The 56,019-nt window shown below is 59.9% G+C and carries 52 protein-coding genes and 2 pseudogenes (1 of these 54 running past the window's edge); 23 read left to right on the top strand and 31 right to left on the bottom strand.

Going from position 1 to position 56,019, the window contains the following annotated elements; genetic code table 11:
• The 10 genes in view from gspD to gspM are tightly spaced (at most 4 nt apart) and all read left to right on the top strand, a layout consistent with a single transcriptional unit that may run on beyond the window.
• Positions 1-434 carry the 3' portion of a type II secretion system secretin GspD gene (gspD, locus tag KGA85_RS00725; protein ID WP_223457640.1) on the top strand. It extends 1,483 nt beyond the left edge of the window, so only the last 434 of its 1,917 coding nucleotides appear in the window; its start codon lies beyond the left edge, outside the window; its stop codon occupies positions 432-434.
• Between the two features lie 4 nt (positions 435-438).
• The gene (gene gspE, locus KGA85_RS00720; protein WP_223457642.1) at positions 439-1,911 is read left to right on the top strand and encodes a type II secretion system ATPase GspE; all 1,473 of its coding nucleotides are present in this window, start codon (positions 439-441) and stop codon (positions 1,909-1,911) included.
• A 3-nt stretch (positions 1,912-1,914) separates the two neighbouring features.
• Positions 1,915-3,123: a type II secretion system inner membrane protein GspF gene (gspF, locus tag KGA85_RS00715; protein WP_223457644.1), complete on the top strand. Its 1,209-nt coding sequence runs from the start codon at positions 1,915-1,917 to the stop codon at positions 3,121-3,123.
• Between the two features lie 3 nt (positions 3,124-3,126).
• Positions 3,127-3,582 (top strand): type II secretion system major pseudopilin GspG, encoded by a 456-nt coding sequence (gene gspG / locus KGA85_RS00710; RefSeq protein WP_223457646.1) that lies wholly within the window; start codon positions 3,127-3,129, stop codon positions 3,580-3,582.
• Positions 3,583-3,585: 3 nt separating this feature from the next.
• Positions 3,586-4,053 (top strand): type II secretion system minor pseudopilin GspH, encoded by a 468-nt coding sequence (gspH, locus tag KGA85_RS00705; RefSeq protein ID WP_223457648.1) that lies wholly within the window; start codon positions 3,586-3,588, stop codon positions 4,051-4,053.
• The gene (gspI, locus tag KGA85_RS00700) at positions 4,046-4,429 is read left to right on the top strand and encodes a type II secretion system minor pseudopilin GspI (protein WP_223457650.1); all 384 of its coding nucleotides are present in this window, start codon (positions 4,046-4,048) and stop codon (positions 4,427-4,429) included. The genes gspH and gspI overlap by 8 nt, the downstream gene beginning before the upstream one ends.
• Positions 4,422-4,964 (top strand): type II secretion system protein GspJ, encoded by a 543-nt coding sequence (locus KGA85_RS00695; protein ID WP_223457652.1) that lies wholly within the window; start codon positions 4,422-4,424, stop codon positions 4,962-4,964. The genes gspI and KGA85_RS00695 overlap by 8 nt, the downstream gene beginning before the upstream one ends.
• A complete protein-coding gene (locus KGA85_RS00690; RefSeq protein ID WP_223457654.1) occupies positions 4,961-5,812 on the top strand; it encodes a type II secretion system protein GspK in 852 nt (283 codons plus the stop codon). The genes KGA85_RS00695 and KGA85_RS00690 overlap by 4 nt, the downstream gene beginning before the upstream one ends.
• Positions 5,809-6,915 carry a type II secretion system protein GspL gene (gspL, locus tag KGA85_RS00685; RefSeq protein WP_223457656.1) on the top strand — a complete coding sequence of 369 codons (1,107 nt, stop codon included), beginning with the start codon at positions 5,809-5,811 and terminating at the stop codon, positions 6,913-6,915. The genes KGA85_RS00690 and gspL overlap by 4 nt, the downstream gene beginning before the upstream one ends.
• Positions 6,912-7,343, top strand: coding sequence for a type II secretion system protein GspM (gspM, locus tag KGA85_RS00680; RefSeq protein ID WP_223542831.1), 432 nt, complete (start codon positions 6,912-6,914; stop codon positions 7,341-7,343). Before gspL ends, gspM begins: the two co-directional genes overlap by 4 nt.
• Before the next feature lie 62 nt (positions 7,344-7,405).
• Here gspM and KGA85_RS00675 read toward each other — a convergent pair whose 3' ends face one another.
• The 3 genes from KGA85_RS00675 to KGA85_RS00665 all read right to left on the bottom strand — a co-directional run bounded on the left by KGA85_RS00675 (position 7,406) and on the right by KGA85_RS00665 (position 10,641).
• Positions 7,406-8,050, bottom strand: a complete 645-nt coding sequence (locus KGA85_RS00675; protein ID WP_223457660.1) for a retron system putative HNH endonuclease — start codon at positions 8,048-8,050, stop codon at positions 7,406-7,408.
• A complete protein-coding gene (locus tag KGA85_RS00670) occupies positions 8,047-9,318 on the bottom strand; it encodes an AAA family ATPase (protein WP_223457662.1) in 1,272 nt (423 codons plus the stop codon). The genes KGA85_RS00675 and KGA85_RS00670 overlap by 4 nt, the downstream gene beginning before the upstream one ends.
• A gap of 78 nt (positions 9,319-9,396) precedes the next feature.
• Complete coding sequence (locus KGA85_RS00665; RefSeq protein WP_411741738.1) at positions 9,397-10,641, bottom strand: MFS transporter; 1,245 nt, start codon at positions 10,639-10,641, stop codon at positions 9,397-9,399.
• Positions 10,642-10,791: 150 nt separating this feature from the next.
• Between KGA85_RS00665 and KGA85_RS00660 the strand changes: the two genes are divergently transcribed.
• The 3 genes from KGA85_RS00660 (at position 10,792) to KGA85_RS00650 (ending at position 12,738) form a co-directional block, all read left to right on the top strand.
• The gene (locus KGA85_RS00660; protein WP_223457669.1) at positions 10,792-11,694 is read left to right on the top strand and encodes a LysR family transcriptional regulator; all 903 of its coding nucleotides are present in this window, start codon (positions 10,792-10,794) and stop codon (positions 11,692-11,694) included.
• Positions 11,695-12,177: 483 nt separating this feature from the next.
• Positions 12,178-12,432, top strand: a complete 255-nt coding sequence (locus KGA85_RS00655; protein WP_223457671.1) for a DUF6124 family protein — start codon at positions 12,178-12,180, stop codon at positions 12,430-12,432.
• A gap of 66 nt (positions 12,433-12,498) precedes the next feature.
• Entirely contained in the window at positions 12,499-12,738 is a 240-nt protein-coding gene (locus KGA85_RS00650; RefSeq protein ID WP_160390608.1) for a DNA-binding protein, read from the top strand.
• Between the two features lie 64 nt (positions 12,739-12,802).
• Here KGA85_RS00650 and KGA85_RS00645 read toward each other — a convergent pair.
• Positions 12,803-12,959, bottom strand: a pseudogene (locus KGA85_RS00645) (beta-ketoacyl-ACP synthase); the annotation flags it as partial.
• Positions 12,960-13,297: 338 nt separating this feature from the next.
• Between KGA85_RS00645 and KGA85_RS00640 the strand changes: the two are divergent.
• Entirely contained in the window at positions 13,298-13,798 is a 501-nt protein-coding gene (locus tag KGA85_RS00640; RefSeq protein ID WP_223457673.1) for an Hcp family type VI secretion system effector, read from the top strand.
• Positions 13,791-14,507 carry a DUF4225 domain-containing protein gene (locus tag KGA85_RS00635; protein ID WP_223457675.1) on the top strand — a complete coding sequence of 239 codons (717 nt, stop codon included), beginning with the start codon at positions 13,791-13,793 and terminating at the stop codon, positions 14,505-14,507. The genes KGA85_RS00640 and KGA85_RS00635 overlap by 8 nt, the downstream gene beginning before the upstream one ends.
• A gap of 420 nt (positions 14,508-14,927) precedes the next feature.
• On the opposite strand, the gene KGA85_RS00630 is transcribed toward KGA85_RS00635, so the two are convergent.
• From KGA85_RS00630 to KGA85_RS00535, 20 genes are read right to left on the bottom strand one after another with little or no spacing between them, the layout of a single operon-like run.
• Positions 14,928-16,184 (bottom strand): beta-ketoacyl-ACP synthase, encoded by a 1,257-nt coding sequence (locus KGA85_RS00630; protein WP_223457683.1) that lies wholly within the window; start codon positions 16,182-16,184, stop codon positions 14,928-14,930.
• Complete coding sequence (fabG, locus tag KGA85_RS00625) at positions 16,184-16,912, bottom strand: 3-oxoacyl-ACP reductase FabG (protein WP_223457685.1); 729 nt, start codon at positions 16,910-16,912, stop codon at positions 16,184-16,186. Before fabG ends, KGA85_RS00630 begins: the two co-directional genes overlap by 1 nt.
• Entirely contained in the window at positions 16,912-17,370 is a 459-nt protein-coding gene (locus KGA85_RS00620) for a hotdog family protein (RefSeq protein WP_223542829.1), read from the bottom strand. The genes fabG and KGA85_RS00620 overlap by 1 nt, the downstream gene beginning before the upstream one ends.
• Positions 17,367-18,563, bottom strand: coding sequence for a beta-ketoacyl-[acyl-carrier-protein] synthase family protein (locus KGA85_RS00615; protein ID WP_223457688.1), 1,197 nt, complete (start codon positions 18,561-18,563; stop codon positions 17,367-17,369). Before KGA85_RS00615 ends, KGA85_RS00620 begins: the two co-directional genes overlap by 4 nt.
• Entirely contained in the window at positions 18,560-19,090 is a 531-nt protein-coding gene (locus KGA85_RS00610) for a hypothetical protein (protein ID WP_223457690.1), read from the bottom strand. The genes KGA85_RS00615 and KGA85_RS00610 overlap by 4 nt, the downstream gene beginning before the upstream one ends.
• Positions 19,090-19,815: a class I SAM-dependent methyltransferase gene (locus KGA85_RS00605; RefSeq protein ID WP_223457692.1), complete on the bottom strand. Its 726-nt coding sequence runs from the start codon at positions 19,813-19,815 to the stop codon at positions 19,090-19,092. The genes KGA85_RS00610 and KGA85_RS00605 overlap by 1 nt, the downstream gene beginning before the upstream one ends.
• Positions 19,812-21,059, bottom strand: a complete 1,248-nt coding sequence (locus tag KGA85_RS00600; protein ID WP_223457694.1) for an NAD(P)/FAD-dependent oxidoreductase — start codon at positions 21,057-21,059, stop codon at positions 19,812-19,814. Before KGA85_RS00600 ends, KGA85_RS00605 begins: the two co-directional genes overlap by 4 nt.
• Entirely contained in the window at positions 21,046-22,203 is a 1,158-nt protein-coding gene (locus tag KGA85_RS00595) for a sodium:proton antiporter (RefSeq protein ID WP_223542834.1), read from the bottom strand. The genes KGA85_RS00600 and KGA85_RS00595 overlap by 14 nt, the downstream gene beginning before the upstream one ends.
• Positions 22,203-24,542, bottom strand: a complete 2,340-nt coding sequence (locus KGA85_RS00590) for an MMPL family transporter (RefSeq protein WP_223534740.1) — start codon at positions 24,540-24,542, stop codon at positions 22,203-22,205. Before KGA85_RS00590 ends, KGA85_RS00595 begins: the two co-directional genes overlap by 1 nt.
• Complete coding sequence (locus tag KGA85_RS00585) at positions 24,526-25,230, bottom strand: outer membrane lipoprotein carrier protein LolA (RefSeq protein WP_223542828.1); 705 nt, start codon at positions 25,228-25,230, stop codon at positions 24,526-24,528. Before KGA85_RS00585 ends, KGA85_RS00590 begins: the two co-directional genes overlap by 17 nt.
• Positions 25,227-25,652, bottom strand: a complete 426-nt coding sequence (locus KGA85_RS00580; protein WP_223457699.1) for an acyl-CoA thioesterase — start codon at positions 25,650-25,652, stop codon at positions 25,227-25,229. The genes KGA85_RS00585 and KGA85_RS00580 overlap by 4 nt, the downstream gene beginning before the upstream one ends.
• Positions 25,645-27,189, bottom strand: coding sequence for a histidine ammonia-lyase (gene hutH, locus KGA85_RS00575; RefSeq protein ID WP_223542827.1), 1,545 nt, complete (start codon positions 27,187-27,189; stop codon positions 25,645-25,647). The genes KGA85_RS00580 and hutH overlap by 8 nt, the downstream gene beginning before the upstream one ends.
• Positions 27,170-28,111: a glycosyl transferase gene (locus KGA85_RS00570; protein ID WP_223457703.1), complete on the bottom strand. Its 942-nt coding sequence runs from the start codon at positions 28,109-28,111 to the stop codon at positions 27,170-27,172. The genes hutH and KGA85_RS00570 overlap by 20 nt, the downstream gene beginning before the upstream one ends.
• Positions 28,108-28,842 (bottom strand): glycosyltransferase family 2 protein, encoded by a 735-nt coding sequence (locus KGA85_RS00565; RefSeq protein ID WP_223457705.1) that lies wholly within the window; start codon positions 28,840-28,842, stop codon positions 28,108-28,110. Before KGA85_RS00565 ends, KGA85_RS00570 begins: the two co-directional genes overlap by 4 nt.
• Entirely contained in the window at positions 28,835-30,514 is a 1,680-nt protein-coding gene (locus KGA85_RS00560; RefSeq protein ID WP_223457707.1) for an acyl-CoA synthetase family protein, read from the bottom strand. The genes KGA85_RS00565 and KGA85_RS00560 overlap by 8 nt, the downstream gene beginning before the upstream one ends.
• Complete coding sequence (locus KGA85_RS00555; RefSeq protein ID WP_223542826.1) at positions 30,511-31,056, bottom strand: hypothetical protein; 546 nt, start codon at positions 31,054-31,056, stop codon at positions 30,511-30,513. The genes KGA85_RS00560 and KGA85_RS00555 overlap by 4 nt, the downstream gene beginning before the upstream one ends.
• Positions 31,053-31,307, bottom strand: coding sequence for an acyl carrier protein (locus KGA85_RS00550; protein WP_007992314.1), 255 nt, complete (start codon positions 31,305-31,307; stop codon positions 31,053-31,055). Before KGA85_RS00550 ends, KGA85_RS00555 begins: the two co-directional genes overlap by 4 nt.
• Before the next feature lie 9 nt (positions 31,308-31,316).
• Positions 31,317-31,577 (bottom strand): phosphopantetheine-binding protein, encoded by a 261-nt coding sequence (locus KGA85_RS00545; RefSeq protein WP_008047930.1) that lies wholly within the window; start codon positions 31,575-31,577, stop codon positions 31,317-31,319.
• Complete coding sequence (locus tag KGA85_RS00540) at positions 31,558-32,367, bottom strand: lysophospholipid acyltransferase family protein (RefSeq protein WP_223457712.1); 810 nt, start codon at positions 32,365-32,367, stop codon at positions 31,558-31,560. The genes KGA85_RS00545 and KGA85_RS00540 overlap by 20 nt, the downstream gene beginning before the upstream one ends.
• The gene (locus KGA85_RS00535) at positions 32,343-33,068 is read right to left on the bottom strand and encodes a beta-ketoacyl synthase chain length factor (protein ID WP_223457716.1); all 726 of its coding nucleotides are present in this window, start codon (positions 33,066-33,068) and stop codon (positions 32,343-32,345) included. Before KGA85_RS00535 ends, KGA85_RS00540 begins: the two co-directional genes overlap by 25 nt.
• A gap of 356 nt (positions 33,069-33,424) precedes the next feature.
• On the opposite strand from KGA85_RS00535, the gene KGA85_RS00530 reads away from it, so the two are divergent.
• The gene (locus tag KGA85_RS00530) at positions 33,425-34,195 is read left to right on the top strand and encodes a ParA family protein (protein WP_008016979.1); all 771 of its coding nucleotides are present in this window, start codon (positions 33,425-33,427) and stop codon (positions 34,193-34,195) included.
• A gap of 121 nt (positions 34,196-34,316) precedes the next feature.
• Here KGA85_RS00530 and trxC read toward each other — a convergent pair whose 3' ends face one another.
• The 5 genes from trxC to KGA85_RS00505 all read right to left on the bottom strand — a co-directional run bounded on the left by trxC (position 34,317) and on the right by KGA85_RS00505 (position 42,208).
• Complete coding sequence (trxC, locus tag KGA85_RS00525; protein WP_223534742.1) at positions 34,317-34,751, bottom strand: thioredoxin TrxC; 435 nt, start codon at positions 34,749-34,751, stop codon at positions 34,317-34,319.
• Between the two features lie 73 nt (positions 34,752-34,824).
• A complete protein-coding gene (selO, locus tag KGA85_RS00520; protein ID WP_223532277.1) occupies positions 34,825-36,288 on the bottom strand; it encodes a protein adenylyltransferase SelO in 1,464 nt (487 codons plus the stop codon).
• Between the two features lie 48 nt (positions 36,289-36,336).
• A complete protein-coding gene (gene mscK, locus KGA85_RS00515) occupies positions 36,337-39,687 on the bottom strand; it encodes a mechanosensitive channel MscK (RefSeq protein WP_223457722.1) in 3,351 nt (1,116 codons plus the stop codon).
• Positions 39,688-39,721: 34 nt separating this feature from the next.
• A complete protein-coding gene (locus tag KGA85_RS00510) occupies positions 39,722-41,464 on the bottom strand; it encodes a potassium/proton antiporter (RefSeq protein WP_223457724.1) in 1,743 nt (580 codons plus the stop codon).
• Positions 41,465-41,782: 318 nt separating this feature from the next.
• Positions 41,783-42,208, bottom strand: a complete 426-nt coding sequence (locus KGA85_RS00505) for a hypothetical protein (protein ID WP_223457726.1) — start codon at positions 42,206-42,208, stop codon at positions 41,783-41,785.
• A 578-nt stretch (positions 42,209-42,786) separates the two neighbouring features.
• On the opposite strand from KGA85_RS00505, the gene KGA85_RS00500 reads away from it, so the two are divergent.
• The 4 genes and pseudogenes from KGA85_RS00500 to KGA85_RS31335 all read left to right on the top strand — a co-directional run bounded on the left by KGA85_RS00500 (position 42,787) and on the right by KGA85_RS31335 (position 45,333).
• Positions 42,787-42,996, top strand: coding sequence for a hypothetical protein (locus KGA85_RS00500; protein ID WP_095943263.1), 210 nt, complete (start codon positions 42,787-42,789; stop codon positions 42,994-42,996).
• Complete coding sequence (locus KGA85_RS00495; RefSeq protein WP_150754767.1) at positions 42,993-43,295, top strand: cell division protein ZapA; 303 nt, start codon at positions 42,993-42,995, stop codon at positions 43,293-43,295. The genes KGA85_RS00500 and KGA85_RS00495 overlap by 4 nt, the downstream gene beginning before the upstream one ends.
• 100 nt (positions 43,296-43,395) lie before the next feature.
• Positions 43,396-44,469 (top strand): annotated as a pseudogene (locus tag KGA85_RS31340) (cache domain-containing protein); the annotation flags it as partial.
• 18 nt (positions 44,470-44,487) lie between these two features.
• Entirely contained in the window at positions 44,488-45,333 is an 846-nt protein-coding gene (locus tag KGA85_RS31335; RefSeq protein ID WP_411741615.1) for a methyl-accepting chemotaxis protein, read from the top strand.
• Positions 45,334-45,475: 142 nt separating this feature from the next.
• Here KGA85_RS31335 and KGA85_RS00485 read toward each other — a convergent pair whose 3' ends face one another.
• Both KGA85_RS00485 and putA read right to left on the bottom strand, forming a co-directional pair.
• Positions 45,476-47,278 carry an acyl-CoA dehydrogenase gene (locus KGA85_RS00485; RefSeq protein ID WP_223457730.1) on the bottom strand — a complete coding sequence of 601 codons (1,803 nt, stop codon included), beginning with the start codon at positions 47,276-47,278 and terminating at the stop codon, positions 45,476-45,478.
• 258 nt (positions 47,279-47,536) lie between these two features.
• On the bottom strand, positions 47,537-51,487 hold the full coding sequence (gene putA / locus KGA85_RS00480; protein WP_223532273.1) for a trifunctional transcriptional regulator/proline dehydrogenase/L-glutamate gamma-semialdehyde dehydrogenase: 3,951 nt from the start codon (positions 51,485-51,487) through the stop codon (positions 47,537-47,539).
• 461 nt (positions 51,488-51,948) lie between these two features.
• On the opposite strand from putA, the gene putP reads away from it, so the two are divergent.
• From putP to KGA85_RS00465, 3 genes are all read left to right on the top strand, one after another.
• On the top strand, positions 51,949-53,433 hold the full coding sequence (gene putP / locus KGA85_RS00475; protein ID WP_223457733.1) for a sodium/proline symporter PutP: 1,485 nt from the start codon (positions 51,949-51,951) through the stop codon (positions 53,431-53,433).
• Positions 53,434-53,707: 274 nt separating this feature from the next.
• Positions 53,708-55,129, top strand: coding sequence for a PAAR domain-containing protein (locus KGA85_RS00470; protein ID WP_223457735.1), 1,422 nt, complete (start codon positions 53,708-53,710; stop codon positions 55,127-55,129).
• Positions 55,126-55,509: a hypothetical protein gene (locus tag KGA85_RS00465; protein ID WP_223457737.1), complete on the top strand. Its 384-nt coding sequence runs from the start codon at positions 55,126-55,128 to the stop codon at positions 55,507-55,509. Before KGA85_RS00470 ends, KGA85_RS00465 begins: the two co-directional genes overlap by 4 nt.
• Positions 55,510-56,019: the final 510 nt, after the last annotated feature.

Genomic DNA, 56,019 nt, shown 5'->3' with positions numbered 1-56,019 from the left:
AAGTGTCGGACATCGCACCGTCGGTGTCGGGCATCGATTCCTCGGACCTGATCACCAACAAGCGAGCGCTCAAAAGCACCATCCTCGCCGACGATGGCGAAATCATCGTGATCGGCGGCCTGATCAGGGACAGCGTGCGCACCCAGAAAAGCGGCGTGCCGCTGCTGCGTGACATTCCCTACCTCGGCGCGATGTTTCGCTGGAGCCGCGACACCCAGACCAAAAGCAACCTGATGGTGTTCTTGCGCCCGACCATCGTGCGCAGCAAGGAAGATCTGTCCCAGGTCAGCCAGCAGCGTTACAACGCGCTGCGTGACTTGAGCAAATCAGGGGCGGGGGAAAACAATTCGTTGTTGCTGCCATCCGAGGCGCGCGGGTTGTTTGAACCGGCCAGCGATGCGCCAGTGTTCGATTTGCGCAGCAAGGCGCAGTAAATCCATGAGCGAACTCTGCGAGCAATTGCCCTTCGGCTTCGCCCGGCGTTTTGGCGTGTTGCTGGAGCATGACGGCGACGACTTGCGCCTTGCCCTGCGTAGCGATGCGCCGCTCACCGCATTGGCGGAAGCGCGCCGGGTGTGCGGGCGGGCATTGCCGTTTCAGATCGTCGGGGTCGATGAGTACGCCTCGCGTCTGGCAGCGGCCTATCGCGAGGGGCACAGTGCGGTGGAGCAAGTTGCCCAAGGGCTGGACGAAGAACTGGACTTGCTCAGCCTGGTCGATCAGGTCCCGCAAACCGCCGACCTGCTGGAGCAACAGGGCGACGCACCGATCATTCGCCTGATCAACGCGCTGCTCGGTGAAGCGGTGCGTGAGCACGCCTCGGATGTGCACCTGGAAACCTTCGAGCAGTACCTGTCGGTGCGCATGCGGGTGGATGGTCAACTGCGTGAAATGCTCAGGCCCAAGCGCGAACTGGCGACGCTGCTGGTGTCGCGGATCAAGGTCATGGCGCGTCTGGACATCGCGGAAAAACGCGTGCCCCAGGATGGGCGAATGGCCTTGCGCCTGGCCGGGCATGAAGTGGATGTGCGGGTCTCGACGCTGCCTTCGGCCCATGGCGAACGCGTGGTGCTGCGCCTGCTCGACAAGCAGGCCGGACGCCTGGATCTGCAACGGCTGGGCATGCCGGACGACACCCTGGCGGCCCTGCGCCAGTTGTTGGGCAAACCCCACGGCATCCTGTTGGTGACCGGGCCGACCGGTTCCGGCAAGACCACCAGCCTGTACGCCGCGCTGAGCAGCCTGAATGACCAGACCCGCAACATCCTGACGGTCGAAGACCCGATCGAGTATCACCTGCCGGGTGTCGGCCAGATGCCGGTCAATCCGAAGGTCGACATGACCTTCGCCCGAGGTCTGCGGGCGATTTTGCGCCAGGATCCGGACGTGGTGATGGTTGGCGAAATCCGTGACCGCGAAACCGCCGAGATCGCTGTCCAGGCGTCTTTGACCGGGCATCTGGTGCTCTCGACCCTGCACACCAACAGCGCGGCCGGCGCAGTCACGCGGCTTGTGGACATGGGCGTCGATGCCTATCTGCTGGCGTCCTCGCTGGTGGGTATTCTGGCCCAGCGCCTGCTGCGCACCTTGTGCCCCCATTGCAAGGTTTCGTACCTCGCCGACGCAGCGGCCTGCCAGCGCCTGGGGCTCGACACGAGCACGCCGCACACCCTGTTCAAGGCCTCGGGCTGTGAACAGTGCCAGCACGGCTATCGCGGACGCGTCGGCATTTACGAACTGATCAGCGTGACACCCGCCGTCTCGGCGCTGATCCATCAGGGCGCCCGCGAGCAAATCCTCGTCGACGAAACGCGCAAGGTCTCGCGCAGCCTGTTCCAGGACGGGCGCCAGCGGGTGCTGGACGGATTGACCAGCCTCGATGAGTTGCTGCGTGTGACCCAGGAGAACTGACCGGTGCCGACCTTCGACTACCGCGCCCACGACGCCCAGGGACGATCCTGCAGGGGACGATTGGAGGCCGATGGACCCCGCCATGGGCGACAGTTGTTGCGTGAGCGTGGATTGTGGCCACGTGTCTTGATCGAGGTGAGGGTCGGCGGCGGTGCGGGCCAGCAGTCGCGAGGTGGACGCCTGAGTGCTGCTGATCTGGCGCTGTTGACGTTGCAACTGTCAACGCTGGTTCAGGCCGGACTGCCCCTGGAAGAAGCGCTCGATGCGGTGGCGAAGCAGAGCTCAAAGCGCAAGGTTGCGGGTTTGCTCTCGGCGGTCAGGAGCCGGGTCATGGAAGGCCACGCCCTGGCCTCGGCACTGGGGCAATTTCCACGGGCCTTCCCCGAGTTGTTCCGCGCCACCGTGGCCGCTGGAGAACGCTCGGGGCATCTGGGCCAAGTGCTGGAGCAACTGGCGGCCTACACCCAGGCCCGCCAGGCCTCGCGGCAAAAGATCCAGATGGCTCTGGTGTATCCGTTGATCCTGATGTTGGCCAGTGTGGCGATCGTCGGTTTTCTGCTCGGTTATGTGGTGCCGGATGTGGTGAAGATCTTCGTCGACAGCGGCCAGCCGTTGCCCTGGCTGACCCAGGCGCTGATCGGCGTGAGTAACGGCCTGCGCGACCATTTCCTGTTGTTGATGAGCGTACTGGCGACGCTGTTCGGCCTGTGGCGCTGGAGCTGGCAGCGGCCGCAGTGGCGTTTGCGCTGGCATCGTTGGGTGCTGAATGCGCCAGTCATCGGTGAAGTGCTGCGTGCCATGGAAGCCGCGCGGTTTGCCAGCACCCTGGCAATCCTCGGCAAAAGTGCCGTGCCCTTGGTGGATGCCCTGGAAATTGCCGCCGCGGTCATCGGCAACCTGACCATCCGCGCGCGGATGGTCGATGTCGCCCGCTCGGTCCGTGAAGGCGGAACGCTGACCCGTGGCCTGGAACTGAGCGGGGACATCCCGCCGATGATGCTGCACATGATCGCCAGCGGCGAACGTGCCGGTGAACTCGACCGCATGCTGGCCCGGGCCGCCGAACAACAGGAAAGCAGCCTCGCCGCGCGCATTGCGCTGGTGGTGAGCCTCTTCGAGCCAGCGATGCTTGTACTGATGGGCGGCGTCGTGCTGCTGATCGTCATGGCCATCCTGCTGCCGATTCTCAGCCTCAACCAATTGGTGAATTGATCCATGCAACCTGTCCGCAAAAACCTTTCCCGTGCGCAACGCGGTTTTACCCTGATCGAAATCATGGTGGTGGTGGTCATCATCGGCGTGCTGGGGGCCATTGTGGTGCCGCAGTTCATGAGCCGCCCCGATCAAGCCAAGGTCACCGCCGCCAGAATCGATATCCAGGCCATCGCCACTGCCCTGGAAATGTATCGCCTCGACAACGCCCATTACCCTTCGACCCAGCAAGGCCTGGAAGCGTTGGTCAAACGTCCATCCGGACTGCCCGCGGCACGGGGCTGGAACCCTCAGGGTTACCTCAAGAGCATGCCGGTCGACCCGTGGAACACGCCTTATCAGTACATCAATCCGGGTGTGCGATCGGTAGACGGCACTTACGATCTGTATTCCCTGGGCGCCGATGGCGTAGCGGGCGGCGAAGGGTTTGCAGCCGAAATCGGCAATTGGGGGCATTGATCCGTGGGCTACCGCTGCCGGGGGTTTACCTTGCTGGAATTGATGATCGTGATTGTACTGGTCGGCGTTTTGCTGGGCATGGTGAGACTTGCCGGTGGGGGCAGTCCGGCGCGTGAGGTGAAGCAGGAAGCCGAGGCGATGATGCAGGTGATCCATCAGTTGCGTCAGCGCGCCGTGTTCGAAGGTCAAGAGTACGGCCTAAGGCTGAGTACCGATGGCTACCGGGCGATGCGTCTGGAAGTGCGCGGGTGGGAGCCGGTGGCGGCGCTTTCTCGCTGGCCCCGGAACGTGCGAGTACGTTTTCAGCAGGACGGCTATGCGGTAGAGCCGGACGCTGAAGAAGGACCACCGCAGTTGCTGTTGCTCAGCAACGATGAAACCAGTGCCTTCACGCTGACATTCGAGTCCGGCAACAGGACCTGGCTGAGCCTGTCCGGCGATGGCATCGGCGAGGTGGCGATCGATGACTAGCCGGCCATCATTGTCGTCCATGGACGGCTTCACGCTGCTGGAGATCATGGTGGCCCTGGCGGTCTTCGCGACACTGGCGGCAGCCGTGCTGTCGGCCAGTCAATACGCGGTGAAGCAGCGCGGCGCCGTTGAGACTCGCCTGTTCGCGGCATGGCTGGCGGACAACCGGTTGAACGAGTTGCGCCTGCAACCCGGTTTGGCGGCCGGCCAGCAGCAACAGGTCGTGTCGATGGATCAGCGTGACTGGGTGCTGCATCAGCACATCAGCGCCACCCGCGATCCGCGTTTGCTCCAGGTCGACATTCAGGTCAGCCCGGCGAACAGTGCGCACGCCGTGCATCGTGCCAGCGGCTGGATACTCGCGGTTCATGAATAAGCAGCGCGGATTCACCTTGCTGGAGCTGGTCATCGCCATGGCCATCTTCGCCGTGCTGGGGCTGGCCAGTTGGGGCTTGTTCGATAGCGTGCTGCGAGTGCAACAGGGCACGACGGCCCACGAGCGAGAGCTGAGGAACCTGCAACGAGCGGTGGCGGTGATCGAGCGGGATCTGCTGCACGTCACCGCACAGCCGATGGTGCTCGCACCGCCGCTTTTGCAGTTCCAGCGCAGTCACTGGCGCAATCCTCTGGACCAGCCGCGCAGTGAGCGCCAGACGCTGACCTATCGACTCGACGGCGGCGTGCTGTGGCGCGAAAGCCAGGGTGAAGGTACGGAGTTCGTGCAGCGGCAAAAACTGCTCGAAGACATTCGCGAATTGGGCTGGCGTCTGTTCGACAGTCAGTCCGGCTGGGTTGCTCATTGGCCGGCCGGGCAGGGCGCGAAGGCGCCCATGGCGCTGGAAGTGCAAGTGTCTGTCGGGCGCTTCGAATCGATTCGTCGGGTGTTGCCGATGCCGGGTGCATTGCCGTGAATGGGCGCCAACGCGGCATTGCGTTGATCAGTGTATTGCTGGTCATGAGCCTGGCACTGCTGATCATTGGTGGCGTGTTGCGCAGCCATCACCTTTCGCTGCAAAGCAGTGGGCAACAGTTACAGCAGATACAGCTGCGGCAACTCGCATTGGGCGGGGAAACCTGGGCGTTGTTGCTGTTGCGCGACGCGTTGCAGGACGCGAAAAAACCCGTCGAGCGGATTCAAGGCTGGACAGCCATGGCAGCGGGTTTCGAGGTTGAAGATGCGCAGATCCGAATCGATATCGATGACCTCGCCGGGCGCTTCAATCTCAATGCGTTGTTACGCCAGGGGCAGGTGGATCAGGTCACCCTCGACCGGTGGGCGCGCCTGCTTGAGCTGCTCGATCTGCCTCCTCTGCAACTGAGTCAGGTCGGGCCGTTGCAGGAACTTAGCCAGCTGCGCTTGCTGCCTGACATTGACGTTCGCCTGCTGCGGCGGCTGGAGCCCTGGGTGGCGCTGTTGCCCACCGACGCCGCCTTGAACATCAACACCGCACCGGCGCTGCTGTTGAGAACGCTCGGCGAAGTGGACGCCGCGACCGCCGATGTGCTGGCGCGTCAGGCGGCAACAACGCCCTGGGCGAGCGTCCAGGCGTTTACGCAGGACCCGTTGCTCTCCGGGCAAGGCCTGAGCAATCACGGACTTGGTACCCAAAGCCGCTGGTATCGGATAAGGGTGCAGGTGACCCGGGGCGGGCGCGAACTGCACCTGGCCACGGATGTCGGGCACGACCCCAAAACTCGACAGCTGACGGTGCTGCAACGACGTTTTCTTCCCACGAATAGCCACGAGAGACCGCGATGAACACTTGGCTTTACCTGACCGCCGAAGGCCAGGACGCGCCATCGAGCCTTTGGCCTTGCGTCCTGTGGTCACAAACCGGTCAACGCCAGCCGATGCCACTGAATCAGGTGGCCTCGGCATTGCAGGGGCAAGCGGTCGATGTGCTACTGCCCATGGAAATGTGCAGTTGGGTTCGCAGCGAGCCATGGCCGTCGCGACGCAGGCCCGAGACCCAGGCCATGGCCTTCGCCGTGGAAGATCAACTGAGTGAAGCGCTGGAGAGGGTGCATCTGAGCGTTGGCGCTCGTGATCGTGACGGCTGCTACCCAGTCATGGTCATTGGCCGCGAACGGTTGGCCGCCGTGCTCGACTTGCTGCACGAGGCGGGTATTGAGGTGCGCGGGGTGTTCGTCGATGCCGATGTGTTGTCCGGCGATCAGCCGTGCGGCACATGGTGGTTCGGTCGCTGGTTGTTGGGTGGCGGTCTGTCGGCGCGCCTGGCATTGTCGCAAGACCACCTGGCGCTGCTCGCCCCGTTATTACCCAAGGACATGCAATGGCTGGACGACCGTGAGGACCCCGCTGTCATCGACCAATGCCTGACCCGCCGTCCAACCCGGGCCATCAACCTGCGGCAAGGTGCGTTCGCCCCACGGGGCAAGCGTCTGCCCTGGCGTGCCGGCGGGTGGGCGCTGTTGATGCTGGCGCTGTTGACCTGGGGTGCCAGCGAGACGCGGATCCGCTTCCTCGACAGCGAAGCCCGCCGCCTGACCACCCAAAATGAACAGCGATTCAAGGCGCTTTACCCGGAGCAAAGCCGCATCGTCGATATGGCAGCGCAACTCAAGGCCCTGCAAAGCCAGCCTGTGGATTCGCAAAACACCCGCATTGCCGGGCTGGTCCAGTTGATTGAGCAGGTGATTGGCGCCAGTCCGGTCGAGGTCCAGCGCATCGAGTATCGAGCCGGCGAAGGCTGGAAAATCCAGCTGACCGCCAGTGGCTTTACCGAGCTGGAGCAGTTGCGGGAACGCGGACGACAACAAGGCATGCCCGTCCGGCTCGACAGCGCGAACAAAGCCGCTGACCGGGTGCACGCCACCCTCACCGTGGAGGACGAAGCATGAAGCAGGCATGGCGGCGCATTTCCGCGCGCGAACAACGGCTGTTGCAAGTCTCGGGGGCTTTTTTGTTGGCGGTTGTGGCTTTCAGCCTGATCTGGCAACCAACCCGGCAGCGGCTGGAAACAGTCGAGCGACAGTATCAACAGCAGGCGGGGCTGGCCGCGCAACTGCAGCGGGCATTACCGCGCAGCCACGTCCCCGTCGACAGCGAAAAACCGCTATCGCTGCGCATCAGCGAAAGCGCCACGGCGGCAGGGCTGGAAATCCGTCAGATGGAGAGCGACAGCGATCTGCTGCGCGTCACCCTCAATGGCAATGCGCAGCCCTTGATGCAGTGGATCGATGGGATCGAGCGCGATGGAGTCGCGTTGCAAACCCTGACACTGGAGAAGCGTGACGATGCCCTGGAGGCGAGGGTGGTGCTCAAGTAGTTGCACTACCGTTCAATGAAAAACACCCGGCTTATGCTGGGCGTTTTTCATTGTGCAGATTTTCAGTGTCCAATGAGCTGTTCGGCGTAGCGAACGATCACGTGATCGAAAGCTTTTTGCTCAAGGATACTGTTAGAACGAATAGCAGCAACGAGGCGGACAAGGTCTTCCTCACTGGCCTGTGTGATGAACTCGTCATCGAATAAACCACGGATTGTGCTCTGTCGGCGATTGTTGAGGTAGGCAATATCGAGTGCCAGTACTTCAATCATTTTCGTTGCCGGCAGATCGTCCCGCTCGGTTGCTTGAATTTCGCCGGTCTGCAGATAACGGAAACGGTGTTCGCAATGCTCATCCATCGGTGAGATATGCTGCGCTTCGTCAAACCAGTTGCTTTTGCGATGACCGCAGTGCAATGGATTGCCAGGTGTTGTCTCTCGCAGGCAAGAGGCGTGGAGGTTATGGTACTCCAATGCCAATTCCTCATAGTGTTCTTGAGGCCTGAAGTGTTCGATATGACTGCTGGCAGCATCTATCTCTCTACCGCAGTAGCAACAGAAGAAGCCTTGTTCTTGCAGTAAACTGTTGTGCAAATCACGCTTTTGCGGATTTTGCAGTGTTGGATAAGTAGGACTCCACTCTTCGTTTGCCGAGCTTTTCCATCTTGTAAATGAAGCGGGTTCAATTCCTTTGAGCACTCGTTTCATTTGCCGAGGATCTCCTTGCGCCTGATCAGCGCCTCTGCGCCAGCGAATTCCGGAAGATCAGGGGCTCTCAACTTCAGTGCCTTGAGTTGCGCCTTGGCTTTCTTCAGGTCGTTGTCTTCCAGTGTTGAAAACAGTTCCGAGAGCAATTTTTCAATTTCGGGTTCGCGTTGGGTAACCCCCATCACTTCCTCCAGCACGCTGCTGGAGTCCAGACCGTAGGTGACCCGTGGGTGGGACGGATCGCCGTTGTGCAGAATGATGACTTCTTCGGGCTGGAGGCTGCCGATGATTTGAGGGGAGTGGCTGGCGGCGATGAATTGGACTTTCGGGAAAGCTTGTTTCAGCGCAGGCACGATGTTGCGTTGCCAGGCTGGGTGAAGATGGATGTCCAGTTCGTCGATGATGACTACGCCTGAAGTGTTTTTCAGGACATCCTTGCCCATGTGAGGGTTGAGGATGCACATGCGGCGGGCGATGTCTGCGAAGAGGGCGACCATGCCTCGCTGGCCGTCACTAAGGTTGTTGAAGGGAATGGTTATGCCTCCTTCAACATCTATCAATAGGCTTTGAAGCCTGAGGTCGTAACGAAGGTTTTTTGCATTCGGCAGAGCTATCCCGATTGCTTGATTGACCAACGTCAGTTCGTCATCGAATGTCGGTATTGCCGTTTTTGAATCCAGCAAACTTTGCATGCGTTCGAGCGTCTTGCCGATCAGCCAACTTTCGAAGTCTTTTAAGTCGGTAACTGCATCAAACCAATTCGTGTATCCGTCCAAGCGGGAGATTTTTTGCTGTGCCGCAAACTCGGCCGAAATATTTGCGCCTTTCCATTGACGATTGGATCGATAGAAAGCGAGAACGGGTAGCTCGACACTTTCTCCGAGATCGAACTTTGCGAGCTCTTTATCTGTTGCAAGCATTAACTCAAGATCTACCAAAGGTGGGAGATGCTCACCCGCTTGAGTGGTTTCCCATTTATTGACTCCTAAAATATCTCCCTGAGCTGCAAGCAGAAGCGGGAACTTTCTTTCGAAGCGGCTACGACTTTCAAATTTGTTGATGACAAAGCGCACGTCGTTCAGGTCTAAGCCGATGGGCTGTAGTTTTATCGAATTCGCATATTCAATGAACGAAACGGCCGCAGCCTGCAACAATGAAGTCTTCCCGCTCCCATTAACCCCCACCACCAGATTGAAACCCGGCTGGAAGTCGAAAGTGGCATCTTCGTAACAACGAAAATTCTGAATGTGGAGACGGTCCAGGCGCATTCTGGCTTCCCTTTACCAAGACTGACGAATGCCGTCAGTGTACCTTGGCTCGCGATTACCGCTAGGGTGCAGTTGTGGCTAAACCTTCGCTGTACCCGGCAACAACGGCAACTTCGCCAGCTTCAACGCGACCAGCAGTGCAATCACCAGCAGCGTGCCGATGAACAACCCGATGCCGTTCCAGCCGCCCAGGTGCCAGAACACGCCACCCGCCGTACCGGCGATGCTCCCCCCGGCGTAGTAGCTGAACAGGTACAAGGACGATGCTTGCCCCTTGGCCCTGGTGGCGCGGCGGCCGATCCAGCTGCTGGCCACCGAGTGGGCGCCAAAGAAGCCGAAGGTAAAGATCAGCATGCCGATGATCACCAGCGGCAATGGCGTAAACATCGTCAGGGCGAGACCACCGATCATCAGCGCGATGGTGCTCCAGAGTACTTTGCGGCGACCGAGTCTGTCGGCTAGCGAGCCGATTTTCGCTGAGCTGTAGATGCCCGACAGGTACACCACCGACAGCAAGCCGACGAAGGCCTGTTCCATATGGTACGGCGCGGCCAGCAGGCGATAGCCGATGTAGTTGAACAGCGTGACGAACGCGCCCATCAACACAAAGGCTTCCAGAAACAGCAGCGGCAGGCCGGCGTCGCGAAAGTGCATGGTGAAACCGTCGAGCAGGCTGCGCGGGTGCAGCGAGCGGGCGCGGAAGTTGCGCGATTCGGGGAGGATTTTCCAGAACACCGCCGCGGCAATCAGGGCCAGGCCACCGATCACCAGCATCGCCGTGTGCCAGCTAACGAAGTCGATCAATACCCCGGTGATCAAGCGCCCGCTCATCCCGCCAATCGCGTTGCCACCGATGTACAAACCCATGGCGAGGCCGATGTGCTGTGGGTGGATCTCTTCGCTCAAGTAAGTCATCGCAACCGCAGCCAGGCCGCTCAACGACAATCCGATCAGCGCACGCATCAGCAGCACACCGTGCCAGCTCGGCATCATCGCACTGGCCATGGTGCACAGCGCAGCGGCGAACAGTGCGGCCACCATCACCGGTTTACGCCCGATACGGTCGGAAATCGGCCCGGTGATCAGCAGGCCGATGGCAAGCATGCCGGTGGCGATAGACAGGATCAGGCTGCTTTGCGCCGCGTTGATGGAATACTCGTGGGACAGCAGCGGCATCATCGGCTGCACGCAGTAGAGCAGGGCGAAAGTCGCGAAGCCACCGCAGAACAATGCGAGCACTGTGCGCATGAACGCCGGGGTGCCTTTTTCGATGTAGATCTCCGCCAGCTCAGCGGCGATAGCGTCCGGCGCTGAAGGTGACACTTCATGGGCGAGTGGGGCGACAGCAGTTTTCACGGGGACCTCGGAGGGCGCAGCCGGTCAGGCAATGAAAAAAGCATATAGCTGGCTAATGATTCAATCCAATATATTGTTCGACCTGTTTGATAGCTTTTACGACCTAATGGGGTTTCCATGGAATTGCGTCATCTGCGCTACTTCATCGCCGTTGCCGAAGAACTGCACTTCGGCCGCGCCGCACAGGTGCTGGGCATCTCCCAGCCACCGCTGAGCCAGCAGATTCAAGCGCTGGAACAGGAAGTCGGCGCACGGCTGTTCGAGCGTACCAATCGTCGGGTCGAGCTGAGCGAGGCCGGTCGGCTGTTTCTGCAAGAGGCGCGGTTGGTGCTGGCGCAGGTCGACAAAGCGGCAGATGTCGCGCGACGGGCGCAACTGGGTGAGTTGGGTGAGCTGAAAATCGGCTTCACCTCGTCGGCACCCTTCAACTCGACCATTCCCCAGGCGATTTTCTCTTTCCGCCAGCGCTTCCCGGCGGTGCACCTGAACCTGCGGGAAATGAGCAGCACCCAGGTGGCCGATGCGCTGGTGGACGAGTCGATTGAAGTCGGCATCATGCGCCCGCTCGGGCTGCCGGACTGCCTCAGCGTGGTCGAGTTGATGCGCGAGCCGCTGGTCGCGGTGCTCAGCTCCAAGCACCCGTTGGTAGAAGGCAGCGAGGAGGGCTTGTTTCTGTCAGCCCTGGCGCTTGAGCCCTTTGTGTTTTTCCCGCGCAGCTACGGCAGCGGCCTGTATGCGCAACTGCTCAGCTTGGCCCGGGATGCCGGCTTCACTCCGCATTTCGCACAAGAGGCAGGCGAGGCGATGACCATCATCGGCCTGGTCGCAGCGGGGCTGGGTGTGTCGGTGATGCCGGCGTCTTATCAGCGGATGCGTATTGATGGTGTGGTCTATCGGCCGTTGCTCGATCCGGCGGCGGTGTCGGCGGTGTGGCTGGTGCAACGCAAGGATCAGAAATCGGCGATGGCCAAGGCGTTTGTGGATTTGTTGACGCGTAAAGTAGAACCACTGAAGCAGTGACGGTGTGAACACAATATTCCCTGTAGGAGCGAGCCTGCTCGCGATGGACTAAAAAACGCCACGTTCACCCAGGAAGCACGCGCCATCGTTGGCGACCATCGCGAGCGGGCTCGCTCCTACAAATCAGAGTTTTCGCCGCCGCCCGTGGGACATTTCTGAACTACCCCGGATGGGCTACAGCGCCTTGCGACGTTGCCTTCAACTACTCCAGAATCCGCCGGCTTGTGCGCTTTGAGGGTCATCGGTAGCTTGATCCGTGTCACTGATCGTCAGTGATCGGGTTTAGCAGCCCGTGTTTTCGCTAAGTGCATTTGCGCTCCTGATAGGCAGGTATGCCTGTACCTGCCCTTGACGGTAGCTGTGCGCAGGGCGCCTTCGGGCGCGCCGGTTTGGTGAAGACCCGGTCTGCTAACCTGCGTACAGCTGCCACCCTTTTGATTCGTAGCGACACGGTGTCGGCTCCACTTTTCTGGGCGCTGAATCATGACCAAAAAAGCAAAAGAAACGCCGGACACTCCACGCGAACCCAGCAATATCTTCTTGATCGCCCCCGATATCGATAACCACACCCTGCTGGAATACGCCTGTGTGTCGCTGGCATCAGCCAATGTCATGGCGAGCGATTTCGCGAGGAATCTGAACGGAGCGCAGAGCAATACATTGTTGGGGATTCAACAGTCGATCATGTTGGGGGAGCTGGCGGTGAATCGGGTGTTGGATAACCTCGATCCACCTTGAACCACCCAATTGAATTTTCCAATTCGGGGTTACGATCAAATTAAATTGAGCAACGCGGAGTAGATCATGACAAGCCAATTTCGCCGTTGGGATTCCGCCGAATACCTAAAGACCGAAGAGGACTTGGCTGATTATCTGAAAGCTTGTTTGGAAGTAGGGGAAGAGGATCCAGAATTCGTCTTCAAGGCACTTGCGACAATTGCGCGTGCTCGTGAATCAAACCCAACGTTTCCGAAAGGAGCTTGTGAGACTCTGAGGATCCTGGGCAACCAGCCATCACAGAGCCAGGCAGGTAAAGGGCGATGACAAGCCGACCTGTTTATTAAGGAGCGCCGAAAGGCGCTCTTTGGCGTTTCTGGCCTTACATTCAGCGCTTGCAAATCAGTTTCGGGCGGAGAGTGTACTGGCCGTCGGCATTGCTGCCGAGTCCGACGAGCTCGGCTTGGATACGGGCGCCTGCACCAATGCGTGTTCCAGTTCTTCGAGCACCGGAATGCCGCCACCTTACCGATCACCAGACCGCCGCGCCCTTAATCGTAGGAGCGCAGGTATTTTCTATAAATTCTATCTAAGTGGTGTATAGGTAAATTTCTTACGTAACAGTTGATTTTTATTAATGAGGGAGTTGTTTGTCTGTGCAATTAAATTAACTTAGGAGCTTGCTGTAGGAATGTTCTCTTGATGGTGTGGGGGTTGTCTGAAAGTTATAGGGGTGCACTGGCTATAGGCACGATTTGTTTGACGGCTGATCCCTATGTCGGCAATGTTTAGAGCTTGGGTGTGTGACATATTTGTCTATTTTTTAGGAGTGGCTGCTTTAAATTCTTGTAAGAGGATGTGCGGCTGACTCAAAGGAGTGAAGGGCATGGCAAATCTCAGCTATATGACTATCACCGGGAAAAAACAAGGTTTGATTTCTGCTGGCTGTTCCAGTCAGGACTCTATTGGGAATAAATGTCAGGCCAGCCATGAAGACGAAATTATGGTGCTGGCTTACTCTCATAATATGGCAGCCGGTAATGATGGAAGCACTTTTGGTGGCCGTGGGAAACATATGCCGGTCATCCTTACAAAAAACATTGATAAATCTACGCCGTTATTAGCTAGTGCTCTTCATGAAGGCGAAGAAATTGAGTGTAAAATCAATTTCTACCGCACTTCACCAGTTGGTGGTCACGAAAAATATTTTACTGTAACGCTAAGTGGTGGACGTGTTGCCAATATAAGTGTTCAGGTGCCGCATGCTATTCATATGGGTGACGCGCAGCCACAGGAACTTGTGGCCATCAGGTATCGGGAAATTGCCTGGGTGCATCACAAAGCAAGTACAAGTGCCTATAGCTCTTGGGACAACAAATATGAGTGATCAGCCATGTGATGTAAATGATGTAGCCAAAGCAGCTTCTGATCTAGTTGCATTAGGGTGTACGGTTGGCGCTACGAATTTCTATGATGGCACGACTCAGCTTCAGTTTGGCGCAATCATATCTAATTATGTGAATGAAATTATAAAGGATGTGAATGACGGGGTAATAAGTGCTTGGGATGGTGTGCAAGAGATAAGGAGAGAACATGCCGATCTTGCTTCCAAGGCTCTTTTTTATGCTCAAAACGGAGTTGGGGTTGTTGCAGGTGCCATGCAGGTTGAAGTAGGAGTTGCCATTACGGGGGCTTCATATGGATTGGCAGCACCGCTCGGTGCATTTTTCGTCGCGCATGGAGTTAATAATATTTACGAAGGCGGGATGAATATTTATAACGGTCCTGCCGCCCAAACAGTACGGGGACCTACTAGGCGCGCCTATGCATCATTTATGGGGGATGATTATAAGGGGGATGTAGCATATGGAACCATCGACTTGATTTTGTCTGCTGGCGGTATGATGCGGCCAGTACGCAAGGTGGATTCTGTACAGCTTTTCAGGCGAGATCCACTGAATTACGAGTCGGCCTACCAGCAATCTGGTAAGTTGGCTTTGTTTTTTGAGGCGCTAGTTGATTCAATTACAATTAATTCTTTGGTTTCAAAGGACGGGTCGGAAATGGAAAGCAAATGGCGTGAGGAGCGACGGTGACTACCAAATCTTACGAAGTCTGGGAATATAAAAGCGCAAACTCGCGGTAACAATGATAGTGAACACAATGCCATTGACAATCCAATAAGTAGTGCCATTTAAGGGAAATATTTTTGTTATTCCCCACACAATAATCATTGTGTATCCCATGGAGCAGCCGATAACAACCAAACCCAAACTTGCTAAGTATCTGATTGTATACATTATAGAAGTCCTTATCCGCAGATCATTGTGTTCAATATAACCTAAATTCACAAAATAAGTGCAACACTGAAACAAAAGACAGAGGATCTTACCCGGTCTACACTTGCCGCAATATGCTCTTTCCTGTGAGCGATATCGCGGCAACAGTATTTAACAGCTGGCCACCACTTGCACGATCCCTCTGGCGCTCGATTGCCAGCGAAACAATGGCCACCGTTATGCCGCTGGCAAGCCAGCTCCCGAGTGCATGGACCAGCGCTTGAATATCAACGAAGTATTCACCCCGCCAAACGCAAAATTATTGTTCATCACGTACCGGTTGCTCATCTGCCGAAACTCGCCGCGCAGGTAGTCGAGCTTGCCGCAATGCGGGTCGACTTCGTCGAGGTTGAAGGTGTGGGCGTACAGGTCGCGGTTCATCATTTCAATGCTGAACCAGGACTCCAGCGCACCACAGGCGCCGAGGGTGTGGCCGAGGAAGCTTTTCTGCGAGCTGATCGGCATGTGTTCGCCGAACAGGCTGCTGGTGGCCAGGGTTTCGGCGATGTCGCCTTGTTCGGTGGCGGTGCCGTGGCCGTTGACGTAGCCGATGTCCGATGGTTTCAGCCCTGCGTCTTCCAGGGCCAGTTCCATGGCCCGGCGCATGGTGATCTGCTCGGGACGGGTGGTGTGCTGGCCGTCGGCGTTGCTGCCGAAACCGACGATCTCGGCATGGATGCGCGCGCCACGGGCCAGGGCGTGTTCCAGTTCTTCGAGCACCAGCATGCCGCCGCCTTCGCCGATCACCAAGCCGTCGCGTGCGGTGTCGTAAGGGCGCGGGCTGCGTTGTGGGGTGTCGTTTTTCAGGCTGGTGGCGTAGAGCGCGTCGAAGACCATGGCTTCGGTCGGGCACAGCTCCTCGGCGCCGCCGGCGAGCATCAGCGGCAGGCGCCCGAACTTGATGGCCTCGTAGGCATAGCCGATGCCCTGGCTGCCGCTGGTGCAGGCGCTGGACGTCGGGATCAGGCGACCGGTGAGGCCGAAGAAGATGCTGATATTGGCTGCCGTGGTGTGCGGCATCATGCGCACGTAGGAGTTGGCGTTCAGGCCTTCGGCCACCGAGTTGAGCAGCATGTTGCCGAACGCCTTGATCTCGTCGGTGCTGCCGGTGGAGGAGCCGCAGGCAACGCCCATGCGCCCGTCCTTGATTGACTCGTCGCCCAACAGGCCGGCGTCGGCCAGTGCCATCTCCGCCGCACCCACAGCAAGCCGTGAAACCCGGCCCATGCTGCGCAGTTGCTTGCGGGTCCAGTGGCTCGGCACCTTGAAGTCATCGATGGGGCCAGCCAGGCGCGTGTTGAGCTCGGTAAAACGATCCCACTCGTCCATCCGGCGGATGCCGCTGCGATTGGCCGCGAAGTTGCCGGCGATGGTCTCCCAGTCGCTGCCCAGTGAGGTGATGCCGGCCATGCCGGTGACGACGACGCGCTTCATCAGCACAGGCCTCCGTTGACGGCCAGAACCTGCCGGGTGATGTACGAGGCTTCCGCCGACATCAGGAAATTCACCGCGCCGGCCACCTCTTCAGGGGTGCCCATGCGTTGTGCGGGGATCATTTTCATCAGTTCTTCCACCGGCACGTTTTCGTCGAGCATGGCTGTGTCGATCAGGCCGGGTGCGACACAGTTAACGGTGATTTTGCGCTTGCCCAGTTCGATCGCCAATGCCTTGGCCGCGCCGATCAACCCGGCCTTGGAGGCGCTGTAGTTGACCTGGCCACGGTTGCCGATCAGCCCCGACACCGAGGTGATGCAGACAATCCGCCCGTCGGCGCGACGACGGATCATCGGCATCATCACCGGGTGCAGCACGTTGTAGAAACCGTCGAGGTTGGTGCGCATCACCACATCCCAATCCTCCTCGCTCAGGGCCGGAAAGGCACCGTCGCGGGTCAGGCCTGCGTTGAGCACCACGCCGTAATAGGCGCCGTGGATTTCCACGTCGGCTTCGAGAATTTCTTTGCAACGGGCGCGGTCGGACACGTCGAACTGCAGGATGCGCGCACGACGGCCCAAGGCCTCGACTTCGGCCCTGACAGCTTCGGCGTCCGCCAGGCCGCTGCGACAATGCAACACGATGTCGTGCCCGGCCTGGGCCAGGCGCAAGGCGATGGCGCGGCCGATGCCACGGCTGGAACCGGTGACCAGTACGGATTCAGTCATCACTGGACTCCTTCGGGTTCATGGAGATATTGAGCGGCCTGGGGTGGGCGGAATACGTTCAGACGAGCGGTAACATGGATCCCGGGGGCGTTGATGTGGCACTCGAACACGCCCATGCCGTTATCGTCTTCCAGGGAGCGAATCCCGTGGATGGTCAACTCGGTGCCGGCCGGAAAACTTTCGACGTTGCATTCGAATTTTCGGCTGCCGAGCAGGAAGCCCAACTCCACCGCATCACCGCGCTGGCGCGCATGGCAACCGGCGAAGGCGGCCACGCTCTGGGCCATCAGTTCGATGCCGACCCAGGCCGGCAGGCTGCCGTCGGGGAGATTGAACAGGCCATCGGGCTTGACGGTCAGGCGCGTGTGAATCTGATCTTCATCGAACGCCAGGATCTGATCGATAAGGATCATGTCGCCAGCGTGGGGCAGCAGTTCGGCGATCGGCCAGTCAATCATGGGGCGTCTCCGATAATCAGGCTGACGTTGTTACCACCGAAGGCAAAGGAATTGCTCATCAGGTAGCGGGGTGCAATGGACGTCAGGCGAGTGGCCGGGGTCACCCATTGCAGCGGCGGCAATTCGGGATCGGGCTGTCCGTCCCAGACGTGGGGCGGCAGGGCATGCCCGAGGTTGTCGGCGCTCAGGCTCAACCAGCAGAACGCCGCTTCCAGCGCCCCGGCGGCACCGAGGGTGTGGCCGGTCATGGGTTTGCTCGACGAACTGGGCACGCCGGCCGGGAACAGTGTCGCCACGGCCTGGCTTTCCATGGCGTCGTTGTGTTGGGTGGCGGTGCCGTGCAGGTTCAGATAAGCGATCTGCTCCGGTTGCAGGTTGGCGCGGCCCAAGGCTTTGCGCATGGCTTGCAGGGCGCCACGCCCGGTCGGCTCCGGGGCGGATATGTGATGCGCATCGGAACTGGCGCCGCTGCCGAGCAAGGCAATCGGTTGGTTGTCGCCTGCACGTTTGGTCATCAGGAACAGCACCGCCGCTTCGCCAATGTTGATGCCATTGCGGTTCACCGAAAACGGATTGCAGCGTTGTTCCGAGACCGCTTCCAGCGCCGAGAAACCGTTGAGGGTCAGCTTGCACAAGGTGTCGACACCACCACACAGCACCGCGTCGCAAATGCCCAGGTCCAACAGGCGCTGGGCGCTCATCAAGGCCCGGGCACTGGAGGTGCAGGCCGTGGAAATGACATAGGCCGGCCCGCTCAATTGCAGCCACTCGGCGAGGAAGTTCGCCGGTGCCCCGAGTTCCTGTTGCTGATAGTCGTACTCGGCAGGGAACTGTTTTTCGCGCAGGTAATGCGCCAGGCCCTGGCTGGCCTCGTCGATGCCCGAGGTGCTGGTGCCCAGCACGACACCGATGCGGTCACGGCCGTAGGTCTGGATCGCGCTGTCGATCTGCGGGCGGATTTGCAGCGTGGCTTCGAGCAACAACTGATTGTTGCGACTGTGATGGCGCGACATCTCGGCTGGAATGGATGCCAGTTTGCCCTGGACCGCACCGACCGGCAGCGTGCGTTGCGGCACCCACCCGGCTTGCTCGCGCATGCCGCCGCAGTCGCCGGCAAACAGGTTGCGGGCAACCTCCTGCTTGTCGCGGCCCAGCGCGCAGACCAATCCGAGGGCATTGAGGTAAGCGGTCATGGCGTTTCACCGCTCAGGGGGGTGACTTGATAGGCCGGACCATGCGGTAGCTTCAATTCAAAATTCTGCGGTTGTGCGTAGTGGATGTCCCAGCGCTCGGGCAGGTACCGTTGCCTGCCGTGCTGCCAGGCGCCGGGATAATTGGCCGCCAGTTCATCTTGCGGCGTCAGCGCAAACAGCAGCGCCGCGAACAGCTCCCGGGCTCGCGGATTGGGCGGTAGTAAACCATCGGACTCCCAGGTTTTATCGACCAATTTCTGGCGGGCCTGGGGAATGCCCAACAGGTCCATCATCGACCAGCGGATACCCGCCTCTTCACGCTGGATCACCAGCACCCAGTCCTCGCGTTCGTCAGCCTGCCCGCGCTGGATGTGCAATTGCAGCGGCAGCGGCAGATCCGGATTGTGCTCGGGCAGCGGCGCCCGGCCGGCGCAGGCGCTCAGCAGCAGGGTTGCGGCGATCAACAGATATCGCATAGCACCGTTTCCCCCACAGGCTTGGTGTTTCAAGCGGCTGGCAATGAACATCACACAGTTCCTTCAAAAGGTTTGCGCGCCACCACATTGACCAGGGTTTCTTCCCGTTGGCCAAAGGGTTTTGGCTTGCACACACCCAAGTGTTCGAGCAGGCCGAAATCCTTGGCGCGACTCCACCACAGGTACGGATAAGACACGTTTTGCGCGGTAAATTCGAAGCCCTGCTGGCCAATCATTTGCAGGTACTGCGCAGCGCTTTTCTGCACGTGCATCGGGTGGCGGAACAACCAGCGGATCACCCAGGTATCAATGTAAGCCTCGGTGGATTCGGCGAACAGCAGATAACCACCGGGTTTGAGCACGCGGTAGAACTCGGCCAGTGCCTGTTCCTGCTCCACCAGATGATGGAAGGTCTGGTGACAGAACAGCAGGTCGATACTGGCGTCCGGCAGGTCGAGGCTGGCGCAGTCGCCGCCGATCAACTCCACTTCCATGCCCTGTAGGGCCGCTTCTGCGCGGCTCTGGTTAAGGCTCTGGGGATCAGCATCGATGCCAATTAGACGACCGGGCGCAAAGGCCTGGCGCAGCAGCGCGAATGACTTGCCCTGGCCGCAACCGGCATCCAGCAGCACCGGGCTAACCGGTAGCGCTTCGCTGAACAGGTTGCGCAAATCGTCGATCGCCAACCGCAGCACATAGTGTTGCCAGATCTGGCTGCGCAGGAACCACAACCCGAAACGGGTCTCTTCGACGTACTTGTCGCTCAAGTAGTTCATGACGCATCCCTTGCACAGAATTCGGATATCGCCTTCAACCGGCGCCTGGCTTCGCTGACGAACGGGTTGCTTGGGTCCCAGGCATATCCGGCAAGAATGGAGCTGATCATCCCGCGGATTTCCGGTGAACTGCTCTCATGGAAAATCACATCCTGGAAGGTCCCGGCGTACCAGCCTTCGACATAGCAACGGAATGTGTCGACGCCGCGCTTGAGCGGTTCGGCGAACTCGGTTTGCCAGTCGACGGCTTCGCCTTGCAGCTGACGGTGCAAAACCCCGGCGGCCATGCTCGCCGAACGCATGGCGATGGTCACGCCGGAGGAAAACACCGGGTCGAGGAATTCCGCGGCATTGCCCAGCAGCGCGAAGCCCGGACCGTGCAGGGTTTTGACGTTGGCCGAGTAACCGCCGATGGTTCGGGCCTCGGTGTCCCACTGCGCATTTAGCAACACGCCAGCCAGGCTTGGCGTCTCGGCGATAAAGCTGCGCAGGCACTCATCCAGATTGTCGCTGCGGCCGGCGAAACGTTCCTCTGTGGCGACCACGCCGACCGAGCAGCGCCCGTTGCTGAACGGGATGGTCCAGAACCATACGTCGCGCTGGGTCGGATGAGTGGTCACGAGGATCTTGCTGCGGTCGAAGGTCGGGAGGTCGATACAGTCTTCGACGTGAGTGAACACGGCCTGACGCACCGGGAAGTTCGACGGCGCCTCGAGGTCGAGCAAGCGCGGCAGCACGCGCCCATAACCACTGGCATCGAGCAGGAAATCGGCTTCGACGCGATACTCGCTACCGTCCTCGCGGCGCACGCCGAGCTGCGGTTTTCCGGGGGCAATGTCGACGCTGACGATGGTTTCGCCATAGCGGATCTCCACGCCTTGCAGCGTGGCCTGATCGGCCAGCAGCTTATCGAAATCGGCGCGCTGGACCTGATACGTCGTCGATTTGCCGTGGCTGAACGTCTCGCCGAAATCGAACGCGCTGTAGCGCTCGCCCCAGGCAAACGCGGCACCGGTTTTCAGCTGGAAGCCGGCGGCGTTGACGGCGTCGAGCATGCCCGCTTCTTCGACGAAGTCCAGGCAATGGGCCAACAGGCTTTCACCGATGGAAAACCGTGGGAAATGCTGACGCTCGATCACCAGCACATCGTGTCCCTTGCGCTTGAGCAGCGCGGCGGCGATGGCACCGGATGGACCGGCGCCGATGACCACGACCTGACGACATTCCATTTCAACGGTTGGCATGGGGGCTCCTTGCCGGGACAGCGGCTTTCAGGGGGATTCGGTGCATGCCGGTCAGGGCTGGTAGCAGTGTAGCGATCAAGCCCATCAGCATCAGGGCAAAGTACAGCGGGGGGCTGATGAGTTGCTGTTGCAGCAGCAGGTTGAGAAAAACGATCTCGCTCAAGCCGCGGATGTTCAGCAGCACACTTTCCCGCCAGCGGCTGGCGCCCTGGAACGAGGCCCCGGCCCAGCCGAGGCCGAGCCAGTTACCCAGCAGTTTGCTCAGCATCGGCAACAGCAGCAGGGCGAGCAGTTGCACCCAGCCGAGGCTGTCCATCGCGCTGTGCACGTTGATCTGCACGATGCCGAACGTGAGGATCAGCGGGATGGCGATGTACGTCTGCAAGCGGCCCATCCACACGGCTGGCAGCGGCAGGAGCAGTGGTGCTTTCAGCGCGGCCATGATCAACACATAGCCGATGCCGAAAATCAGCGCATTGAGCTTGTAGTGTTCAGCGACGACCAGCAGGGCGAAAAAGCACAGGCTGTAAAGCCATGTCTGGCGCAAGCCGAGCAACCGCAGCAGCACCGGCAGGCACGCACCGGCCAGGGGCAGCAACAGGCTGCTCAAGTGCAGACTGCCCTGGGCGATGCCGAATAGCGTCCAGCAGGAGAGGTCGATGAGGATCGCAGTTTGCACCAGTCGCCGGGTGGCGGCGGGTGGGTAATCGATGTGCCGCAGGTACAGGTACAACACCGGAATCGCGGTGATGGCGAACAACAGGCCGACGGCCAGCGAGCTGATCCACGGTTGCGGCGGCAATAACCAGATCGCCGTGGCCAGGCCGCAGGCAAACGGAATGCAAAAGCTGGGCAGGGCGATTTTCAGGCTTTGGCGATCCAGTTGCAGGTCGATCACATCGCTGAGGATGTAGCCCAGCAGCAGGGCAAAGCTCAGGCTGTAGAGGTTCTTCAGCCAGCCTGGCGACACCAGCAGCGCACCGCTCAATTGCCAATGGGGCTCGATCCAGAAATACATCAACAGCGGCAAGCCGAGGGTCGCCAGCAACAACTGGCTGACGATGGGAATCAGGCCGAAATGGCGGCCGACGCGGGTCGCAAAGGCAAACAACACCAGCGCCATCACCCAGAACAGAACGACCATCATGTTGCCCGCTCCACGGCCGTGGGCTCATGCACCTGGCGACCGGCCCAGGGCGCGAGCAGGAAGCTGAAGATCAGGCCCAGGCTCACCGACAGTCCGAAGTTGCTCACCGCCGGGGTGCTCGACACCGCCAGCAGGCCGAACGACAGCCAGGTGGTCAACGCCGCCAGCAAAGTACCCAGCAGGCTCACGGCTGCGCCGCCGACCTGTTCGCGCATCAGGATCGCGTAATCGACGCTGATCGCCGTCACCAGCAGCAGGCCGAACAGGCTGAACAGGGTCAACGGCTGCCCCAGCCAGCCGAGACTGGCCAGGCTGCACAACGCCGCCAGCAGGGGCAGGGACACGATGCGCAACGCGCCGCCGAGGCCGAATGGCAAGATCAGCACCAGTACGATCAGCACGCAGGAGGCGAGTTTCAGTTCAGCGGCACTGATTTGGGTGGCCGCGAAGACGTTGTTCAATTCACCCAGTCGATCCACCAGTGTCACGCCGGGTAAATCCTCACCCTGGAGCCGCAGCAGGGCCGGGTTGTTGATGCCTTGCAGGCTGACCATCGCCGCCACGCCGTCATCGGTCGGCCCCAGCCACAGAGGTCGGTAGGGTTCTGCCAACGGGCCGCCGAGCGCTGCGTCGATGTCCACGGTAGGCAATGCCTGTAGCTTCGTCAGCTCGGCTTGCAGCGCCTCGGCCGGTACGCCGATGTCGAGCAAGGGTTGCCAGAACGAAGGCAGTTTGCTCAGCGCTTCGCGCACCTGTTGCTGTTCGTTCGGCGGGCTGACCAGTTGATTGAGCGACAGATAACCCTGGAGCTTTTCCAGGCCAATCAATTGATCCAGTCGCTCTCTCAAGGCGGTTTGGCGTTCGAGCAACTGCTGCTGATTGGCGGCGCGTATCAGGAAGAACTGGCTGGTGGGCTGATAGCCGGTGATCCGGGCAATGGTCCGGGCTTCGTCGGTCAATTGTTGCGGCGCGCTGATCCACTGGCGGATGTCGTTTTTGCTGCTCAGCTGCAACAGGCCGCCGACGCAAAAGGCAATCAGCAGTGCCAGCAAGACTGGCGTTTTCAGCTGTTTGAGCAGCGCTTCACGACAGTCCAGCAATAACTCGCAAATGCGCAATGGCCACTGCGCCGGGCGCAGGTCTACGCCCTTGAGCAATGCCGGCAACAGGCACACGGCGGACAGATAGGCGCCGAGCAAACCGGCGGCAGAGAATGCGGCAATCTGGGTCAGTGCCGGGAAGGGTGTCCAGGCCAGGGCCAGATAACCGATGCCGCTGGTGATCAGGCTCAGGGTCAATCCGGGCAAGGTCATGCGCAGGGCAGGCCAGCTGTGCCAGGGTTTTAGGCTCCAACTCTTGGACAGGTAGTGCAACGGGTAATCGACGGCAACACCGATCAGGCTCGAACCCAGCACCAGGGTCATCACGTGCATATGGCCGAACAACGCTACGCAGGCCACCGCACCGAAGAGCATCCCGACCAGCACCGGCACGAAGGCCAGCAAGACGCGCCAGCGCCGGAAGGCCAATAGCAGCAACAGCAAAATCCCGACGGTGGCACCGCCACCGACCCAGGTCATCTCCCGGGCAGCCTGCTGTTGCCCGCTGGCTGCGTACAACAGGCCGCTGGCGGCGAGCAGTTGCACGTCGTGCCGGGTGGCTTCTTCGCGGCTGTGCTCGAGCAGGTCGGCCACTTGCAGCGGCAGGTTCATGTCGAAGGCGTTGCCGGTGGTGCGCGCGCGCAGCAGCACCCAGCTCTTGCCATCGGCATCGGCGACCAGGGCGCCGCTGCCGATGTCCAGTTGTACCGAACCGCGTTGCGGCTGGCTGTTCTGTATGCGCCCGGTCAGGCCCAGCCAGTCGTCCTGGCTGGGCACCAGGCTATAGCCGTTGAACGGGTCGAACAACGCCTGCACCCGTTGCTGGATAAAGGTGTCGGGGTGCTCGATCAGCAGTTGTCGGTCCGCTGCCTGGAGCATCGCCAGGCGACCTTGCAGCAACTGCGTGCGCAGCGCCGGCAAGTCGGCTTGCAGGGTCCACTGGACCTTTTCGAACAAGCCGCTGGCCTGCCATTGCTCGCCGAGTGTCTGCGCCATGGCGACGGCCTGCTGGCGATCGGTGTGGCCGACCAGCACCAGCATTTCGCGGTTCAACGGTTCTTGCATGCGTTGTTCGGCGCGCAGTTCCAGGGCATCGGGCGCCGTGCCGGGCACCAGATCCATCAGGTTGGCCGACAGCGGCGCGGCGCCACGCCATTGCCAACAGGCGAGCGCCAGTACTGCCAGTAGCAGGATCAGAAACAGCCGTGGCAACCACCGTTCACTCGGCAAAGTCATGTTGCTCCGCGTCGCTCAATGGTTGGGCGCTGGTGCTGTCCTGCATGCGCAACAACGTACTGTCGCCCTGGGTCTCGAGCAATTCGATGCTGTGCACCAGTTCTGCGCCGGTAATGTTGATCTGGTTGAACACCTGCTTGAGCAGCATCGAGCGTGGCAGCAGCGTGAGCTTCCAGTTCTGCGCATCGCCGCTCAGGGACAGCTCGAAATCCCGTTGCAGGCCACTGCTGTCGCCTTGCAGCACGGCGAGGAACAAACGGTTCTGCTCGGCACCGGCGCTTTTGCCCGGCAGCATTTGCCAAACAATGCCGTCACGCCGGGCAATGCCTTTGGCGGTGATGCGATAGTCCTGTTGCAACGGCGTTTTCAGCAGCCACAACAGGCCGTTTTTTTTTGCCAGCACGAACGTGCCTTTGCTGGTCAGCGGCTGGGGCAGGGCGCGCAGGTGTTTTTCCTGGATGAAATTGCCGTGGATCACCTCGGGCCGGGCCAGTTGATCGCTGAGTTGTTGCAGGTCGAAGGCATGGGCCAGTCCAGGAATGCCCAGTAGCACGCAGAACACTGTAGGAGCGAGCTTGCTCGCGAAAAACCTGAGGGCGCCGCGGACTGTCAGGTGCCCAGTGTCATCGTTAACGACCATCGCGAGCAAGCTCGCTCCTACAGGGGAGCGGGAGGGGCAGAAAATCATCGCAGAGCTCTCTCTACGGCGTCGGTGAACACTGTCGGCGAGGCCAGTTGCATCTCGCGGCTGGCGATGTCGACGGCCACCTGTACCGACAGGGCCCGGGTCAACCGTTCGCCGGTTTGCAGGTCGCTGATCAGGTAGTTGATCTTCAAGCGGTTCTCCCACTCCACCAGGTTGGCACGCACGTTGAGTGTCTGGCCGAACACCGCACCGCGCACGTAGCGCAATTGCAGGTCGATCACCGGCCATGCATAGCCGGATTCGTTCATCGCGGTGTAGTTGTGGCCGATCTTGTCCAGCAGCGCACAGCGGGCGACTTCCAGGTATTTGACGTAATGGCCGTGCCAGACCACGTGCATGCTGTCGACATCAAAGAACGGTACGACGATTTCCGTGTCGGTGTAGAGAAATCCCTTGCTACGCATGCAGCCTCCAGTGTTGTTCGGCGATGCGTTGCAGGCACAGGCGCAATTCGCCTTCCAGCGCGCGGTCTTCGATGACCGGTGGGAAGTCCTTGGCCAAGGCTTCATGCATGGCGGCCAAGGCGGGTGGCAGTGGTCGTGCATCTTCGGCCTGGCCGCGCAGCCAGACGCCCTGATTGGCCGCCAGCAGCGTGGCGGCCGCCACCTGTTCGGTGAGTTCCAGCACGCGGATCGCGTCCCGGGCGGCGATGGTGCCCATGCTGACTTTGTCCTGGTTGTGGCATTCGGTGGAGCGCGAGAAAACGCTGGCCGGCATGGTGTTTTTCAGCGCTTCGGCGGTCCAGGCGCTGGTGCCGATCTGCACCGCCTTGAAGCCGTGGTTGAGCATGGCGCGGTCGGCCGTGGCGCCCGACAGGTTGCTCGGCAAGCCATGGTTGTAGCGCTCGTCCACCAGCAGCGCGAGTTGCCGATCAAGCAGGTCGGCGACGTTGGCCACGAGGTTTTTCAGGCTGTCCATGGCGAACGCGATGTGGCCGCCATAGAAGTGCCCGCCGTGCAGCACGCGCTCGGCTTCGGCGTCGATGATCGGGTTGTCGTTGGCGCTGTTGAGCTCGATTTCGATGAACGAGCGCAGCCAGTTCAGGCTGTCGGCCAGCACGCCCAGCACATGGGGCGCGCAGCGCAGGGAATAGCGGTCTTGCAGGCGATGCAGCGGCGCGGTCGGCGCGTCAATGGCCAGATCCTGGCGCAACCACGCGGCGACCTGCATCTGCCCCGGGTGTGGCTTGGCGGCGAACAGGCGCTCGTCGAAGTGCTCCGGGTTGCCTTGCAGGGCGACCACGTTCAGCGCGGTGATGCGCGTGGCCAGATGCAACAGGTAATCGGCGCGTGCGTACGCCAGGCAAGCCAGACCGGTCATCACAGCGGTGCCGTTCATCAATGCCAGGGCTTCTTTCGGGCGCAACACCAGTGGCTGCCAGCCGAGTTCGCGGTGCACATCGGCAGCCTGCCGGCGCTCGCCGCGGAACATCACCTCGCGTTCGCCGGACAGTGTGGCGGCAACGTACGAAAGCGGCGTCAGGTCACCACTGGCGCCCACCGAACCTTCTTCCGGAATCAGCGGCAGGATGTCGTGTTCAAGGAACGCCTGCAGGCGCTCCAGCAGCTCCACGCGCACTCCGGACACACCGTGGCACAACGACTGCAAACGCGCCGCCAGCACCGCGCGGGTGGCCTGGGCGTCGAGCAGTTTGCCCAGGCCGCAGCCGTGGAAGGTGTACAGGTGACGGGGCAGCGCCTCGACGTGATGCAGCGGCACCGCGACCACGCAGGAATCGCCGTAACCGGTGGTCACGCCGTAGATCACGCCTTCCTTGTCCAGCAGAGAGTCCAGAAAACGCGCGCCCTTGGCGATGCGCTCGCGGTAGGCGGGATCGCTTTGCAACTGCGTCGGCACCTTGCGGTTGGCCAGTGCCAGCACGTCTTCAATGCGCAAAGGGTGTTCGCCGAAGGTTACCGGCTCAAGCGTTGGCGTCGTCATCGGTCTTCCAGAAAGGGTAAAAGTTGAACCATTGTTGGGGCGCTTCGAGGCAATAGTGACCCAAGCGTTCGGCGTAGCGGGAGGTCCACTGATGAATGACCTGTTCGCGGTCGCTGCGCTTCCAGGTGATTGCGTCAGCGAAGGGTTCAATGCTCAGTCGATAGTCGCCGTCGGGCTTTTTCAGGCACAGCAGCAGGTTGACCGGGCATTTCAGTAGGCCGGCCAGCAGCCACGGGCCCTGGGGGAACCTGGCCGGATGACCGAGGAAGTCCACGGTCGCGCAACGTCCGCCATGCAGCGGCACGCGGTCGCCGGCAATCGCCAGCCACTCGCCGCGCTCCAGGCGTTCACTCAGTTGCAACATGATCCCGGGGTCCAGTTCGCTGACCTGGATCAGGCGCAAATTGGTCGCCCCGGCTTCGCCCAGCAAACGGTTGAACTGTTCGGCGTGCTTGGTGTGCACCAGCACGTTCATCGTGACCTTCTCGCCGATCTCCGCCAGTGCGCGGCAGACTTCCAGATTACCCAGGTGTGCGCCCACCAGCATCTGCCCACGGGCACCGCGCAACTGGTCACGCAGCAGCGCCGGGTCGATGATTTCGATTTGTTCGATGCTCAGCTTGCCGTTCCAGACGTCGAGTTTGTCGAGCATGGAATCGGCGAAGGCCATGAACTGGCCGAACACCCGCCAATGGCTCGGGCGCAATTCGCTGCGACCGCTCCATTCGGTCAGGCGTTGCTGGTATTGCCAGGCACTGTGTCGAGCGCTGCGGCCGAACAGGAAAAAGTACAGCACGATGCCATACAACACTGGGCTCAGTACCCGACGGCCCAGCACTTTGGCGCCGAACGCGGTGAGCTTCATCAGCCAGAAACTGCCCCGTTCTTCGCGGTCGGCCCAATGCTGCTTGTCTGCGCTCATGCCCGCCACCGTCGCCAGAGGATCACTGGCGCACGCAGTAACATGCCGAAGAACAGTCGCGTGTGCATGCTGGAAATCAGGACGTTGTCGTGGAACATCCGAAAATGCGAAACGCCGTCCAATGGATAGTGGACCTTGGTTTGCAGCCATTGCATCGGCTGATTGCGCCAGGCCAGGCGCACCAGGATGTCCGAGTCGAAGTCCATGCGCTTGCCGATTTTCGCTGATTCGATCAATGCCAGGACTGGCGGCAATGGGTAAACCCGGAAACCGCACATGGAGTCGCGAATCTGCAACGACAGGGTGTTGATCCAGACCATGACGTGAGTCAGGTAGCGCGCATACAAACGGCCCTTCGGCACGCTGGCGTCGTATTGCGGATAACCGCAAATCACCGATTGTGGGTAGCGGCGCGATTGTTCGATGAAGCGTTTGACGTCCTGCAAGTCGTGCTGGCCATCGGCATCCACCTGCAAGGCATGGCTGAAACCCAGGCGCGAAGCTTCGCGCAAGCCGGTCATGACCGCGCCACCCTTGCCCTGGTTTTCGGCGAGGCGGATCAGGTAAACCATGTCACGTTGGGCCAGGCGATCCAGCACCCGGGCGCAGCGCGGGCTGCTGGCATCGTCCACCAGGATGCACGGCAGATGGCTGGCGATCAGCGCATCGACCACCGTGGTGATGGCAGTTTCATGGTTGTACACCGGGACGATGGCGCAGGGGCTATGCATGCGCCGCCTCCAGCAAGACCCGCCCGCTTGAGCAGGTGGCGGTTTCGTTGCGATAGGCGAAATACAATTTGCCGCGCGCCGGATCGAAGCGCAGGTGCAGCTGGATTTCATCTCCCGGGCGCACCAGTTGCTGGAACTTCAAGACTTCCATGCCGGCGAATTTTTTTGGCAGGTTCATCAGTTGCTGGCCCAGGCTCAGCGCCCAGTCCACCTGCACCACGCCAGGCAACACCGGCGCCTTGGGGAAATGCCCGCTGAAATAGGCCAGGTCCGGTGGCACGGCCAGTTGCAGGCTCCACTCGCCATTGCTTTCGACTTGCTCCAGCACCTCGGGCGCTTTTGGACGCGGCGCCAACAGCAGGGCGTCGACGTCGGCCTGGGGCAGTTTGCCCTGAGTGTTCAGCGGCAGTTGTCGCAGCAGGCGCCAGCGTCTCGGCAGGGCCAGCGCTTCGCAGTGTTGGCTCAGTTGCTGGCGCAATTGCTCGGTGAGGCTGCGTCGGCCCTGATTGCGCAGCACATGCAAACCGGCCTCGCTCAGCACCAACAACGCCCCCAGGGAGGCGCGGTTTTCCTGAACGACGCCGAGCCGCGCTTCGACGACCCATTCATGGGCTGTCAGCGCCTGTTCCAGCATCGGCAGCGAGATGCGTTTTTCTTCCAGTTTGACGATCCGGTCGAGTCGCCCAAGCAATTCGAAGCGGCCATCGACGGCGATGCGTGCTGAATCGGCAGTGTGTTCGACATGGCCATTGGGCAAATACGGCGAAGCGATCAGCAGGGCGCCCTCACTGTCTTGGGTCAGCGTGACATCGGCAAAGGGTTGCCAGAGTTCCGCGCCCTGACGCCAGGCGATGCCGCCGGTTTCCGAACTACCGAAGATTTCCGTTGGCCATTGCCCCAGACGCTCATGCAGGTTCTGTGCGGCCTCGACCGGCAATGCGCCGCCGGAGGAAAACACCCGGCGTACAGAACTCAAGGCCGGCCAGTCGAGGTTGTCGCTCATGCGCTTGAGCAGCGCCGGGCTGGCCACCCAGGCGAAAGCCGGGTACTCGCGGCTGGCGCGTTGCAGGTCTTCCGGAAAGGCCAACTGCCGACGTACGAACGGGCGCCCGGCGCACAGCGGCCACAGCACCCGAAACAGCAGACCGTAGATGTGCTGGGTGGCGACGCTGCCAATGATGCATGCCGGGCCCAGGTCGGCGCCCCACAGCTGTTCCAGGGCTTCGACTTCATTGGCCAGTTGGCGCAGGTTTTTTTCGATGCGCTTGGGTTCGCCACTGGAGCCGGATGTGCACAGGCTGAGTCGGCAGTTATCCAGGTCCAGCGCGGCGGCACTGAGCGGCGGCTGTTGGAGGTCGCCAAGGTGCGCATCGTCGGGCTGATCGCTCAGCCACAGATCAACTTCAACTGACCAGCGTTGGCGGGTCTGCGGTTGCAGGTCGGACGGCAGCAGCACGCTGACCCCGGCACGCCAGGCGCCGAGCAGGGCAATCGCCAGGTCGGCGGCATCCTCAAGGTGCACGGCCATCTGCCGGACACCCCGGGCTTGCAGGCCGGCGGCCAGGCGCAGTGCCTGTTCGCACAGTCGGGCGTGATCCAGTGCCGGAGCAGTCGTTACGGCACGCTCCACCTGGGCCTTGAGCAGCAGGAGCTCAAGTTTTATCCAATTCATGGGTGGCCTCGTACCCTAAGTCGTATGAGCCATTCAATGGCAAACATCAGGCCTATCAATCCGTAGGAAATCAGGCCGGTGTACAGCGTCCACCAGCTCAGCGGTGCCCAGAGGGTAAGGACGGCGGCACACAAACCGTTGCATAGAAAAAAAACGCTCCAGGCGATGGTTACCTGACGGGTATAGCGAATGCCCTCGGCCGGCAATTGCGGCTCGCGTACCCGGGCCAGGCGTTCAACGATCGGTGGGCCGAATGTCAGGCTCGATCCGAACAGCACCAGCATGAAGCTGCTGATCAACACCGGATACCAGCGCAGCAGCGCCGGGCTGTCGAATAGCGCCAGCAACAGACAGAACACAATGGCCACCGTGGCCATCCACAGGCTGCCAGGCCGTCGTGTGCCGGTCAGCGCCCGGGCCAGCCACAGTCCGCCCAGCAGCAGCCCGAACTGCCACGGGGCGAAATGCTCCATGCCGAAATACACCGCAAAGGGATACAAAAGGCCTGCCAGCAGCAGACCGAGGCCAATCAGTCGATTCATGCGGCCGGTTGAACCAGACGGTAGACCGCCTCGACCACGTCACTGACGGTACGCACCGATTTGAATTCTTCGGCGGCGATTTTCTTGCCGGTCTGACGTTTGATGTGATCAATCAGGTCGACCGCGTCGATGCTGTCGATTTCCAGGTCCTGATACAGGTTGGATTCCAGGCTCACACGCTCCGGGTCCAGTTCGAAGAGCTCGACCAAGGCATCGCGCAGGGTGTTGAAAATGTCGTCACGAGTTTGCATGGTCCGGTCTCAAGCTGCCTGTTTTGCGGTGACGAACGCCGCAAGGCTCGCCACGTTACTGAAGTGATTACGTGTGTCCTTGGCATCGGCGTCGATTTTGATGCCGTACTTTTTCTGGATCGCCAGGCCCAGTTCCAGGGCGTCCACCGAGTCCAGGCCCAGGCCTTCGCCGAACAGGGTCTGGTCATTGCCGATGTCGTCGGCACTGATGTCTTCCAGGCCAAGGGCGTCGATGATAAGCATTTTGATATCACGGTGCAGATCGCTCATCTTCGGCGAGCTCCTTAATAAAGTAAGAATGTAGATATTCGTTGAGCTTGCGCGAGGCCTGCGGAGCCGGCCCCTGCGTGGCGAAGGTCTGTGGGTCTATATCGGCCCCGACCCGGAAACTGAAGTGCACGCGCCGCTTGGGGATGCGATACCAGGGTTCGGCCTTGGTCAATGTGGTCGGGCTGACCTTGATAATGACCGGGGTGAGGATTTTCGCACCACGCAGGGCGATTGCCGCGCCGCCCCGATGAAAGGCCGGCGGCTGGCCGGGTTGGGTGCGCGTACCTTCGGGGAAAATGATCAGGGTCTGGCCGTCTTTCAGCGCGTCGGCAGCGGCGTCGAGCATGTCCATGCTGCCGTCGTTGCTGATGTATTCGGTGCAGCCCAGCGGTCCGCGGGTGAAAGGGTTTTCCCAGAGGCTTTGCTTGACCACGCAGTTGGCGTGACGCACCAGGCCGATCAGAAACACCACGTCGATCAGCGACGGGTGATTGGCAATGATCATTTGTCCCGGACGACCGAGTTTTTCCGCGCCTTCAATGTTGTAGGTCAGCACCCCGGTACGGGCCATGAAACGCACAAAAATCCAGAAACAGCGGCTGACCGTTTGCCGGGCCCGCAGCCGATGGGTCCGGGCGTCGCCCGGCAGGCAGTTCAGCACGGGGAAAATCACCAGGCGCAGGCACAGCCCGCCCAGCCCGAACAGGGCAAAGCTCGCGGCGGTGGCCAGCAAGCGCCAGTAATAGGCGTCGCGGTTTTTCTCGGTCACGGGTTGCGTTGCCAGGTCCATACACGATTTTTCCAGGCATGTTGGCAGGTGGTTTGCTGGCCGAGCAGCGCACACAACAGATTCAGCGCGTGGGGCCAGCGGGATTTGGACAACGCATCCGAGGAGCTGTTCAGGGACAACTGCCAGTCGGTGCCAGGGGTAATCAGCAGGCCGACGGCATAAGGGAACGGCACGTCGTCGATCCAGGTTGAGTAAGCCTCGGGCGGCTGCTCTTCGGTGACCACCAGCAGTACCGCGCGAGCACCTTCAGCCAGCAGCGCGGCAGCTTCCAGCATGCCATGTTCCAGGCCATCGCCTGCGGCAGCCAGGGCCGTCATTTCGCTGGTTTCACCTCGCATGATCGACCACAAGCCAATGATCGCGTTATGCACGGACAAGCTGAACTGGGTCGGCGACAGCGGCTGATCGGCGGCCAGATCACTGAGAATGTCGACCGTGCGGGGCGTTTCGCCGTGACGGGAAACAAAGACCAATGGCAGATCCTGCCGACCTTCGGCCAATGGCCAGCCGACACTGAAGGCCATCCGCGCCAGACGGCTGAGTCGCCGACGCTGCATGGCCGGCAGAAAGGAAACGTCGGGAGCGGCATCGCTGTCCGGCAGCACGACCGGTTGTCGGCACCAGGCCTGCCAATCGGTCACGCTATCAAGCCCGGGGGCCCAGGCGCGCCATTGGGCGATGTTGAAGTTGATCACAGACATTCATCCCACCCTCACGGGCTTACTTGACGCGGGGGAGTGGCCGAGAGCCGGGACTTACCCTGCGTGGCGTTTGGCGCCGAGTGGGGCGCATTATCCCGGTGCCGGGAACGTGTAGCAAATGCTGGTTACATTTTGCTCAGCAAGCTGAAGCGGCTGGCTCGCAAAAATTGAACGATTGGTAATTATTCACAGAATTATGACTCCGTCTGTCGGTTCTGGCGTTGAATCACCGAGCCGTTCAGGGTTTTTCAAGCAAGAGAAGGCAACTGACTGTGTAGTCCATTTGCCGACAAGGTAGCGAAGCAACGCGGTGGACCACTACACTCGGTCATTCTTTGGTACACGGAGGTTTTGACATGCGGCGCGTGGTGTTCAATCAGAAAGGTGGCGTTGGCAAATCCAGCATTGCCTGCAATCTGGCGGCGGTCAGTGCCAGCGAGGGTTTTCGCACCTTGTTGGTGGATCTCGATGCCCAGGCCAACTCCACTCAGTACCTGACGGGGCTCACTGGTAACGACATCCCGATGGGCATCGCCGATTTCTTCAAGCAGACGCTGTCTTCCGGGCCGTTCTCCAAAAAGAATCAGGTCGACATCTACGAAACCCCGTTCGATAACCTCCATGTCATTACCGCCACCGCCGAGCTGGCGGACTTGCAGCCAAAGCTTGAGGCCAAACACAAGATCAACAAGCTGCGTAAGTTGCTTGAAGAGCTGAGCGAAGACTACGACCGGATTTACCTCGATACCCCGCCAGCGCTGAATTTCTATGCGGTTTCAGCGTTGATTGCCGCCGATCGTGTATTGATCCCCTTCGATTGCGACAGTTTTTCACGCCAGGCACTGTACGGCCTGATGGCGGAAATCGAAGAGTTGAAGGACGACCATAACGAAGGCCTGGAAGTCGAAGGCATCGTCGTCAACCAGTTCCAGGCCCGCGCCAGCCTGCCCCAGCAAATTCTCGATGAACTGATCGCCGAAGGCCTGCCGGTGTTGCCGGTGTACCTGGCCAGCTCGGTACGCATGCGCGAATCCCACCAGGCCAATACGCCGCTGATCCATCTCGACCCGCGGCACAAGCTGACCCAGCAGTTCGTAGAGCTGCACAACCTGCTGGAAAACGCCTGATTTTATTGACTGCACATAACTCTGTAGGAGCGAGCTTGCTCGCGAAAGCGGTGTATCAGGCGACATCTTTCTTGAATGTCAGTCCGCCTTCGTCGGATCGCCGCCCGGAGCAAGCTCGCTCCTACATCCCCTGGCTACGCAACCAGCTCATCAGTTGCGGTAACGGGAAGGCCCCGCTCTGCCGGGCGATTTCCCGGCCGTTCTTGAACAGGATCAGGCTCGGAATCGAGCGAATCCCCAATTGCGCCGACAACTGCTGGTTCGCCTCGCTGTCCAGCTTGGCCAGCCGACACTTGCCCGCCAGTTGGCCGGCCGCTTGCTCGAACACCGGTGCAAACGACTTGCACGGCCCGCACCAGTCCGCCCACACGTCCACCAGCAGCGGCAGATCGCCCTTGATCTGGCTGGCATAGTCACCTTGCTTCAATTCAAACGGTTTGCTCAGCAGGACTTCGGCCTTGCAGCGCCCGCATTTCGGGTGGTCGTTGAGGCGCTCGGCGGGAATGCGGTTGAGGCCGTTGCAATGGGGGCAGGGGATGAGGAGTGGGTCGGTCATGACAAGTCGTCCAGTCGAAAGCGAGTGATCCTAATCTGGAGACTGACCTCCAGATTTTCAATTGTGCAGTGCCTCACGACGAACAACTGATCTCCAGATGCTTGCCCCATTCTGGTGGTTGCTCGGCATAGCTTTCCATCCCCGGTTGTTCCTCGAACGGGTTGCTCAACACAGCGTGCAGCCGACGGACTTCCGAATAGTCGCCGCTCTGCGCCGCCTCGATGGCCTTTTGCGCCAGGTAGTTGCGCAGGATGTACAGCGGGTTGGCCGCGTGCATCCGCTGGCGGCGCTGCTCTTGATCCAGTGCGCCTTCACGGGCCACCCGGGCGACGTAGAGCTCGCCCCAGGCATCAAAGCCCTTGAGGTCGACAAAGTCGTCACGCAAGCGGGTGATGGCCTGTTCCGGCGCTTCATCACCCAATCGGCGGAAAAACAGGCTGTAGTCGACGCCGCTGTTTTGCATCAGTTGCAGCAGGTTCTCCAGCAGTTTCTGGTCGTCATCCTCCGCGGTGGTCAGGCCGAGGCGGCGGCGCATCAGGTCCAGGTAATGGGCCTGGAACAGCGGCAGGTACAGGCCGAGGGTTTCGCGCAGGGCTTCGACGCTGATGAACGGCGTCAGGGCCTGGGCCAGGGCGCTGAGGTTCCACTGGCCAATCGGCACCTGATTGCTGAAGGAGTAGCGGCCCTGGTCGTCGGAGTGATTGCAGATGAAGTTGGCGTCGAAGTCGTCGAGGAAGGCGAACGGGCCGAAATCGAAGGTGATGCCCAGGATCGACATGTTGTCGGTGTTCATCACCCCGTGGCAGAAGCCATAGGCCTGCCATTTGGCGATCAGTTCGGCATTGCGCTCCACCACTTCGCGGAACATCGCCAGGTACGGCTCCGGTTGTTCCAGGCACTGCGGGAAGTGCATGGCCAGCACGTGATCACCCAGCTCTTTCTGCTGCTCGGGGCGCTTGGTGTAGTAGAAATATTCGAAGTGCCCGAAGCGCACATGGCTCGGCGCCAGGCGCAGGACCATGGCCGCGCGCTCCTGCTTTTCGCGCCACACCGGGGTGTCGGAGCCAATCACGCACAGGGCGCGGGTGGTCGGGATATTCAGGGCATTCAGGGCTTCGGAGGCGAGAAATTCGCGGATCGACGAGCGCAGTACCGCCCGGCCATCGCCCATGCGTGAAAACGGCGTCTGGCCGGCGCCCTTGAGGTGCAAGTCCCAATGTTCGCCGGCTTCGTTGTACACCTCGCCGAGCAACAGGCCGCGACCGTCGCCCAGTTGCGGGTTGTAGGAACCGAACTGATGCCCGGAATAGACCATCGCCCTTGGGATCGCGTCGGCCCAGAGCTTGTGGCCGCTGAACAGTTCGGCGAACTCCGGGGTTTCGGCCACGACCGGGTCGAGGTCCAGCAGCGCCATGGCGGCGGGGCTGGCCACGACCAGGCGCGGATTATCGATGGGCTCGGGTAGCACATGGGCGGAAAACGCATCGCCCAAACGGTCGAAGCGGTTATCGAAAGTGAGTTCGTCGAGGGCTTTCAAGGGCCGGCTCCAGCAGAATGTCCGAGCATTCTGCTGGGGAATGGCTGGTTAGTCGAGTTCGGCGGCGGGCGGCTCTTTCGGTGGCTTGCCGTCGACCAACGGCACGATGGTCTTCGCTTCCGGCTCGATCGGCACCATCTTGTATTCCTGGCCGTGCAGGTTCTTGAGGTAGACCTCCATCTGCCGGAACGAGATGTTGATGTGCTGCTTCTTGAACTCGCGGTTGATGAAGCGGTTGACCTCGTCGAGCACCGGGTTGCGGTCGCCGAGGTCGCGCACGTGCATGCGCAACTCGTGGTCGAGGGTGCTTTCGCCGAAATTCAGGAAGTACACGTGCGGTTCCGGGTCTTTCAGTACGCGCGGGTTGTCGCGTGCGGCCTTGAGCAGCAGCTCTTTCACCAGGTCCAGGTCCGAGCCGTAGTCGACACCGAGCTTGAGGGTCACCCGGGTGATGGTGTCGGTCAGCGACCAGTTGATCAGTTGCCCGGTGATGAACGTCTTGTTCGGGACGATGATGTCCTTGCGGTCGAAGTCGGTGATGGTCGTGGCACGGATACGAATCTTGCTCACGGTGCCCGACAGGTTGCCGATGGTGATGGTGTCACCGATCCGCACCGGACGTTCGAACAGGATCATGATGCCGGAAATGAAGTTGGCGAAGATTTCCTGCATGCCGAAACCAAGGCCGACCGACAGCGCCGCCACCAGCCATTGCAACTTGTCCCAGCTCACGCCGAGGGTAGACAGCGTCGAGACGAAACCGACGCCGGCGATCACATACGACAGCAACGTGGTGGTCGCGTAGGCGCTGCCCTGGGCCAGGTTGAGCTTGGATAGCACGAACACTTCCAGCAGCCCCGGCAGGTTGCGCGCCAGGGCGAAGGTGATACCGACGATGATCAGCGCTCCGAGCATGTCGCCAATGCTGATCGGCACCATGCTCATGTTGGCGCCGGTACCGCTGGTGTATTCGTAGAGGGTGACGTTGTCCAGGTACGAGAACACCGTGATCAGGTCGGCCCAGACCCAATACAGTGCCGCCATGAAGCCGCCGAGCAGCGCCAGACGGATCAGGCGCAGGGACTGTTCGTTGACCTTCTCGATGTCCATGGTCGGCTCTTCGATCACGGCTTCGCCATCGCCGGCCTCCTTGGCGGCCAGTCGTTTGGCCCGGGCGCGCTGGTAGGCCAGACGCCTGGCCGCCACGCTGAGGCCGCGCACGAAAGTGGCTTCGATCACCAGCCAGAACATCAGCAGGTACAGGGTGTTGATCAAGCGGTCGCTGAGCTTCAGTGCGGTGTAGTAGTAGCCGAAGCACACCGCCACGAACAACGCGACGGGCAGGGCGGTGAACAGGATCCCCACCAGTTTGCGGAACAGCGAGGCGTTTTCGTGGGTCGGGCTGCTGATGAGCAAACGGCTGAGCAGCAAAGTCATCAAGGCGTAGCAGATGAGCACCACCGGCATGCCGATCACGTCATCGGCCAGCGCCGCCGGTTGCAGTTCGGCAACGGCGACGACGGTCACCAGTGCCATGACCACGATGCCGAGGCGGCGGATCCATCTACGCAGGAACTCCACCTGGGGCTTTTCCCAGCGGAAATGCAGTTCTGCCACACCACCCGGCGCGAGGATTCGGTAGGCGGTGTAGAACACCAGCCAGGCGCCGGCCATTTGCAGCAGCGCCGCGCCCATATTGGCGTTCTGCCCACGGGCGTCGATTCGCAGGGCCAGCCCGCACAAGGCGAGGCCCAGGGAAACCGGCATCGCCAGCAGAATATTGATCAGAATCGCCTGCGGCGTGTGCCACTGGCTATCGCGTTTGAAGTGACCGATGTCCTGGTGAACCTTGTTCAGTCGCGCGTACAGATTCTTGCGGCGCCACAGCAGAGCGCCGATCAAAAACGCCAGCGGCAGGAACAGCAGCGGGCGCTGGGTCAGGCCGTCGGTCAGTTCGCTCAGGCTTGAAAGTACCGGTAGTGAATCGAGTTGACGCTGGAGGCGATCCGGCACACTGCGGATCCACTCCAACTCCAGCGGCTTGTTGCTGGGAATCCAGAACATCTGTTCATCAAGCGTCGCCCGCAGGCTTTGCGCGGTGCTGAGCAATTGCTTCTGGTTCAGTTGCAGGGTGATGGATTCATTGAGTACCGCGCTCAGTTCGCGGTTCAGTCGCTCCAGCAGGTCGGCGCGGGTGGTGGCCAGTTCCATCAGGCTTTTGCGCAGCTGCGCCGTGACTTGCTCGGGGGGTTGGGTCGACAGCAGGTTTTCGACGTAGGTGGCCGGATTGCTCAGCAATTCCCGTTGCTGGCTGACTTCGAACTGATACAGGCGAATGTCGGCGATCTGATCGGCGAGGTTGCGGTCGAGCCGCAGGCGCGGCAACGCCTGTTTCTGTTTGTAGAGAATCTTCGAGAGCAGCAGGCTGCCTTTGAGCACGTTGATTTGCTCGTCCAGGGCCGCATCGCTCTGGGTCAGGCTGTCCAGCTGTTGCTTGGTCTGCAGGTTCTGCTGGGTGACTTCGTTCAGGCGGTCGGTGCTTTTGAGCAGGTAGTCCGAGAGCTTCAGGTTGGTAGCGCTTTCGGTGGCCAGCAGGCTGCTGCCGCCGGCCTTCTGCGCTTCGATGGATTGCTGGGTGACCGTTTCCTGGGACAGAGCCAGACGCTTCTGGTTGATCAGGGTCTGCAGTTCCTGGATTTCCTGATCCAGGCGGTCGGATCGCTCCGATAACAGGTCATGCTGGCTGTTGCCGAGGTCTTGCAATTGGGTATTGCCGGCCAGTTCCTGGCGCCGCAGCGGGATCAGGGCGTTCAGCGCTGCAAGCTCGGCATTGAGCTGGTCGCGTTGCTCGGCGCTCAAGGTCTTGCCGGCGTCCTTGCCGTTCTTGAGGATGGTGTTGATCTGCTGGATGCGCGTCTGGCTGCTGGAAATCTCCGCCTGGGCACGCTCGGGGCGGGTCTGGGCGGTGATGATCAGGCTGTTGGCATCGGCCAGGGCCTTTTGCAGGTCGCTTTGCTGGGTGGAGCGCTCGGTGAGCAACTGTTCAAGCTGCTGGATCGGTTCTTTGGCGAAACGCTGCGCCACCGGCGCCACGGTACTGGCCTTGAGGCGGGTCAGTTCACGCTGGTTCTCGATCGTCTGTTTGGGCGCACTGTTCAATTGCTGTTTGAGTGCGGCCAGTTTCTGCTCGTAGTCACGCTTGTTGTTGAGCTGGTTCAGCGTGCTTTGCAGAACGGTTTGCAGGGCCTTCTGATCGGCTTCCGGCAGTTTGCGGTCGGCGATCTTGTCCAGGCTCGCCTGCACGGCTTCGCTGGAAGGCGGTTCGGCCGCTTGCAAAGTACTGACAGAGAGACTCAAGCCCAATAGGGCGATGGCGAAAATGGAGCGCAGGTTAGGCATAAAGACCGGTCAAGCAAGTGATAGTGGAAGCAGTTTAGAGGAAGAGTCCGGGACCCGGGCGACTTCCTTCGGGGAATCTGACGCCCACTTTGCCGATCTTGTTCCCGTCCATGACTGCCACGGTCCAAATGGTGTTGTTCCATTCCACCTGGTCGCCTACCACCGGCGCGCCGCCGACCTTCTGGGCAATGAAGTGGCCCAGGGACATGTCCGGATCGATTCCTTCGACCTTCAGGCCATAGAGGGCCGCAACCGCGGCCAGCTGGGCGTCTCCTTCGAGTACGAAGTCGCCGAAGAAGCGTAGATCGAGGCCCCGTTGTGGCGCCTGGCTGAAGAGTTTTCCGAGGGCCGGCAGGTTGTGTTCATGGCCGATAACACACAGCAAATCATCGACTTCCAGCACCGTACTACCCGACGGATGGAGCAATTGTTGACCGCGAAAGAGGGCGGCGATACGAGTGCCCTCGGGCATTTTCAGCTCGCGCAGGGGCGAGCCGATGCACCATTTTTCCGCGCCGAGGCGATAGACGAACAGCTCCCACTCGCTGGTGACGTGCACTTCCAGGGCCGAGCGGGAGATGGGGGCAGGCTCCGGGGGCACCGTCACCTTCAGCAGCTTGGCGACCCACGGCAGGCTCGTACCCTGAACCAGCAGCGACACCAGCACGATAAAGAAGGCGAGGTTGAAGTACAGCTGGGCGTTGGGCAGGCCGGCCATCAGCGGGAACACCGCGAGAATGATCGGGACCGCGCCGCGCAGGCCGACCCAGGAAATGAACGCTTTCTCGCGACCATGGAACGCTTTGAACGGCAGCAGGCCAACCATCACCGACAGTGGCCGGGCAAACAGAATCATCCAGAGTGCCAGTGCCAGTGCCGGCAGGGCAATCGGCAGCAAGTCGTGGGGTGTGACCAGTAGGCCCAGCACCAGGAACATGCCGATCTGCGCCAACCACGCCATGCCGTCGAGCATGTGCAGAATGCCGTGACGGCTGCGCACCGGGCGGTTGCCGATCACCAGGCCGCAGATGTATACCGCCAGGAAGCCGCTGCCGTGCAGGGCGTTGGTCAGGGCAAATACCACCAGGCCACCGGCAATCACCAGGATCGGATACAGGCCGGTGGCCAGGTTGATGCGATTGACCAGTTGCAGCATGAGCCAGCCACCGCCCAAGCCAATGACGCCACCGATACCGAACTCGCGCAGCAGATGGGTCAACAGGCTCCAGTGCAGACCGGTCTGGCCGCTGGCGAGCATGTCGATCAGGGTGACGGTGAGGAACACCGCCATCGGGTCGTTGCTGCCGGATTCGATTTCAAGGCTGGCGGTTACCCGTTCGTTCAGGCCTTTGCCGCCCAATAGCGAGAACACCGCCGCGGCGTCGGTGGAGCCGACGATGGCGCCGATCAGCAGGCCCTGAATCAGGTTCAGGTTGAACAGCCACGCGGCCGCCATGCCGGTCAGCCCGGTGGTAATCAGTACCCCGACCGTGGCCAGGGACAACGCCGGCCATAACGCCACGCGGAAACTCGACACCCGGGTGCGCAAGCCGCCGTCGAGCAGGATCACCGCCAGCGCGAGGTTGCCGACCAGATAAGCCGTGGGGTAATTATCGAAAATAATGCCAGCGCCATCGACACCGGCCGCCATACCGACGGCCAGGATGATCACCAGAATCGGGATACCGAGGCGGGACGAAAGTGAGCTCACCAGAATACTCGCACCTACCAGCAACGCGCCGATCAAGAACAGGCTGTTGATGGTCGTCGCATTCAAAGGCAGTACTCCAGAAAGCTGAAAGGCGGGCGCAAACTGACCATGCAGTCTGCGTGCCAGCGATTCTAACCTGTTGAATTGCGTCGCTGTCAAAAAAGGTTTTGAGGGCGCCTGCCCAGGTGCTGTCTCTATGATTGGCTTACTGTTGCGTCGATGAAAGATCCATTCGAGCGGGGCATTGGTTTTCCGCCCCGGACTTAAATTGAGTTGGATTTTTAATTGGCAAAGGTCAATAGGCTTTCAAGGATGAGGCGACTGTCTTGTTAGATCTTTGAGTCCGCTTTTGATAAGTGCTGGCAGATTGTTTACTACGATGTGTCAGGACCATCCAGAATCGACGATATCTCCCAGGCGTACGAGGCCTGTCACCGAAATGACCATCATTGATTTAGCGCTTTCAACTTTTACGAGAATATTGCTCTGGTTGTTGTGAGGTAAGTAATCCAGAAATGCATCGCCTGGGTTCTTGAAATCAGAGATGTCCGAAAGATTAAAATTCAATGAGCTCACTCCGGCATTTTTTAGGGCTATTGACATGTCGATGCGGTCTTTACCAGTTTCGAAGTTAGAGATGTATTGAGGTTTTCTGGACACCTCGAGAAATTCGACGATGCCATAGGTGACGCCGCCTCTATCGTTTGATGTCAAGGTAATGCCAGGGCTTGTTGCGGTAGCAGTGTGCTGTGGAGCGGGGTCTGCAGTTACTGAAGTAGGAGGGGTGAAGTTTTTTTGATTGTCTATCATGATGAGTCAACTCTCGTTGGGTATGTAAATAAAGTTTTTTTGATGAGTTTTTAGTTTGATCCGCTATTCGGCGGTGAATAAATTATTCCATAGTCTTAATTGTCATTGCGAGCGCGGGTTTTATTCGAGGTGTTTCTTGGTTGTTTTATTGTGTTGGTGGGTGGTTTGAATACTTATTTAAGTTTGTCGGGGCTTGTCTGAAGTGCAGAGTTCTTCAGTGTGCTATTTTCTTTATATTGAATTGGCGTTGTGACGTCGAATAGAGGTAAGTTGGATAGGGTGAAATGAGGGTGTGGGTATATTTATTGATTTCGTTGTCCGCCGTGGCGTCCCGTTCGATTTCATTGTTCTGCCGGGTCAGAGAGGCCAAATGGAGGGAGGCGGAAATCCGCAGCAGGGGTGTCGCACAAACGCCACGGCGACGAAGTGCAGGAACCAGATCGGGCAAATACAGTCTCTACAGTTCGCGAGAAAGGTCACTCGTCAGCAAAATCAAGGCTTTGCGCCTGTATAACCCTGGCATCCAGGGTGACTTTTCTTTATCGTACGCGCCCTTTGAAAAAGCCCGGAAAATCAAAATGTTGGAAGCATCCCTAAGCCAATTGGAACAACTGGTCAGCGACCTGGTGCAACAGAACCAGAACCTGACCGCGGAACTGGCCCAGGCCAAAGATGAAAACGAAAGCCTGCAACTGAGCCTGATGGAACACGAAGAGAAGCAAGGCGCCACGGCGGCTCGCATCCAGGCCCTGGTTGAGCGCGTCAGCGCAGGTCCTGTCAGCGCATGAGTTACAACGCCGCAGGGGTAAAAGTCGTCTCGATCCTGGGGGAGGACTATTCGATCAAGGCACCGGTCGGGGAAGAACAGACCCTGCTGGACGCTGCGATGATGTTGAAGGCAGCCCTGGCCGAAACCAAGAGGAAGTACCCGACGCTGATCGGTGACCGACTGCTGGTGCTGGCGGCGATGAATCTGTGCTCCCAGCAGATCGAAATGCAAAAGCAGCACAAGCTCGAACTCGACCGTTACCAAGAGCAAGTCAGCGCCACGGTTGAAGTGATCTCCAAGACGATCAATCAGGCCTGATCGGCTTTGCGCACAACCAAAGAATAGATTGTCGGTTTGTTTGTATACAATCGGCACGGCTGTTGCAGTGTTTCAGCCTCTTATTCTTTGGGGGTGCTCCATGCAGTTCTGGCGACGCAGTATTCAATGGCAATTGATCCTGAGTATGGGCAGCGCCTTGCTGGTCAGTATTCTGATCGTGGTGGGCATCTATACCCTGGTGGTTAACCGCCTCGCCCAGAGCTATCTGGTCGAGCAAGCCTTGCCGTCGAGCATCGAAGCGATGCGCAACGACATCGAACGCATCCTTGTCCAACCGCTCACCGCCGCCAAGGACATCGCCAGCAACAGCATGGTGCGCGACTGGCTGGCCGGGGGGGAAGACCGTGCCCAGGCTGGCACGTTCACTACCTATCTCGAAGGTGTTCGCGCCGAGCACAAAGCCTTTACCGCGATTATTGTCGGCACCGCGTCCAATCATTACTTCACCGAAAAAGGCCTGGACCGGACCCTCAGTCGTTCCAATCCGAAAGACGCCTGGTTCTACTCGTTCCTCGACAGCAACCAGCCGCGCACTCTCAACATCGATAACGACACAGCCACCGGAGAATTGGCGCTTTTCATCGACTTCAAAGTCGAGCAGGCCGGTAAAGTCGTGGGCGTTGCCGGGCTTGGCTTGAGCATGAACGAGCTCTCGGAGCTGATCCACAACTTCAGCTTCGGAGAGCGCGGCAAGGTCTATCTCGTGCGTTCCGACGGTTTGATCCAGGTGCATCCCGAGGCGCAATTCAGCGGCAAACGCACTTTGACCGAGCAGATTGGTGCTACGGCGGCACAATCGGTGATGAGTCAAAAAGCTGCCACCAGCAGCGGCTTCCAGCGTGACGGTGAAGACTTCCTCGCGTTAAGCCTGCCATTGCGTGATCTCGGCTGGACCCTGGTGGCCGAAGTGCCGCAATCGCAGATCTACGCCGAAGCCCGCCGCGCCATGTGGATGAGCAGTGGCATCGGCCTGGCGGTGGCGATTGTGTGCTTGCTGCTGGTGGTGTTGCTGGCCCGTGGGTTGGTACGACCGATTCGTCAGGTAACAGCGGCACTGGTTGCCATTGGTAGCGGTGGTGGCGATTTGACCCGCCGGTTAGATTCCAGTCGCGCCGATGAGCTGGGCGATCTGGCTCGCGGTTTCAATCGGTTCCTGGATAGCCAGCGCGACATGATCGGCGAAGTACTGACCACCAGCGAGCGACTGCGCACCGCTGTCGGTCAGGTTGCACGGGTCGTGGATAACACCGCTGAACGCTCCGGTCGCCAACAGGAAATGACCGACATGGTCGCAACTGCGGTTCACGAAATGGGCCTGACCGTTCAGGAAATCGCCCAAAATGCCGGCAATGCGGCGGTCGCGTCGCAAACGGCTCGGGATGAGGCGATGCAGGCACGGGAAGTGGTGGGTGGCTCGATCCGGCATATTGAAAGCATGTCCGACGAAATCGGTGTCGCCGCCAGCGCTGTGGGTGAATTGGCGCATCAGGTGGCGTCGATCGACCAGGTGCTGGCGGTGATCCGCGGGATTTCCGAGCAGACCAACCTGCTGGCGCTCAACGCTGCCATCGAAGCGGCGCGGGCCGGGGATATGGGGCGTGGGTTTGCCGTGGTTGCCGATGAAGTGCGCACCCTGGCGCGGCGTACGCAGTCGTCCACCGATGAAATCCAGCAGATGATCGGCAGCCTCAAGCAAGGTGCGGAAAACGCGGTGTCGTCGATGCATTCCGGGCAAGCCGCGACGGGCACGGGTGTCGAGTCGAGCCAGCGTACCGGCGCCTCGTTGACCGCGATTACTGGGCAAGTGGAACGCATCAGCGACATGAACCATCAGGTGGCGGCGGCGACGGAAGAGCAATCGGCGGTGACTGAAGAAATCAATCGCAACGTGCAGGGGATTTCCGATCTGGCCCGGGCGACGGCGGGGGAGGTCAGAGCCTGTCGGGATGATTGTCAGACGTTGCAGCGGTTGGCGGATGATCTGGCGCGGCAGATGGGTGGGTTCAAGCTGAAGTGATGTGTTGGTAGTGCTGACGCCATCGCGAGCAGGCTCGCTCCCACAGGGTTTGGGTGTTGAACACAGGATTTGTGATCAACAGAGATACCTGTAGGAGCGAGCCTGCTCGCGATTGGATTTCAGCTACACCATAGATCCGGGATCAGAACCACTCATCCTGCATCCCCAGGCAAACATCATCCCGAGCTTCAAGAATCGCCAGCTCATGGTGGCAACCCGGCACTTCCCAGGTCAGGAAGTAGCGCGCCGCCTGTAGCTTGCCTTTATAGAAGCTCACATCCGCCGCATCGCCCTTGGCCAGGCCTTCCTCGGCGCGAATCGCCTGTTCCAGCCAGCGCCAGCCAATCACCGTGTGCCCGAACACCTTCAGGTACAGCGCCGAATTCGCCAGGCTGCTGTTGACCTTGCCTTGTGCCAGATCAGTCAGCAGGCCGATGGTCACGGTTTGCAGGCGCGCCACCAGTTTTTCCAGCGATTCACGCAGCGGTGTCAATGAATCAAACGCCTGTGCTCGCTCTCCAGTGGCAGCGATCAGACGAATCAGCTGCTTGAGCCCCGCGCCACCGTTCTGTGCCAGTTTGCGGCCCAGCAGGTCCAGCGACTGAATGCCGTGGGTGCCTTCGTGGATCGGGTTCAGGCGGTTGTCGCGGTAGTACTGCTCCACCGGGTATTCGCGGGTGTAGCCGTGGCCGCCGAGGATCTGGATCGCCAGTTCGTTGGCCTTCAGGCAGAACTCCGACGGCCAGGATTTGACGATCGGCGTCAGCAGGTCCAGCAATTCATGGGCCTGCTTGCGCTCGGCTTCGGTCGCAAGCGTCGTTGTGTCATCGAATAGCCGCGCCGCGTACAGGCCGAGGTCGAACGAGCCTTCGACGTAAGCCTTTTGCGTCAACAGCATGCGTTTCACGTCAGCGTGCTGAATGATCGCCACCGGCGCGGTGTTCGGGTCCTTGCTGTCCGGCACGCGGCCCTGCGGACGCTCGCGGGCGTATTCCAGCGAATACAGATAGCCCGCGTAACCAAGCATCACCGCACCCATGCCGACGCCGATCCGTGCTTCGTTCATCATCTGGAACATGTAGCTCAAGCCATGGTGCGGCTTGCCCACCAGATAGCCGACGCACTCGCCGTTATCGCCGAAGTTCAGCGCGGTGGACGTGGTGCCACGCCAGCCCATCTTGTGGAACAGCCCGGCCAGCAACACGTCGTTGCGCTTGCCGAGACTGCCGTCGTCGTTGACCAGGAACTTGGGCACGATGAACAGCGAAATGCCCTTCACCCCGGCCGGCGCATCCGGCAGCTTGGCCAGCACCATATGCACGATGTTTTCCGACAGCGAGTGATCGCCACCGGAAATGAAGATCTTGTTGCCCTTGAGGCGATAGGTGCCGTCGGACGCAGGTTCCGCGCGGGTACGAATATCCGACAGCGATGAGCCCGCGTGGGGTTCGGTCAGGGCCATGGTGCCGAAGAAACGGCCATCGATCATCGGCTGCAGGAAGCGGCGCTTCTGCTCATCGGTGCCGAAGCTTTCGATCAGGTTCGCCGCGCCCATGGTCAGGAACGGATACGACGTCGAAGCCGCGTTAGCCGATTGAAAGTGCGCGAAGCAGGCCTGGGACAGCAGCGTAGGAAGCTGCATGCCGCCAGCGTCGAAACTGCGCGCGGCGTTGAGGAAGCCGGCTTCGAGGAAGGCATCCACCGCCGGTTTCACTTCCGGAATCAGAATCGCCTGGCCGTTCTCGTAGCGCGGCTCGTTCTCGTCGCCCTTGCGATTGTGCGGGGCGAAGAACTTCTCGGCGATGCTGCGGGCGGTGCCAATGGCCGCATCGAAGGTTTCGCGGTTGTGCTCGGCGAAACGCTCACGCTGGGTCAGGCCCTCGGCATCAAGGACTTCATACAGCTCGAAAGCCAGATTACGGGAGCTGAGCAACGTCTCGGACATGGCGGCCTACCTTTTGTTGGAATGGGCCGAGTCTAGTCTTGTGAATTTATGCTGAATAGCATGATTGATGAGCGTGATGGTGGGGCAGAGCAGCGACTTAGCAGGCACCACAAAACAAATGTGGGAGCGGGCTTGCTCGCGAAGAGGCCGGCACATTCAACATCTATGTTGAATGACACACCGCCTTCGCGAGCAAGCCCGCTCCCACAGGGTTTTTGTATTTCAGGCGCCCATTACGGGCGCCTGATTTGTTGCGGTTTAGCCGATGGTCATCAGGCTGGCATTACCACCCGCCGCCGCAGTGTTAACGCTCAACGCACGCTCAATCACCAAACGTTCCAGCGCAATGTTGGTTTCGCCTTGCGACAGACCCTGAACCCCGACGATGGCGCCGGCACGCTTGGCAACCTGCTGGCACACCGCACGCAACTGGTCGGAGTGGCCATGATGCACAACTGCATCAAACACCACTTCGTCCTTGTTCCAGTCGGAAACCAGCTTGATGCGTGCCTGAATGTCCTTCGGCAGGCGTGCGAACAAGGCTTTGGTCATGTCAGCTTCCGGCCACACCGCTGAACCACCGACAGCCAATACCGCCGCCAGTTGAGTCAGCAGGTCGCCTTCGACTTCCGTCAGGCACAGCACGTGTTCCCGTGGCAGGATCGCGTAGCTGTTGCGCTCGCCAGTCGGGCCAGCCAGTACGCGGGTGATGCCGCTTTGCGATTGCGCGGCGAACTGCACGCACAGGGTGCTCAGGTCGGCGAACTTGTGGCTGTCGGCCCAGGCTTTCAGGGCAGTCAGCGGCTTGCTCATGGCATCGCGCAGACGAACGTCCGGTGCTGCGGCAGCATCACCGCGAGCGAAGGATTGTTCGATCGCATCCGCAGGGCGGGTCGACAACAGGCGGTACAGGTACAGCGGGCCGCCGGCTTTCGGGCCGGTACCCGACAGGCCTTCGCCGCCGAACGGTTGAACACCGACCACGGCACCCACAATGTTGCGGTTGACGTAGACGTTACCGGCGTTGACGTTGTCGATCACCTTGGCGATGGTCTCGTCGATGCGGGTGTGCACGCCCAGGGTCAGGCCGTAGCCGGAAGCGTTGATCTGGCCGATCAGTTGATCGATGTCCTTGCGCTTGTAGCGAACCACGTGCAGCACCGGGCCGAAGATCTCACGCTGCAACTCGTCGAAGCTTTCCAGTTCGATCAGCGTCGGCATCACGAAGGTGCCGCGTTTGACTTCTTCGGCATCGGCGATGGCCACCTGATACACGCTGCGACCTTTGTCGCGCATGGCCTGGATGTGCTTCTCGATGCCGGCCTTGGCTTCGGCGTCGATCACCGGGCCGATGTCCACGGACAGACGCTCAGGGTTGCCGAGACGGCTTTCGGCCATGGCGCCCTTGAGCATTTCGATGACGCGGTCTGCGGAATCTTCCTGTAGGCACAGCACACGCAATGCCGAGCAACGCTGACCGGCGCTGTCGAACGCCGACGAAACCACGTCGATCACGACTTGTTCGGTCAGTGCCGAAGAGTCGACGATCATCGCGTTCTGGCCACCGGTTTCAGCGATCAGCGGGATCGGACGACCCTGGCTGTCCAGGCGACCGGCGATATTGCGTTGCAGCAAGCGCGCGACTTCAGTGGAGCCAGTGAACATCACGCCTTTGACGCGCTCATCACCCACCAGGCCGGCACCGACGGTTTCACCGCGACCCGGCAGCAGTTGCAGCACGCCCTCCGGAATGCCGGCTTCGAGCAGCAGGCGTACGGCCTGAGCCGCGACCAGCGGAGTTTGTTCCGCAGGCTTGGCCAATACCGGGTTACCGGCGGCCAATGCTGCAGCCACTTGACCACTGAAGATCGCCAGCGGGAAGTTCCACGGGCTGATGCACACCACTGGGCCCAGCGGACGGTGAGCGTCATTGGTGAAGTCGTTGCGTGCCTGCACCGCGTAATAACGCAGGAAGTCCACGGCTTCACGCACTTCGGCGATGGCGTTGGCGAAGGTCTTGCCGGCTTCGCGAGCCAACAGGCCCATCAGCGGCTGGATCTCGGCTTCCATCAAATCAGCAGCACGCTCCAGAATCGCGGCGCGCTCGGCTGGCGGGGTGGCCTGCCAGATCGGCGCAGCGTTGAGGGCGCACTGGATCGCGTTGTCGACGTCTTCGACGGTCGCTTCCTGCACATGGCCGACCACATCACGCAGATCGGATGGGTTCAAGACCGGTGCCGGCGCTTCGCTGCTGGAGGCGCAACCGAGCATCGGCGCCGCTTTCCAGTGGTTGTGCGCGGTAGCGAGCAAGGCGCAGGACAGGGACGCCAAACGATGTTCGTTGGCCATGTCGATGCCGCTGGAGTTGGCGCGCTCGGAACCGTACAGGTCACGCGGCAGCGGAATGCGCGGGTGTGGCAGGCCGAAGCCACCTTCCACGGTTGCCATCTGCTCGATGCTGGCTACCGGATCGGCTACCAGTTCCTGGATCGAAATCGACTGATCGGCAATGCGGTTGACGAACGAGGTGTTCGCGCCGTTTTCCAGCAGACGACGCACCAGGTAAGCCAGCAGGGTTTCGTGGGTGCCGACCGGTGCGTACACACGGCACGGACGGTTCAGCTTGCCTTCGGAAACTTTGCCTACAACCTGTTCGTACAGCGGTTCACCCATGCCGTGCAGGCACTGGAACTCGTACTGACCCGGGTAATAGTTCTGACCGGCGATGTGATAAATGGCCGACAGGGTGTGGGCGTTGTGCGTGGCGAACTGCGGGTAGATGACTTCCGGCACCGACAGCAGTTTGCGCGCGCAAGCGATGTAGGACACGTCGGTGTACACCTTGCGGGTGTAGACCGGGTAGCCTTCCAGGCCTTCGACCTGGGCGCGCTTGATTTCGCTGTCCCAGTACGCGCCTTTCACCAGGCGGATCATCAGGCGATGACGGCTGCGGCGAGCCAGGTCGATCACGTAGTCGATCACATACGGGCAACGCTTCTGGTAAGCCTGGATGACGAAACCGATGCCGTTCCAGCCAGTCAGTTGCGGCTCGAAGCACAGGCGCTCGAGCAGATCCAGCGACAGCTCGAGGCGGTCGGCTTCTTCGGCGTCGATGTTCAGGCCGATGTCGTATTGCTTGGCCAGCAGGGTCAGCGACAGCAGGCGCGGGTACAACTCGTCCATCACGCGCTCGTACTGCGCACGGCTGTAGCGCGGGTGCAGGGCGGACAGCTTGATCGAGATGCCCGGGCCTTCATAAATCCCGCGACCGTGGGAGGCTTTGCCGATCGAGTGGATGGCTTGTTCGTACGAGGCCAGGTACTTCTGGGCGTCGTGCTCGGTGAGTGCGGCTTCACCCAGCATGTCGTAGGAATAGCGGAAACCCTTGGTTTCGAACTTGCTGGCGTTGGCCAGGGCTTCGGCGATGGTTTCGCCGGTCACGAACTGCTCGCCCATCAGGCGCATGGCCATGTCGACGCCCTTGCGGATCATCGGCTCGCCGCTCTTGCCGATAATGCGGCTCAGGGACGATGTCAGGCCGGCTTCGTTGTGGGTCGACACCAGTTTGCCGGTCAGCAGCAAGCCCCAGGTGGCGGCGTTGACGAACAACGACGGGCTGTTGCCCAGGTGCGGCTGCCAGTTGCCGGTGCTGATCTTGTCGCGGATCAGCGCATCGCGGGTGCCTTTGTCCGGGATGCGCAGCAGCGCTTCGGCCAGGCACATCAGCGCCACGCCTTCCTGGGACGACAGGGAGAACTCCTGCAGCAGGCCCTGAACGATACCGGCACGGCCGCCGGCGCTCTTCTGGTTGCGCAGTTTTTCAGCAATCGAGGTGGCGAGTTTGTTGGTGGCGTCGCACATCGGTGCCGGTAGGCGCGCCTGCTCGATCAGCATCGGCACGACTTCTGGCTCAGGGCGACGGTAAGCGGCGGTGATCGATGCGCGCAGTACCGATTGCGGCAGGATGCTTTCGGCGAATTCGAGGAAGCACTGGTGGGCGTGATCCAGAGGCGCGTCGACGCTGTCGTCGGAATCCTTGGTCAAACCGCTCAGCTCGGTCAGGGTTGCACCACCCTCGAGTTTTTCCAGGTAATTGAAGATTGCCTGCTTGATCAGCCAGTGCGGCGTGCGATCAATCGAGGTCGCGGCGGCCTTGAGGCGTTCGCGGGTCGGGTCGTCAAGTTTGACCCCAAGGGTGGTGGTAGCCATGTTTTTATCCTCATGTTTGCCACGACTGCGTGGCATCAGCTGGCGGCAAGATTAGCCGTGCGACTGTTGAGGTGCAACCGGGTGCAACCCTTTTTTTGTCGGAATATTACGCAGCTCGTCAGGAAATAAATTCTGGTACGGCTTTGCTGCATTTGCTTGGTGCTTTTTCAGAGAGTTAACACTCGTTTTTGCTCCGAAAAGGAGCAAAAAACGATTTTTAACGTTTATTTCCGCCTAGGTGCAACTTATTCCCAAGAAACTGGTTGCACCTTATTTGCTTTGTTGAATAGCATTCGCGCCCAAGGTGCAACCCGGACAAAATCCGGGTGCTCCGGCTGATGGCTTTCCTGGGGAAACATCAGTCATAAATGCGCGGGAATCCGGATCGTCTGTCAAACGTATGCGTTTGCGAGCGGTTCACCAGCCGCCGCTACATAAAAACAAAGCCAGGGCGTAACTTAATGAGCGTAAGCAATCCAACCCTGATCACGTTCGTGATCTACATCGCAGCAATGGTGCTGATCGGCTTGATGGCCTATCGCTCCACCAACAACCTTTCCGACTACATTCTGGGCGGCCGTAGCCTGGGCAGCGTCGTGACTGCACTGTCCGCCGGTGCCTCCGACATGAGCGGCTGGTTGTTGATGGGTTTGCCCGGCGCGATCTACATGTCCGGCCTTTCCGAAAGCTGGATCGCCATCGGCCTGATCGTCGGCGCCTACCTGAACTGGCTGTTCGTCGCCGGCCGTCTGCGTGTACAGACCGAGCACAACGGTGATGCACTGACCCTGCCGGACTACTTCGCCAGCCGTTTCGAAGACAAAAGCGGTCTGCTGCGGATCATCTCTGCGGTCGTGATCCTGGTGTTCTTCACCATCTACTGCGCTTCTGGCATCGTGGCCGGTGCCCGTCTGTTCGAAAGCACCTTCGGCATGTCCTACGAGACGGCGCTGTGGGCCGGTGCTGCGGCGACGATTGCCTACACCTTCATCGGCGGATTCCTGGCCGTGAGCTGGACCGATACCGTACAAGCCACCCTGATGATCTTCGCGTTGATCCTGACGCCGGTTATCGTGCTGCTGGCCACTGGCGGCGTCGACACCACTTTCCTGGCCATCGAAGCGCAAGATCCAAGCAACTTCGACATGCTCAAGGGCACCACTTTCATCGGCATCATCTCGCTGATGGGCTGGGGTCTGGGCTACTTCGGCCAGCCGCACATCCTGGCGCGTTTCATGGCTGCCGATTCGGTTAAATCGATCGCCAAGGCCCGTCGCATCTCCATGACCTGGATGATCCTGTGCCTGGGCGGTACCGTGGCTGTCGGCTTCTTCGGTATCGCCTACTTCTCGGCGCACCCGGACATGGCTGGCGCAGTCTCCGAGAACCACGAGCGTGTGTTCATCGAGCTGGCCAAGATCCTCTTCAATCCATGGATCGCGGGTATCCTGCTGTCGGCCATCCTGGCTGCGGTGATGAGCACCCTGAGCTGCCAGTTGCTGGTGTGCTCGAGCGCCCTGACCGAAGACTTCTACAAGACCTTCCTGCGTAAATCCGCCTCCCAGGTTGAACTGGTGTGGGTCGGTCGTGCCATGGTGCTGTTGATTGCTCTGATTGCTATCGCACTGGCGGCCAACCCGGAAAACCGTGTACTGGGTCTGGTGAGCTACGCCTGGGCTGGTTTCGGTGCCGCATTCGGTCCGGTCGTGCTGATCTCCGTGATCTGGAAAGACATGACCCGCAACGGCGCACTGGCCGGTATCCTGGTCGGTGCGATCACCGTGATCGTCTGGAAACACTTCGAATTGCTGGGCCTGTACGAAATCATCCCTGGTTTCATCTTCGCCAGCCTGGCGATCTACTTCGTCAGCAAAATGGGCACGCCGACTGCTGGCATGTTCCAGCGTTTTGCGGCTGCTGAGAATGATTATCGTCTGAACAAGTAATCGATTGAAGTCATCCCGTCGCGGATGAAAGAGCGGCTCGCAGCCTTTGGGTGCGAGCCGTTTTTTTTGCGTTCACTTTGGTTCCTATTTCCTCTTCGTAACCCTTTTCTACAGGGCTTGTAGGAGGTTTCCTGATTTGCCCAGATGCCTTGAATTACCTCTCTGCTCACGTACTTTGCGCTAGCCCGACTCATTTCCGAACCGGGATAACTCATCGTATACAACGGCGCATTTCCCCAAGGGATGGGGCGCCAGTTGAAAGGGATATCAAGACATGGCTATCGGGCATTACATTGGGCTAGGTGACAAAACTGACTGCGGCGGTACCGTTCTGGAGGGGGACCACACATTCAATTTCGGTCTCATCCATGCTCGTGAGGGTGATCTGGTCAGTTGCGGAAAAGACAAGAAGAGCTACCGGATCATCGGCGGCGTCTCTCACGTCCTGAGCGAGGGTCGACGAGTGGCTGGCACGCTGGACAGTTTCAGTGGTTGCCCTTGTCGAGCCAAACTGCTCCCTTCGAATTTCGAGGGGAGTTATGTCAATGAACCCCCTGCACCGAAAGCAGCCAGGGCAACCGCTCAATCGGCCGCGACTGCGCCTTCGATGACAGCCTCCAGCAATTCGACCGCGCAGCGTCCATCCAGCTTTACGTCAGTGCCAAGTGCGTCGTCTCGATCACAGCCCACCGGTCTCGACGTTCCGGAACCCGGCTTTTATATCGTGCCCAAAAGCACAACCCGCGAACAACTCGAAGCCTCGCTATTCACCCTGCGCGACCCGGCGGTGATGGGCAAATTCAAACTGCTCAATCCCAATCTGCGCGACGTTAAAGCCGGCTCGATGATCGTGCTGAGCGATCCCAACAACTTCCAGTGCACCCGTGAAGAAGCGCTGCTCATGGATGTGGCGGCCAAGACCAATCAGGTGCTTGAAACGCTTAGCCCGGAAGAGGCTGATTTCATGGTGGAACACCGGGATGCCTTCCAGGCCCTCTTGACATATAGCTCTGGCGCTATTGGCGTCGGCGCAAGTATTTTCAAAAATAATCTGGATAACGTCGGCTATGCCTTGAGGGAAATTGAAGCGTTACAACGTAGAACACTCGAAAGAGATGGGCACCTGCGCTCGCCGACCTTTTTTGTCGAGCGACAGCGTTTGCTTTCAATACTTAACCGCCACATGACGACGCTGACCCGCAAGGGGATTGGTTTTCCTCACCACATCAACTTGAAAAAAATGTTGGGCATATCCAGTCAAAGCCTGGTTCACCACTGGACCCATGCCAGCCCCGGAGGGCAAATACCTGGTCATGCCACTCATCTTGAAGGTGTAGCGAAGGCTTCAAAATACGTCCAGTACGGCGGTTGGTTAGGGACTGCCGTCGGCGGAGGAGCTTCTGCTGCGAAGGTTCAGGATGTGTGTGCTGCGGGAAATAGCGAAGCGTGTAGACGAATCCGGCTTACTGAGTCAGGCAGTTTCACGGTAGGAGTGGCTGCTGGCATGGCCACAGGCAGGATCTTAACCGCGCCGGTAGTAGGAGGCCTGTGCGTTGCTCTGGGAGTTCCAACAGGCGGCTTTTTAACGCTTGCTTGCAGTATCGTTGCGGCGGGCGCTGGCTCGTATGCGGGGGGTACGTTGGGAGAAATGAGTGGCGAGTTCATAGGCGAAGTGATTTACGAGTCGACGAAATGACTACTGCCGAAATGATTGCTGGCGGCTTGTGCGGCTTGGCGTTTGTATTCGTACTTGTCGGCAACTGTTTCGCATTACACTTGGGCTATACGAAAAGAGAATTATTATTGGAGCATTTCAAGAATAGCTCTCCAAGCATATCTAATGCTGTACGCATACATAAAGGTTATTGGGGTAGGCTTCAGCTCGTGGGAAGCGCTTGTATGGTTCTTACTTTTCCAGATTTTTTCATCAGGCACGACGTTCTAAGTGTTCAGGACTTTGAAGATTTTCCCCGTCCACTAAGATGGAAGTTAGTCGTGTTGCAATGGAGTGTTATCGCTTCATTCACTGCTATGGCCTTACTGGTCGCGTTATGGAAATCAGGAGCGCTGAAATAGCTGGCTAAGACGCGATAACGCCGCGGTTGCCTAGCGCCGGCTTTGCGCGATTAGCATGTAGTATTCTGGTCGTTGGAGTTAGTTCTTATGCTGGAGGAGAAATTGGTGGTGCATTTGGCGAAATGGTCGGAGAACAGATTTACGAGGCAGTGAAGTGATTACAGCTAAACTAATCATCGGCGGTTTGGGTGGCGTGGTCATTATCTGCCAATTCATCTGCATTGGAGTAGCTTTGTATCTGAGCTATACGAAGGGTGACTTGATGTCGTCGCACTTCAAAAGTAGCTCGTCTCTGCTGGCTTTCGGGATATATAAGAGTACGAGTCTTCATGGCAGATTGCTGTTGGTAGGAAGCATTTCTAGCATTCTTACGTTTCCAGGGTTCTTCCTTATGCGAGGTCTAGCCAATGCTGAGGATATAGATAGCTTCCCCCTCCCGCTTAAGCGCAAGCTTGTAATGTTGCAATGGAGCTTTATTGGGCTTGTAGTTTCAATGATATTGCTTGTCGT

It is taken from the genome of Pseudomonas sp. GL-B-12 (assembly GCF_019955895.1).
Lineage (GTDB): Bacteria > Pseudomonadota > Gammaproteobacteria > Pseudomonadales > Pseudomonadaceae > Aquipseudomonas.
This window is presented reverse-complemented; position numbering and strand designations above follow the sequence as displayed.

What these genes read in the sequence shown, in the direction of transcription:
- gspE (WP_223457642.1), top strand. Translation starts at nt 439, where the DNA reads ATGAGCGAACTCTGCGAGCAATTGCCCTTCGGCTTCGCCCGGCGTTTT.
- gspG (WP_223457646.1), top strand. Translation starts at nt 3,127, where the DNA reads ATGCAACCTGTCCGCAAAAACCTTTCCCGTGCGCAACGCGGTTTTACC.
- gspI (WP_223457650.1), top strand. Translation starts at nt 4,046, where the DNA reads ATGACTAGCCGGCCATCATTGTCGTCCATGGACGGCTTCACGCTGCTG.
- KGA85_RS00695 (WP_223457652.1), top strand. Translation starts at nt 4,422, where the DNA reads ATGAATAAGCAGCGCGGATTCACCTTGCTGGAGCTGGTCATCGCCATG.
- gspL (WP_223457656.1), top strand. Translation starts at nt 5,809, where the DNA reads ATGAACACTTGGCTTTACCTGACCGCCGAAGGCCAGGACGCGCCATCG.
- gspM (WP_223542831.1), top strand. Translation starts at nt 6,912, where the DNA reads ATGAAGCAGGCATGGCGGCGCATTTCCGCGCGCGAACAACGGCTGTTG.
- KGA85_RS00675 (WP_223457660.1), bottom strand. Translation starts at nt 8,050, where the DNA reads ATGAAACGAGTGCTCAAAGGAATTGAACCCGCTTCATTTACAAGATGG.
- KGA85_RS00670 (WP_223457662.1), bottom strand. Translation starts at nt 9,318, where the DNA reads ATGCGCCTGGACCGTCTCCACATTCAGAATTTTCGTTGTTACGAAGAT.
- KGA85_RS00660 (WP_223457669.1), top strand. Translation starts at nt 10,792, where the DNA reads ATGGAATTGCGTCATCTGCGCTACTTCATCGCCGTTGCCGAAGAACTG.
- KGA85_RS00655 (WP_223457671.1), top strand. Translation starts at nt 12,178, where the DNA reads ATGACCAAAAAAGCAAAAGAAACGCCGGACACTCCACGCGAACCCAGC.
- KGA85_RS00650 (WP_160390608.1), top strand. Translation starts at nt 12,499, where the DNA reads ATGACAAGCCAATTTCGCCGTTGGGATTCCGCCGAATACCTAAAGACC.
- KGA85_RS00640 (WP_223457673.1), top strand. Translation starts at nt 13,298, where the DNA reads ATGGCAAATCTCAGCTATATGACTATCACCGGGAAAAAACAAGGTTTG.
- KGA85_RS00635 (WP_223457675.1), top strand. Translation starts at nt 13,791, where the DNA reads ATGAGTGATCAGCCATGTGATGTAAATGATGTAGCCAAAGCAGCTTCT.
- KGA85_RS00630 (WP_223457683.1), bottom strand. Translation starts at nt 16,184, where the DNA reads ATGAAGCGCGTCGTCGTCACCGGCATGGCCGGCATCACCTCACTGGGC.
- fabG (WP_223457685.1), bottom strand. Translation starts at nt 16,912, where the DNA reads ATGACTGAATCCGTACTGGTCACCGGTTCCAGCCGTGGCATCGGCCGC.
- KGA85_RS00620 (WP_223542829.1), bottom strand. Translation starts at nt 17,370, where the DNA reads ATGATTGACTGGCCGATCGCCGAACTGCTGCCCCACGCTGGCGACATG.
- KGA85_RS00615 (WP_223457688.1), bottom strand. Translation starts at nt 18,563, where the DNA reads ATGACCGCTTACCTCAATGCCCTCGGATTGGTCTGCGCGCTGGGCCGC.
- KGA85_RS00610 (WP_223457690.1), bottom strand. Translation starts at nt 19,090, where the DNA reads ATGTTCATTGCCAGCCGCTTGAAACACCAAGCCTGTGGGGGAAACGGT.
- KGA85_RS00605 (WP_223457692.1), bottom strand. Translation starts at nt 19,815, where the DNA reads ATGAACTACTTGAGCGACAAGTACGTCGAAGAGACCCGTTTCGGGTTG.
- KGA85_RS00600 (WP_223457694.1), bottom strand. Translation starts at nt 21,059, where the DNA reads ATGCCAACCGTTGAAATGGAATGTCGTCAGGTCGTGGTCATCGGCGCC.
- KGA85_RS00595 (WP_223542834.1), bottom strand. Translation starts at nt 22,203, where the DNA reads ATGGTCGTTCTGTTCTGGGTGATGGCGCTGGTGTTGTTTGCCTTTGCG.
- KGA85_RS00590 (WP_223534740.1), bottom strand. Translation starts at nt 24,542, where the DNA reads ATGACTTTGCCGAGTGAACGGTGGTTGCCACGGCTGTTTCTGATCCTG.
- KGA85_RS00585 (WP_223542828.1), bottom strand. Translation starts at nt 25,230, where the DNA reads ATGATTTTCTGCCCCTCCCGCTCCCCTGTAGGAGCGAGCTTGCTCGCG.
- KGA85_RS00580 (WP_223457699.1), bottom strand. Translation starts at nt 25,652, where the DNA reads ATGCGTAGCAAGGGATTTCTCTACACCGACACGGAAATCGTCGTACCG.
- hutH (WP_223542827.1), bottom strand. Translation starts at nt 27,189, where the DNA reads ATGACGACGCCAACGCTTGAGCCGGTAACCTTCGGCGAACACCCTTTG.
- KGA85_RS00570 (WP_223457703.1), bottom strand. Translation starts at nt 28,111, where the DNA reads ATGAGCGCAGACAAGCAGCATTGGGCCGACCGCGAAGAACGGGGCAGT.
- KGA85_RS00565 (WP_223457705.1), bottom strand. Translation starts at nt 28,842, where the DNA reads ATGCATAGCCCCTGCGCCATCGTCCCGGTGTACAACCATGAAACTGCC.
- KGA85_RS00560 (WP_223457707.1), bottom strand. Translation starts at nt 30,514, where the DNA reads ATGAATTGGATAAAACTTGAGCTCCTGCTGCTCAAGGCCCAGGTGGAG.
- KGA85_RS00555 (WP_223542826.1), bottom strand. Translation starts at nt 31,056, where the DNA reads ATGAATCGACTGATTGGCCTCGGTCTGCTGCTGGCAGGCCTTTTGTAT.
- KGA85_RS00550 (WP_007992314.1), bottom strand. Translation starts at nt 31,307, where the DNA reads ATGCAAACTCGTGACGACATTTTCAACACCCTGCGCGATGCCTTGGTC.
- KGA85_RS00545 (WP_008047930.1), bottom strand. Translation starts at nt 31,577, where the DNA reads ATGAGCGATCTGCACCGTGATATCAAAATGCTTATCATCGACGCCCTT.
- KGA85_RS00540 (WP_223457712.1), bottom strand. Translation starts at nt 32,367, where the DNA reads ATGGACCTGGCAACGCAACCCGTGACCGAGAAAAACCGCGACGCCTAT.
- KGA85_RS00535 (WP_223457716.1), bottom strand. Translation starts at nt 33,068, where the DNA reads ATGTCTGTGATCAACTTCAACATCGCCCAATGGCGCGCCTGGGCCCCC.
- KGA85_RS00530 (WP_008016979.1), top strand. Translation starts at nt 33,425, where the DNA reads ATGCGGCGCGTGGTGTTCAATCAGAAAGGTGGCGTTGGCAAATCCAGC.
- trxC (WP_223534742.1), bottom strand. Translation starts at nt 34,751, where the DNA reads ATGACCGACCCACTCCTCATCCCCTGCCCCCATTGCAACGGCCTCAAC.
- mscK (WP_223457722.1), bottom strand. Translation starts at nt 39,687, where the DNA reads ATGCCTAACCTGCGCTCCATTTTCGCCATCGCCCTATTGGGCTTGAGT.
- KGA85_RS00505 (WP_223457726.1), bottom strand. Translation starts at nt 42,208, where the DNA reads ATGATAGACAATCAAAAAAACTTCACCCCTCCTACTTCAGTAACTGCA.
- KGA85_RS00500 (WP_095943263.1), top strand. Translation starts at nt 42,787, where the DNA reads ATGTTGGAAGCATCCCTAAGCCAATTGGAACAACTGGTCAGCGACCTG.
- KGA85_RS00495 (WP_150754767.1), top strand. Translation starts at nt 42,993, where the DNA reads ATGAGTTACAACGCCGCAGGGGTAAAAGTCGTCTCGATCCTGGGGGAG.
- KGA85_RS31335 (WP_411741615.1), top strand. Translation starts at nt 44,488, where the DNA reads ATGATCGGCGAAGTACTGACCACCAGCGAGCGACTGCGCACCGCTGTC.
- KGA85_RS00485 (WP_223457730.1), bottom strand. Translation starts at nt 47,278, where the DNA reads ATGTCCGAGACGTTGCTCAGCTCCCGTAATCTGGCTTTCGAGCTGTAT.
- putA (WP_223532273.1), bottom strand. Translation starts at nt 51,487, where the DNA reads ATGGCTACCACCACCCTTGGGGTCAAACTTGACGACCCGACCCGCGAA.
- putP (WP_223457733.1), top strand. Translation starts at nt 51,949, where the DNA reads ATGAGCGTAAGCAATCCAACCCTGATCACGTTCGTGATCTACATCGCA.
- KGA85_RS00470 (WP_223457735.1), top strand. Translation starts at nt 53,708, where the DNA reads ATGGCTATCGGGCATTACATTGGGCTAGGTGACAAAACTGACTGCGGC.
- KGA85_RS00465 (WP_223457737.1), top strand. Translation starts at nt 55,126, where the DNA reads ATGACTACTGCCGAAATGATTGCTGGCGGCTTGTGCGGCTTGGCGTTT.